This window comes from uncultured Winogradskyella sp., from assembly GCF_947495255.1.
GTDB lineage: Bacteria > Bacteroidota > Bacteroidia > Flavobacteriales > Flavobacteriaceae > Winogradskyella.
In genome coordinates this window covers 288358-346028 of sequence record NZ_CANLYI010000001.1, presented here as the reverse complement: position 1 = coordinate 346028, position 57671 = coordinate 288358, and the positions used below count along the sequence as shown (strand labels likewise).

General features: G+C 33.0%; 40 protein-coding genes (2 of these 40 only partly in view). 19 read left to right on the top strand and 21 right to left on the bottom strand.

Annotated elements, in window-relative coordinates; all coding sequences use genetic code 11:
* The 5 genes from Q0807_RS01465 to Q0807_RS01445 form a co-directional block, all read right to left on the bottom strand.
* On the bottom strand, window positions 1–339 hold the 5' portion of the coding sequence (locus tag Q0807_RS01465) for a glycoside hydrolase family 105 protein (RefSeq protein ID WP_299105548.1). It extends 882 nt beyond the left edge of the window; the window shows 339 of its 1221 coding nt (coding positions 1–339); the start codon lies at window positions 337–339; its stop codon lies beyond the left edge, outside the window.
* 10 nt (window positions 340–349) lie between these two features.
* Window positions 350–769: a cupin domain-containing protein gene (locus Q0807_RS01460; protein ID WP_299105545.1), complete on the bottom strand. Its 420-nt coding sequence runs from the start codon at window positions 767–769 to the stop codon at window positions 350–352.
* Window positions 769–1785, bottom strand: coding sequence for a DUF4861 family protein (locus Q0807_RS01455; protein ID WP_299105543.1), 1017 nt, complete (start codon window positions 1783–1785; stop codon window positions 769–771). The genes Q0807_RS01460 and Q0807_RS01455 overlap by 1 nt, the downstream gene beginning before the upstream one ends.
* Window positions 1782–2732: an alpha/beta hydrolase gene (locus Q0807_RS01450; protein ID WP_299105541.1), complete on the bottom strand. Its 951-nt coding sequence runs from the start codon at window positions 2730–2732 to the stop codon at window positions 1782–1784. Before Q0807_RS01450 ends, Q0807_RS01455 begins: the two co-directional genes overlap by 4 nt.
* A 107-nt stretch (window positions 2733–2839) precedes the next feature.
* The gene (locus Q0807_RS01445) at window positions 2840–4315 is read right to left on the bottom strand and encodes a glycoside hydrolase family 28 protein (protein WP_299106102.1); all 1476 of its coding nucleotides are present in this window, start codon (window positions 4313–4315) and stop codon (window positions 2840–2842) included.
* A gap of 167 nt (window positions 4316–4482) precedes the next feature.
* On the opposite strand from Q0807_RS01445, the gene Q0807_RS01440 reads away from it, so the two are divergent.
* The 3 genes from Q0807_RS01440 to Q0807_RS01430 all read left to right on the top strand — a co-directional run bounded on the left by Q0807_RS01440 (window position 4483) and on the right by Q0807_RS01430 (window position 6778).
* Entirely contained in the window at window positions 4483–5676 is a 1194-nt protein-coding gene (locus Q0807_RS01440; RefSeq protein ID WP_299105539.1) for a polysaccharide lyase family 1 protein, read from the top strand.
* A 48-nt stretch (window positions 5677–5724) separates the two neighbouring features.
* On the top strand, window positions 5725–5898 hold the full coding sequence (locus tag Q0807_RS01435) for a hypothetical protein (RefSeq protein WP_299105537.1): 174 nt from the start codon (window positions 5725–5727) through the stop codon (window positions 5896–5898).
* Between the two features lie 178 nt (window positions 5899–6076).
* Window positions 6077–6778 carry a hypothetical protein gene (locus Q0807_RS01430; protein WP_299105535.1) on the top strand — a complete coding sequence of 234 codons (702 nt, stop codon included), beginning with the start codon at window positions 6077–6079 and terminating at the stop codon, window positions 6776–6778.
* Window positions 6779–6884: 106 nt separating this feature from the next.
* Here the strand turns inward: Q0807_RS01430 and Q0807_RS01425 are convergent, their stop codons facing one another.
* Together Q0807_RS01425 and Q0807_RS01420 are read right to left on the bottom strand one after the other, a co-directional pair.
* Complete coding sequence (locus Q0807_RS01425) at window positions 6885–7094, bottom strand: hypothetical protein (protein ID WP_299105533.1); 210 nt, start codon at window positions 7092–7094, stop codon at window positions 6885–6887.
* Between the two features lie 178 nt (window positions 7095–7272).
* The gene (locus tag Q0807_RS01420) at window positions 7273–8580 is read right to left on the bottom strand and encodes a T9SS type A sorting domain-containing protein (protein ID WP_299105530.1); all 1308 of its coding nucleotides are present in this window, start codon (window positions 8578–8580) and stop codon (window positions 7273–7275) included.
* A gap of 243 nt (window positions 8581–8823) precedes the next feature.
* On the opposite strand from Q0807_RS01420, the gene Q0807_RS01415 reads away from it, so the two are divergent.
* The 5 genes from Q0807_RS01415 (at window position 8824) to Q0807_RS01395 (ending at window position 18018) form a co-directional block, all read left to right on the top strand.
* Window positions 8824–12078 (top strand): TonB-dependent receptor, encoded by a 3255-nt coding sequence (locus Q0807_RS01415; RefSeq protein WP_299105528.1) that lies wholly within the window; start codon window positions 8824–8826, stop codon window positions 12076–12078.
* A gap of 19 nt (window positions 12079–12097) precedes the next feature.
* On the top strand, window positions 12098–13885 hold the full coding sequence (locus Q0807_RS01410) for a RagB/SusD family nutrient uptake outer membrane protein (protein ID WP_299105526.1): 1788 nt from the start codon (window positions 12098–12100) through the stop codon (window positions 13883–13885).
* Window positions 13886–13912: 27 nt separating this feature from the next.
* Window positions 13913–15466, top strand: a complete 1554-nt coding sequence (locus Q0807_RS01405) for a DUF5123 domain-containing protein (protein ID WP_299105524.1) — start codon at window positions 13913–13915, stop codon at window positions 15464–15466.
* Between the two features lie 99 nt (window positions 15467–15565).
* Window positions 15566–16894 (top strand): polysaccharide lyase family 1 protein, encoded by a 1329-nt coding sequence (locus Q0807_RS01400; RefSeq protein ID WP_299105522.1) that lies wholly within the window; start codon window positions 15566–15568, stop codon window positions 16892–16894.
* An 89-nt stretch (window positions 16895–16983) separates the two neighbouring features.
* The gene (locus Q0807_RS01395) at window positions 16984–18018 is read left to right on the top strand and encodes a LacI family DNA-binding transcriptional regulator (protein WP_299105519.1); all 1035 of its coding nucleotides are present in this window, start codon (window positions 16984–16986) and stop codon (window positions 18016–18018) included.
* Window positions 18019–18033: 15 nt separating this feature from the next.
* On the opposite strand, the gene Q0807_RS01390 is transcribed toward Q0807_RS01395, so the two are convergent.
* The 14 genes from Q0807_RS01390 to Q0807_RS01325 all read right to left on the bottom strand — a co-directional run bounded on the left by Q0807_RS01390 (window position 18034) and on the right by Q0807_RS01325 (window position 39017).
* Window positions 18034–19647, bottom strand: coding sequence for a UxaA family hydrolase (locus tag Q0807_RS01390; protein WP_299105517.1), 1614 nt, complete (start codon window positions 19645–19647; stop codon window positions 18034–18036).
* A 32-nt stretch (window positions 19648–19679) separates the two neighbouring features.
* Window positions 19680–21146 (bottom strand): tagaturonate reductase, encoded by a 1467-nt coding sequence (locus tag Q0807_RS01385; protein ID WP_299105515.1) that lies wholly within the window; start codon window positions 21144–21146, stop codon window positions 19680–19682.
* Between the two features lie 12 nt (window positions 21147–21158).
* A complete protein-coding gene (locus Q0807_RS01380; RefSeq protein WP_299105512.1) occupies window positions 21159–22463 on the bottom strand; it encodes a TRAP transporter large permease in 1305 nt (434 codons plus the stop codon).
* A 2-nt stretch (window positions 22464–22465) separates the two neighbouring features.
* Entirely contained in the window at window positions 22466–22957 is a 492-nt protein-coding gene (locus Q0807_RS01375) for a TRAP transporter small permease (RefSeq protein WP_299105510.1), read from the bottom strand.
* Window position 22958: 1 nt separating this feature from the next.
* On the bottom strand, window positions 22959–23933 hold the full coding sequence (locus Q0807_RS01370; protein WP_299105506.1) for a TRAP transporter substrate-binding protein: 975 nt from the start codon (window positions 23931–23933) through the stop codon (window positions 22959–22961).
* An 11-nt stretch (window positions 23934–23944) separates the two neighbouring features.
* Window positions 23945–25354, bottom strand: a complete 1410-nt coding sequence (gene uxaC / locus Q0807_RS01365; RefSeq protein ID WP_299105503.1) for a glucuronate isomerase — start codon at window positions 25352–25354, stop codon at window positions 23945–23947.
* 27 nt (window positions 25355–25381) lie between these two features.
* On the bottom strand, window positions 25382–26176 hold the full coding sequence (locus tag Q0807_RS01360; RefSeq protein ID WP_299105500.1) for a gluconate 5-dehydrogenase: 795 nt from the start codon (window positions 26174–26176) through the stop codon (window positions 25382–25384).
* 10 nt (window positions 26177–26186) lie between these two features.
* Window positions 26187–27026, bottom strand: coding sequence for a 5-dehydro-4-deoxy-D-glucuronate isomerase (gene kduI / locus Q0807_RS01355; RefSeq protein WP_299105497.1), 840 nt, complete (start codon window positions 27024–27026; stop codon window positions 26187–26189).
* A 500-nt stretch (window positions 27027–27526) separates the two neighbouring features.
* Window positions 27527–28495, bottom strand: coding sequence for a Gfo/Idh/MocA family protein (locus Q0807_RS01350; RefSeq protein ID WP_299105495.1), 969 nt, complete (start codon window positions 28493–28495; stop codon window positions 27527–27529).
* 19 nt (window positions 28496–28514) lie between these two features.
* Complete coding sequence (locus tag Q0807_RS01345; RefSeq protein WP_299105493.1) at window positions 28515–29834, bottom strand: sugar MFS transporter; 1320 nt, start codon at window positions 29832–29834, stop codon at window positions 28515–28517.
* Window positions 29835–30098: 264 nt separating this feature from the next.
* Entirely contained in the window at window positions 30099–32960 is a 2862-nt protein-coding gene (locus Q0807_RS01340; protein ID WP_299105487.1) for an alpha-amylase family glycosyl hydrolase, read from the bottom strand.
* Window positions 32961–33027: 67 nt separating this feature from the next.
* The gene (locus tag Q0807_RS01335; RefSeq protein WP_299105482.1) at window positions 33028–34350 is read right to left on the bottom strand and encodes a SusE domain-containing protein; all 1323 of its coding nucleotides are present in this window, start codon (window positions 34348–34350) and stop codon (window positions 33028–33030) included.
* A gap of 19 nt (window positions 34351–34369) precedes the next feature.
* Window positions 34370–35926, bottom strand: a complete 1557-nt coding sequence (locus Q0807_RS01330) for a RagB/SusD family nutrient uptake outer membrane protein (RefSeq protein ID WP_299105479.1) — start codon at window positions 35924–35926, stop codon at window positions 34370–34372.
* Between the two features lie 10 nt (window positions 35927–35936).
* On the bottom strand, window positions 35937–39017 hold the full coding sequence (locus Q0807_RS01325; protein ID WP_299105477.1) for a TonB-dependent receptor: 3081 nt from the start codon (window positions 39015–39017) through the stop codon (window positions 35937–35939).
* Window positions 39018–39287: 270 nt separating this feature from the next.
* Here Q0807_RS01325 and Q0807_RS01320 point away from each other — a divergent pair, with 270 nt between their 5' ends.
* The 11 genes from Q0807_RS01320 to Q0807_RS01270 form a co-directional block, all read left to right on the top strand.
* Window positions 39288–40334, top strand: coding sequence for a LacI family DNA-binding transcriptional regulator (locus Q0807_RS01320; protein ID WP_299105475.1), 1047 nt, complete (start codon window positions 39288–39290; stop codon window positions 40332–40334).
* A 130-nt stretch (window positions 40335–40464) separates the two neighbouring features.
* A complete protein-coding gene (locus tag Q0807_RS01315; protein ID WP_299105472.1) occupies window positions 40465–41835 on the top strand; it encodes an MFS transporter in 1371 nt (456 codons plus the stop codon).
* Window positions 41836–41844: 9 nt separating this feature from the next.
* Complete coding sequence (gene pgmB, locus Q0807_RS01310; RefSeq protein WP_115815897.1) at window positions 41845–42501, top strand: beta-phosphoglucomutase; 657 nt, start codon at window positions 41845–41847, stop codon at window positions 42499–42501.
* Window positions 42502–42546: 45 nt separating this feature from the next.
* The gene (locus tag Q0807_RS01305) at window positions 42547–44853 is read left to right on the top strand and encodes a glycoside hydrolase family 65 protein (protein ID WP_299105468.1); all 2307 of its coding nucleotides are present in this window, start codon (window positions 42547–42549) and stop codon (window positions 44851–44853) included.
* A 134-nt stretch (window positions 44854–44987) separates the two neighbouring features.
* Window positions 44988–46931 carry a glycoside hydrolase family 13 protein gene (locus tag Q0807_RS01300; RefSeq protein WP_299105466.1) on the top strand — a complete coding sequence of 648 codons (1944 nt, stop codon included), beginning with the start codon at window positions 44988–44990 and terminating at the stop codon, window positions 46929–46931.
* Window position 46932: 1 nt separating this feature from the next.
* Entirely contained in the window at window positions 46933–47946 is a 1014-nt protein-coding gene (locus Q0807_RS01295; RefSeq protein ID WP_299105464.1) for an alpha/beta hydrolase-fold protein, read from the top strand.
* 28 nt (window positions 47947–47974) lie between these two features.
* On the top strand, window positions 47975–50362 hold the full coding sequence (locus tag Q0807_RS01290; RefSeq protein ID WP_299105462.1) for a TIM-barrel domain-containing protein: 2388 nt from the start codon (window positions 47975–47977) through the stop codon (window positions 50360–50362).
* A gap of 5 nt (window positions 50363–50367) precedes the next feature.
* Window positions 50368–52248, top strand: a complete 1881-nt coding sequence (locus Q0807_RS01285; RefSeq protein ID WP_299105459.1) for an alpha-amylase family glycosyl hydrolase — start codon at window positions 50368–50370, stop codon at window positions 52246–52248.
* 68 nt (window positions 52249–52316) lie between these two features.
* Window positions 52317–53993: an alpha-amylase family glycosyl hydrolase gene (locus Q0807_RS01280; protein WP_299105457.1), complete on the top strand. Its 1677-nt coding sequence runs from the start codon at window positions 52317–52319 to the stop codon at window positions 53991–53993.
* A gap of 55 nt (window positions 53994–54048) precedes the next feature.
* On the top strand, window positions 54049–56169 hold the full coding sequence (locus tag Q0807_RS01275; protein ID WP_299105455.1) for a glycoside hydrolase family 97 protein: 2121 nt from the start codon (window positions 54049–54051) through the stop codon (window positions 56167–56169).
* A gap of 97 nt (window positions 56170–56266) precedes the next feature.
* On the top strand, window positions 56267–57671 hold the 5' portion of the coding sequence (locus Q0807_RS01270; protein ID WP_299105450.1) for a GAF domain-containing protein. It continues 968 nt past the right edge of the window; 1405 of the gene's 2373 nt are visible here — the first part of the coding sequence; the start codon lies at window positions 56267–56269; its stop codon lies off the right edge, out of view.

The window sequence follows — 57671 nt, the reverse complement described above, 5'->3', positions numbered from 1 at the left end:
AGACATTTTGTAGGTTTTGATAGTACCATCTTCTTCAATCATTCTATCAGGATACTCATATATATAATCATATATTTTTTGATTGTTAATTTGCTCATAAACCTTAGACATTGCTTGCAAAACTAACCCTGGTGTATAACTCCATTTTGGTTTGTCTCTAAAATCTAAAAGTGTTGGATCTGGAAATCTTTTAATTTCGGACAAAGCCATACGTTCTGACCATTTTAATGAATCAGAAATTTCCATTTCTTGTTTTGGTGCTTCCGCTTGCTTCTTTTCTTCTTTACAACTTGTAAAAAAACTTAAAGCTAATATTGTAATGAGCGTTATATTTTTCATCTTAACTATGTTATTGCTTTTCGTATTTCTTAATCACTAAATATTTTAATTCTATATCACCAGCATTACTAATACCATGCATACTATTTGGTGGGCAATACAAACTTGTATTGGCTTCTACAACAACTTCTTTTCCATCTAAATAAAACCTTGCAGTACCTTCTAAAACATAAAAGAATTCATCTTCGGGATGTTGGTGTGGTGCGTGTGTAGATTTCCCTGGTGCTACCACACTCAACTTAAGTGTTCTCCCATCTAAAAACTCTTTATCTGCAAACCAATACTGATAGCCGACTTTTGTTGGTATAGCTTCATCTTTGGAAAATGTATTTACGCAGTCTTCAATGGTATAAGTTTTGTCTTGTGCATTGATAGTTTGAGAACTAATATACATACAAAAGAGTATTACACTTTTTAATAGGATCTTCATTATAGCGCGTTATTTGAATTCAATTCATCCAATAAACCATCTAAATAGGTTAAAAATTCGGCTTCTGTTTTAATGCCATCAACTTCCTGTTCCCAAGCTCCTAAAAAGTAAAATGACACTGGCGTTGTAGTTGGTTTAAATTCAATTAAATAATCGTCTTCTCCTTTTTTGATTTCGGAGGTAGTCTTAATCTCATAAAAAATTGCCATTCCTAAATCGTCTGGTACCAACGTTTGCTCACCATAAGTTGCTATGTAAGCCCATTTGTTGTTGGTACTTTCTTTCTGAAAATAATTAACACCATGATCGATAATTCCTGTTACAATGCCATCGATTGCTTTTGAAGGCTGAATAGTGTGTTTTGTGTACCGTTGATCTGGACGAATACTTAATGTTGATTTTAGATCGATTTTATTATCATCTGTTTTCCAACCTTTATAATTTATAATTACAGAAGATGCATCTAAGTTATTTTGTACAGAAGCAAATGTGGAATCGACTTCTTTAAAATGAAGTACTTCACCTTCAACTGAGCGACCTATAGAACCAATGCCAAGCCCACTTCCCACTTTTAAGATGTCTTGTCCCCAAGGCTCAGGTTCATGATATGAATCGAAACCATCTTGGCCGACTTTAGACAACACCATAGTATCTGTTTTTTTTCCGAAAATATCAATGGCATTTCTCCAATCTAAATAGAGCCTGAATCCTATTTTATTGTTTTCCCAACCTGGTCCTTCGTAACGTATGTACCAAGAATGGTCGGTCTGGTTATCTGGAACACGAAATTTTTCAACATTTTTAAATGAAGTTCCACCATCATATTCTTCGTGTCCTCTTGTGCCATCAATCCATTCTCCACCTTGTGCAATAGAGATTTCTGCATAAGTTTTTGGTGTTTCAATCACTTTTTCAGTTTGCTTAATCGGTTCTTTTATGTCTTCTTTTTTCTCAGATTTACATGCTGTAATTGAAGCAATAAAACATAAAGCAATTATAAATTTTAGTGTTTTCATTCTTTATCTTTTTTGAGTGTTTTATCTAAAAATGTTGAGATGTAATTTACAGTATCATTAAACCATGGGTGAAATAACCAAAAAGTATGTGGACTATCTGGAAAGTTTTCGACTTGACTATAAATTTTATGTTTATCTAAAATTTTAATCATGTCTTCTCGTCCTGCTTGAAAACGCTCATACTGACTACTTATAAATAAAATAGGAGGGGTGTTTTTATCAGTGTGGGTTAGGGCAGATGCTTCTTTCCATGTTTCAGGCTTTTCTTTAGATGTACCTCCTAACCACCAACTAGCCATTTTGCCTTCACTAGATTTAGGATGAATAAATGCTAAAACACCATCTAAGTTCACAATGGCTTGGACAGACGTTAACGTAGAATATTCTGTTTTTTCTTGAAACTTTGGATTGCTATTTGTTGTACCGACCAAGGTTGCCATTTGTGCGCCTGAAGAGGTTCCTAAAATAGCGACTTTCGTCGTGTCTAAATTAAATTGCTTGGCATTAGATTTTATATATTGAATCGCTTGTTTTAAATCATAAATCCCTTCGGGATATGGCACTTCGTCTGATAATCTATATTCTACTGCAAAACAAGAATAACCTTTAGAAGCAATGTTTTGTGCCATTGGTGCCATGTGAGATTTGTTGCCAGATTTCCATCCGCCTCCATGCACTAAAATAACAGCTGGATTATTTTCTGATGTATTTATAAAAGCATCCAAACAAAGCGTTCTGTTTTCTAACGTTTTGTATGTTATGTTTTCCGTTTTAAATACATTTTGAGACTGTTGCGATTTTACAATTTCAATTTGTGGAAAATCTTTTTTGTATTTTTTATAAGAACTTGTTACTGTGTATGAAGTGTCTTTCTGTATGGATTGAAAAGCAAATACAGTTGATACATTCAATAAAAGAATGAAGCTATATGAAATTGATTTATACACTATTCTTATTTTTTATTTAAAGAATAAGCCTGATTTTGTAAATCAGGCTATCATAGGAATTGAAATCTAAACAACTAATCAAAATATCTCCTATTTTATTCCTGCTACTAATTCTCTTCTTTGGGTGGACTTTGCATTAAAGCCCCATTAATATACGTATCTATAAGTTTTAAATTAGAAACATTTTCTAAAGAGAAAGCACTTTCAACTTTTTCTATATTTACATTTCTTAAAGTGACATTTTTAATTGGTGATTCTTTATAGCCTTTTGCTAAAATTCCGAATTCGCCACCATTTTTAACAGTAATATTTTCTAACCAAATATTTTTTATTTCAGGAATAAACTCACCAGTTTGATTAGTATAAGTAGCATAAAACATATTAATCTTTAAAAAGGCTTCTTTAACTTGTCCTACTTCTAAGTTTCTAACATAAACTCCATCGATTATTCCACCTCTTCTAGAATTTGTTTTTAATCGTATTGCTCTGTCTAAATTAGGACTGTCCATGGTACAATTATCTACATATACATTACTAACACCTGCAGACATTTCGCTACCAATTACTACACCTCCATGTCCATCGATCATTTTGCAATTTTGAACAACTATATTTTCAGTTTTGATGGCAACTCTTCTGCCTTCGGCATCTCTACCTGCTTTTATTGCAATGCAATCATCTCCTGTATTGAAAGTACAATTCTTAATAATTACGTTTTTAGAATATTCTGGATCACAGCCATCATTATTTGGACCATGACTCTCAACAGTGACTCCATCTATAATGACATTGTTGGATTTAAAAGGATGAATAATCCAAAATGGTGCATTAACTATTTTTACGCCTTGTATGAGTACATTACTACATTCGTAAGGCTCTAGGAAAGTTGGTCTTAAATAATGTCCTTCACCAAATAGCCGTTCATTTAATGGTGTTCCGTTTTGTCCCATATCCATTAACCTCGGAAGGCTAAGACTATCTTTTTGTTTTGGCATACCATTTTTCCAACCATATTCATCTTTTCCACACCAACTCCACCAATTATCATTTCCTGCTTGACCGTTTAAAACTCCTTTACCTGTTACAGCAATGTTATTCTTTTTATTGGCATATATTAATGGTGAATAATTCATAAGCTCAACACCTTCATACGATGTTGGTACAATTGGGTAGTCGTTTGGATTGGTACTAAATAGTATTTCTGCACCTTCCTCTAAATGAAGATTTATATTATTATCTAAATGAATTGCTCCTGTTAGGTATTTCCCTTTTGGAACTAAAACTTGCCCACCTCCTTTTTCAGCACAAGCAGCAATTGTTTTTTTAAATACTTCAGTGTTGAAAGTAATTCCATCTGGATTTGCTCCAAAATCTATGATATTAAAAGTTGCATCTGGAAACTCAGGAACAGAAACACTCGCGATTATATCATTCATTATAGACCAAGGGTCATTTTTTGATGTTGTTTTTTTTTCTTGCACGTTTTTACAAGAGGTTAAAGAAATAAACATAGCTACTAATAATAAACAAGTAACCTGTATAGATGTATGTTTTTTTATAATTGTAGACCCAAATAATGACATCATTGCAAGTAATTTATTATTAAAAAATGTAATCGATTACAAAACTAAAAAAATTAGTTCGATAAAGCAAATTTTAGATATTAAAAATACAAACAATTGACTAACTAATTTATTATGAATACGGATTTATTATTTACTGTAAAATACAGACTTTATAAATTATTTTTATGAAACAATTATTATTTTATGCATGGATGCTATTGGTGTTCACGCAAATTTCTGCTCAATCTATAACCATCACTGAATCTTCTGGTTGGATGGAATCGGCTTTTGTAAAATGGCTTCCTGTTGATGGAGTAGATAGTTACAATGTCTATTATTCTGGTGGCGGAATTACTAATCAAATTATTGAAACACAGCTTATTCGTAATTATGGTAGTTATTATCGTGCAGATGTTTTAGGAATTTCTACAGGTACTTATACTATAAAAATTGTTCTAGTTACAGCAAATATTGAAGGATTAGCTACAGTATCTAATAGTATTACTGTAACAGCTCATGATAGAAATGGTTTTGCGCATTTTAATGGTCACGTTCCTGGGGCATATAACCTTGACGAGACACTTAAGCCCAATGCAATAGTAATTTATATAACCGAGAACTCAAAAATCACAATCTCATTAAATGTTGTAGGTGCTACAACAAAACCATGTGTTGGACTTCAAGCTATTTTAGATGGCTTTAAAAAAGGGGATGATGACCTTCCTTTGGTTGTTAGGTTAATAGGTAATATTACCGATTTAGATTATATGTTAAATGGTGATGTCGTTATTGAAAATGAAAATAATATTATTGGTTCTATAACTTTTGAAGGTATTAGTGACGATGCTCAGGTAAATGGTTGGGGACTTCGTATTAAAAGAGGTACAAATATTGAAGTTCGAAACCTTGGGTTTATGCTTACCAATGCAAATGAGGGTGACAATATTGGCTTGCAACAGGACAATGAATATGTTTGGGTTCATAATTGTGATTTGTTTTATGGAGCTGCTGGTGGTGATGCCGACCAAGCAAAAGGTGATGGAGCCTTAGATTGTAAAAGATCGACTTATGTAACAATGTCTTATAATCACTTTTGGGATACCGGAAAAAGTAACCTTTTAGGGTTGAGTGAAAATACTACCACAGGATTATATGTTACCTATCATCATAGTTGGTATGATCATTCAGATTCTCGTCATCCTCGTGTTCGTTTTTATTCTGCTCATATTTACAACAACTATTTTGATGGGAACGCAAAATACGGATCCGGTTCTACAGAAGGTTCATCTTTATTCTTAGAAGGAAACACTTTTCGTAATTGTAAATATCCTATGTTGACTTCGCAACAAGGCACCGATGTCTTTAATGGATCTAATTGAACTTTTTCTGGTGAAGATGGTGGTGTAATAAAAGCATTTAATAATGACATGAGCGGTGAGACTCGATTTGTAGCTTATGATGCTGTGGATTACCCTGTTCAATTTGATGCTTATGTAGCGACAACAAGAAGTGAAGAGTTTATAAGTAATATTACATCTTTCCAAGGAGGTAATACTTATAATAACTTTGACACAGACCCAAATTTATATATAAATTCATAATCCATCGATAGTCCTATCGTTGCAAAAAACAACGTTGTACAATATTCTAGACGTGTTTCAGGAGGTGATATTGAGTGGACTTTCGATAGTCCTAATGACGATACCTCTTATGCTATAAATACGGGATTACTAGCTCTTTTAGCTTCATATACAACTAATTTAGTGTAAGTACAAGGTGATGCCACCTGCTGGGAGCACACATACTTTAACGGTTTCTGACAACAATAATCAGTGGATTGATGAAGGTACTGCTATTACAGATATGATTTTTACTTGGGGAAGAGATGCAACAGGTGCTTCTGTTTCAGGGTTACCTTCTTCTGGAATAAATTTTAGTATAGACAACAGCATGAAAACTGTTATCGTTTTTGGTACACCAACAAATAATGTGTCTTTTTCAGTAACTACTATTGGATCATTCGGAACAACTGTAACGGGTGAAGGTAGTATAAACATAAATGGAATTCCTTCCGGAGATGAAACACATAATTTTACAACATCTGGACTAAATAGTAGTTTTTACACATTTACTAATGCAAATATGAATTCTAATCCTGGTTCAACGACCTATGATGGATTAACATTAACTGAACGATTAAAAATTGAATCCTCAACAAAAATTTCATATGCCACAAACTCAGTTTCAACGCTAACATTGCTATTTGACCCTAATTTCAGTGGAAACATAAAACTTGATGGTTCTGCACATTCTGCTACTGATGGAGTACTTACTTTAACAAATATTCCTGCCGGAAATCATAATATTACTAAAGGGAATGTTGCCAATCTATATTATATTAAAAGTGAATTTGCATTGCGTATAGAGGATGTTACTCCCTTCTTCAGGATATGCATCCATATCAACGTCCATTGTCCCTAGATCATTACTTCCAATAGGTGTACCTCCATCCATGGTTCCAGAGCTATATTCTGAGCCATAAAAACGAATAGTTCTTATGCCATCCACATCTATTTCTAAAGAATTACTATCTTGAAAAGCAACACCATAAACTTGTTGCTGCTTGTGTTCTTATTTTACCATCTGGACTTGTTGTAGAGGTTACAGGATCCCATTGTACTCCTGTATTTGTAAAGGTTGATTCATCTCCTAAATTGTAAGAGATCGTTGTTTGTCCGTTTGCTAAAAAGCACGCGAAGAGAATGACAAACATTGTGAAAAAGGAAAGTTTTTTCATAATTGAATAGTTTATATTTAGTTTAATCTTTGTTGATTAAAAAATTTACGAAGGCTATTCTATATTATTGGGAGTTTTTAATTACAACATATTTTTTAAAATTATAAATGCAATCGATTATGTAAAAACGTGTAATAATTCACTTATATATGTAACGTTAAATAATAATTAAATCCACTTACTTTTTGAGTATCCTAAAGGTTTTTTGATTTTCCTTAATTTTTAATCTAACAAAATAAATGCCTTGAGTTAAATGACTTAAGTTTATATTGTTTATAACACCATTTGTTTTTGTGGATTCATTTATTAGGTTTTTGCCTTTTGCGGAGTAAATTGAATACTTTACCTCAGCGTTACTAATATTGGATAATTTTATATTTAATACATCTTTAACTATAGTTGGGTAGTACTTTATATTTGAGAATATATTATTTTCTATTCCTAAATTTTCGCAACTTGAAGATATTACACCAGCACTAGTTACATTTAGTGTTGCACCAGCACCACATGTTGTATTTGGTATATATGTAGCTACATCGCTAACAGGAATTACATTGTATGAGTATGTTGGCTCAGTTACAGAGCCAATGTTAGATACACTATTTATACAATTGTCAAATTCTAACGTAACTGTACCTCCATAGCCTTGATATACCGTGCCAATATTTGCAAAATCTGAATTTTCAACATAACAAGAAAGTGTGTTAATTCCACCACTCAACCCTAATGCGCGCGAGCTTGAGACATCTGTATTGTAATAACAGTTTATTATATGTAATTCAGCATTTCTAGCTCTAGGCATTCTTTCTCTGCAACCTTCTGCCCAATAGCAGTTTTGAAAAGTAATACTGTAATGTCCATCTGCTGGAGATTGAGAGTCACTTGACCCAACCAAATTTGAAAATCTATGGTCGTTTGATCCTCCAGGTCCACCTGGAACTGCTGGTTTTAGATAGGTAAATTTACACCAAGATACGGTTACATTATCTGAATTTCCTTTAATATCGAAATTGCCATCAACTCCATCTTGAAACTCACAATGATCAACCCAAAGGTTTGTGCAACCGTCCGCAGTAAGATTATCTCTACCGTCAACGTCATATGCTCCAGGGCCTTCAAAAATTAAATTCCTTATAATAACATTATTAGAGCCATTTTTTAAATTTAAAATACCTGAACCCGATTGTGTTTGTGTATTGTTTACTAGTCTAGCATTTGGTAGACCAATAATTGTTTTATTTGTAACGACCTCACTAATATTTTGTCCTGCTGCAATTGTAATTGTACCAGAGACTAATATTACTTGTGGAGTCTGCAATTTAATTTTAGCCTTAAAATCAGTATAAGTATTTACTGTTACGGGAGCGACGTTACCGCCACCCGTAGCGCCTTGTCCGTAGCCTTGAGGGGTTGTTGTGTAATAAGTTTGACTAAATGCTAAATTAGCGTTGAATAAAACGATAAAACATGTTATAATACTTTTCATATAATATTGAATGTTATTTACAGATAATGTAATCGATTACAAAAGTATGTACAAATTAATTATTTTCTAGCAATTGTCATAAAATTATGATTGAGAACCTAAAATTGAGAAAAACTTAATTTTTCAAGGAATTATTATTATTCTAAAAAAATGTTAACAAAAATTTGTGTATTTGAAAATTAACAATAAATTTGTGCAATCGATTACATAAAAATTAATTTATAAACTAAATACAATAATTTCATGTTTAACAATCTAACTGATTTTTTGTTTTTCTATTCTAGTGGAAAGAAGGCAAAAAGATTTTATACTGTAAAATCTTCATCGTTGATGCTATTCGCATTATTTGTTTTTGGCAGTTCTTTTCTATATTCTCAAGACCTTACGGTTATTGGGACAGTAACTGCCGAAGATTTAGGGCCTGTGCCAGGAGCAAGTGTATTGCTTAAAGGAACTTCAAAAGGAACTTCTACTGATTTTGATGGTAATTATTCATTAAGTGTTAATGATCCTGATGCTATTTTGGTGTTTTCGTATATTGGGTATACCACTCAAGAGGTGAAAGTTTCTGGTAAAAAAATAATTAATATTGTCCTTGAGCCTAGTTTAGAGTCTTTGGATGAAGTTGTTGTTATTGGTTATGGAACATCAAAAAAATCTGACTTAACAGGCTCTGTTGTTTCTATAGGAGGTAGTGACTTAAAAGAGCAAGGGATATCAAGTGTAGCTGAAACATTGACAGGTCGTTTAGCCGGTGTTCAGGTCCTTTCAGCAGAAGGTTCTCCTGATTCTGAGATACAAATTAGGGTACGAGGTGCTGGATCTCTAACCCAGGATAGTTCTCCTTTAATAATTGTTGATGGTTTTCCTATTAATAGTCTAAGTGATATTTCGCCAACAGATATCGAAAATATTAGTATTCTAAAAGATGCTTCGTCTACTGCTATCTATGGTTCTAGAGGTGCAAATGGTGTTGTAATTATTACAACGAAGAGTGGGAAGTCAGGAAAAATTTCGGTTAATTATAATATGTTTTATGGTGTAAAGCAGATAGCAAAAACAATAGATGTGCTTAGTCCAGAAGATTATGTTAAATGGCAATACGAATATGCATTACTTGACGATGAGCCACAAAGCTATGAGCAGTATTTTGGATTGTATCAAGACTATGATCAATACGTTGGTATGCAGGGTAATGATTGGCAGAAGCAAATATATGGTAGAACCGGAGAAGTAAATAGCCGTGATTTAGCCATAAGAGGCGGTTCTGAAAAAATTAGTTATAACTTTAATTACGCGCTTTACGATGAAAAAGCTATTATGATAGGTTCAGACTTTAAAAGAAATAACTTGTCGTTAGCGCTTAAGAGTAAAGCTAGTGAGAAAATAGATTTGTCATTTACAATGCGTTATGCTGACACCGAAGTTAATGGTGGTGGAGCTAATGAACAAAATGAAGTTTCTTCTGCTGATGCGCGTCTTAGGCATAGTGTAGGTTATTCTCCAATACCACTGCCTGGTTTAACAACAACTAATACAGACGAGGCGGTTTCTGGTTATTTAGTAAATCCTTTTGTGGCGGTTGCAGATAATCAAAGAAGACAATTGGCTGAGAATTTTAATATGTTAGGTAGTTTTTCTTGGAAAATTATTGATAATCTAAAATTTAGAAGTGATGTAGGTTTAAATAAAAGAAATGATTTGGACTATAGGTACTATGGAAGATCAACTTATTATGCTAACAATAGACCATCTGCTGAAAATCAAGGAATGCCTGCTTTAATTATTAGAGATAGAAAAAGGGAAAGCTTTAGAAATTCTAATACACTAAATTATGATTTTGTAAAACATATGGGTGAGGATCATGGTCTAAAATTATTATTAGGTCAAGAAATGATAGTTTCAAAAGATAATAGAGTCACAAGTGAAATTCAGGGATTTCCTGAAGATTTTGCTTTTCAAACTACAATAAATTTAACAACACAGGGTACACCTTTATCTGTTAATAATTTTTATAGTCCTGATGATAAATTACTGTCATTTTTTGGGCGTTTAAATTACGATTTTAAAAACCGTTATTTGTTTACTGCAACATATCGTGTTGATGGTTCTAGTAAGTTTTTAGGTGACAATCAATGGGGATATTTTCCATCTGCTGCTGCTGCATGGAAAATTTCTGAAGAAGAATTTTTTAGTGATACTAATTGGTTAGATTTACTTAAACTGAGAGTTAGTTATGGGCAGGCAGGTAATAATAATATTCCTGCAGGTCAAACCGTTCAAAATTTTGAATCATCAAATACTTCTTATTTAAATGGAATTGATAATTATTGGTCGGCCTCGAGGTATTTAGCTAATCCTGATTTAAAATGGGAAACTACAGTGTCACAAAACCTTGGATTAGATTTTGGAATATTAGGTGGGAAAGTAAGTGGTTCTTTTGAAATGTATAAGAATGTAACTGAAGATTTGTTAATTAGATTTCCGACACCAGGAACTGGATATGATAGTCAATATAGAAATATAGGTGAGATTCAAAATACCGGTTTTGAAGCTTCGTTAAATATAAATGCAATAGAAAAGAAAAACGTTGGTTTAAATGTTTCATTTAATATTGGAGTTAATAAAAACCGCATTAATTCGCTTGGTGAGCTAGAGGATTTTGGAACAAACACTAATTGGGCTTCCACTCAAATTGGAAATGATTATTTTGTACAAGTTGGTCAATCAATTGGCTTAATGTATGGTTATCAAAGTGACGGAAGATATGAAGTGTCAGATTTTGATTATGATGCAACATCTGGTGTTTATACGTTAAAGAATGGTGTAGCTGACAATAGTGCAGTTATAGGTAACGTAATACCAGGCTCAATGAAATTAAAAGATATTGATGGTGATGGTATTGTAGATGTAAATGATAATTCAATTATTGGTAATGCAAACCCAACCCATACAGGTGGTATGGTTTTAAATGCGCGTGTTTATGGTTTTGATCTTTCCGCAGCTTTTAACTGGAGTGTAGGTAATGATATATACAATGCTAATAAAATAGAATTTAATACAGCCAATCAAAATGGTCAGTATAGAAATTTAACAACATTAATGGCTGACGGAAATAGATGGACAAATTTAGATCCGTCAACAGGACAGTTAGTTACAGACCCTTCTCAGTTAGAGGCGCTTAACGCAAATACATCTATGTGGTCGCCTTACATGCAAAACCGTGTGTTTAGTGATTGGGCTGTAGAAGATGGTTCTTTCTTAAGATTAAACACATTAACGTTAGGTTATACACTTCCTGATTCTGCATTATCTGGTTTAAGTATTTCTAAACTAAGGCTATATGTAACGGCTAATAATGTTTTTGTTATTACTAATTATTCAGGATTGGACCCAGAGGTTTCAACTAGAAGAAATACTCCATTAACTCCTGGTGTGGATTATTCTCCATATCCAAGAAGTAGACAAGTCGTATTTGGATTAAACCTAAATTTTTAATTTAAACATTTTTTAAAAGATGAAAAAAATAATAATTATTTCAGGAATTTTACTAGCTGGAATTTTAAATTCTTGCCAAGAGTTTGATGAGGACTTTTTAGACGCACCAGCTCAGTCTTCATTAGATGAGTCAATAATATTCTCTACACCTGGTTTAGCAAGAGGAGCTGTAGATGGAATTATGGAGCCTTTTGGGCAAACTAATTCTTACAGAGGGCGTTTTATTCCATTTTATGGATTTAATACTGATATTGAATGGAACTATAGCTCAGATGATGCTGGTAGTTCTCAAGGAGAATTAATGATATATGATGCCAAGCCTAATAATTCTCAAATGAATTCTACAAATAATGCTTGGGCAATGATGTATAAAGGAATCGAACGAGCAAATATATGTATTAGAGGATTAAGGAATTTTGGCAGTCCTCAGCCAAATACGGAATTAGGTCAATTGTTAGGCGAGGCTTTAACATTGAGAGCAATTTATTATGCTGATTTAATGAAAGCTTGGGGAGATGTTCCTGCGCGTTTTGAACCAATAAATTCAGAAACTATATATTTAGAAAAGTCTAGTAGAGATATTATTTATAAGCAAATTATTGCAGATTTAGGAGAGGCGTCTACATTAGTAGCATGGCCAAATGAGACTGCAGCTACTAATTCCGTAGAACGCATAAATAAAACTTTTGTAAAAAGTTTAAGAGCACGTTTAGCAATGGTTGCTAGTGGTTTTCAACAATATCCGGATGGCGTGAGACGAAGCAATGACTCAGAACTTTCAGTAGAAAGTATGTATGCACTGGCTTTAGATGAGGCTACAGATGTAATTGAGAGTGGTAGTGCTCATTTAGAACCATCATTTGAAAGTTTTTGGAAAAAATATAATGAAGAAGTTATAACAGCTGGAGGTGAATCTTTATGGGAAATACCTTTTTCAGATGGTCGAGGAAGAGTTTTGTTTTCATTCGCTGTAAGACATAGGGGTGTTGATCAGCATACAGGTCAGGCCAGAGGTGGTATTGCAGGTCCATTACCTACCGTTTTTTATGATTTTGATGAACAAGATAGTCGTAGAGATGTTAGTTGTGTTCCATACCAATGGGGAAATCCAATTGATGGAACAGCAAAACAAGAACTCGTAAACTTAAATACGTGGTATTTTGGGAAATATAGATATGAGTGGATGAATCGTTATGTAACTTCATCAAATGATGATGGTGTCAATAAAATTTACATGCGTTATGCTGAGGTTCTTTTAATTGCTGCAGAAGCTGCAAATGAATTGCAAGGAGCTGGAGCTGCTGCTGAATATTTAAAGGAAATAAGAAGAAGAGCATTTCCTTCTAATTTACATGCAGAAAAAGTTGATTCTTATGTTGATGGCTTATCAAGTTCGCAAGAAATGTTTGATGCTATTGTTGATGAATACTTATTTGAATTTACGGGTGAAATGATACGTAAACAAAATCTTATCCGTTGGAATTTATTAGGCTCTAATTTAGAAGAAGCCAAAGTAAAGATGTTTAATCTAAAGAATCGTACAGGTGAATATAGTGATGTGCCATCAACATTGTATTACAAATATGAAGATGATGATGAGAGTATAGATATTTATGGATTAAACAGAAATGAAAACATAGATCCAGGAGCTGAATATTCTGCTTTTAGTTGGGTAACACTAGAAGATGAAATGATAAATTCTCTTTTCAAACCTGGAGTGAATCCAGATGATAGACAGTTTTGGCCAATATGGCAAGTGTTTATTGATGGAAGTAATGGTAAGTTAGTCAACGATTATGGCTATTAGAAAATAATTAATAAGAAATAAATTATTATGAAAACAAAGCACAATTTTAAATCCATATTAATAGTTATGGTTTTATTACTAACATTTTCTGGATGTGATAAGAATGACGAATTAATAGATGAACTTGATATTTCTAGAGAGTTTGCTCCTGTAGGCTTAACGTCAATTATTAGAAATCAAACTATTGTAGAACTTAATTGGACTAAGGATGACAACGTAGAAAACTATTTAGTAGAAGTTAGTGAAGATGTAGATTTTTCATCAATTGTAGAGTCGGTTAATGTTTCGTCAAATGAATTACCTGTACAAATTCAATTAATAGGAGAGACAGTATATTATATAAGAGTACAGGCTTTAAGTTCTAGAGGGTTAGAGGATTCAACTTATGCAACAACAACAGAAACAACTTTAACAGAGCAACTTTTTCTAACTATAGAGCCCGGTGATATATTAGCTACCGCAGCGACATTAAGATGGGTTGCAAATAGTGCTGTAACCGAAATATTGGTTACGCCTGGTGATATTAGCTATGCGTTATCAGCACAAGAAATTGCTGACGGAATTGCAACAATTTCAGGGTTAATAGGTGAAACAGATTATACCGCCCAGTTATTAAATGATACTAATATAAGAGGTGTTCAAATGTTTACAACGGGTATAGATATTGGCGATGGTGTTTTAGTTACTCCAACTGATGATATATTTCAAATGGTAGCAGATGCTCTACCAGGAGATGTTTTAGTCCTAGAACAAGGTGATTATACGGATCAAATAGGTACAATAGTAATAGATAAGCCATTGACTATTAGAGGACTGTTAAGTTTTGATAAGCCACTATTGAAAGTTAGTTTTTCTATTGTTACAGGAGCTACAGATGTTAGTCTAATTGACTTGGATTTAACGGGTGATATTGCTTCGGAATTAACTGATGTTGTTAGGTATAGTGCAGCTGGTGCATATGATTCATTATTAGTGAGCGGTTGCAATATTCACGATTATAATAGATCTTTTATTGCAGGAAATGAGACTGATGCAATTGTTCAATTAGTTACAGTTGAAAATTGTGTAGTTACTAATGTATTAACAAGTGGAGGTGATTTCTTTGACTTTAGAAATTCAGATGTATTAAATGTGAATTTTAATACAAGTACATTTAATAATTGCGCGCCTGGACGTGACTTCTTTAGAATTGATGATGCTGGTACTTCAACTCAAACTGGGTTAGTTTGTAATGTAACTTTAGATAGTTGTACGTTATATGCATGTTCTAACTCTTCAAGCAAGAGGATATTATATATTAGATTTCAAACTAATGATATTATAGTTCAAAATACACTAATAGCGGATACAGATTCAGAAGGTTTTTCTGATCAAACTAGAACAGATGAGTTTATTGACTTTAATAACAATAATTATTTTAATGCACCAACAATGTTCGACTCTAGTGTATTAAGATTTGATAATACAACAAGTTATACAACTTTAGATCCAGGGTTTACAAACCCAACAGAAGGTGACTTTACTCTTACAACACAAACACTTATAGACAACCAAGTTGGTGATCCGCGTTGGAGGCAGTAATAGATTAATAGATTAAGTTAGTCTTTAAAAGGAGGTATGTTTGAAGAAACATTTCTCCTTTTTTCATTTTTATTCTTCTTACAATTAAAACAAAAAAATATGATTCTCAGAAAAAAACTAACAGTACTAGTTTTTATATTATTTAGTGGTTTAAGTTTTGGACAAGAATTAGCTTTTCCCACAGCAGAAGGTTTTGGAAAGTACGCTAAAGGTGGGCGAGGTGGTTTTATATATAAGGTTACTAATTTAAATGACGATGGTGAAGGAAGTTTAAGAAAAGGGATACTAAAAAAAGGAGCTAGAATAATAATTTTCGAAATTTCTGGGACTATAGAACTAAAATCAAAATTAGATATTAATAGAGGAGATGTTAGTATTCTTGGTCATACAGCTCCAGCTGATGGAATTACAATTAAAGGTTACCCAGTATCTATCAAAGCAAATAATGTTATTTTAAGATATATTAGGTTTAGAATGGGTGACATAAATAACATTGAAGGTGATGCATTAGGTTGCAGAAGTACTGAAAATGTAATCATAGATCACTGCTCTATTAGTTGGGCTACTGATGAAAATGCTTCTTTTTATAATAATAAGAATTTTACGCTTCAATGGTGTATTATTTCTGAAGCGTTAAATAGGTCAGTTCATGAGAAGGGAGCACACGGATATGGTGGTATTTGGGGAGGAGTAAAGGCGTCATTTCATCACAATTTACTAGTAAGTAATAATAGTAGGAATCCTAGATTTAGTGGTTCTAAAACAACAGAAAATTCTCAAAATGAATTTGTAGATTTCCGAAATAATGTGATTTATAATTGGGGAGAAAATAGTATTTATGGTGGTGAAAATGGTACTTACAATTTAGTTAATAATTATTTTAAACCAGGACCAGCAACCACATCATCAAAAGTGAATAGAATTGTAAGTCCATCAAAACCATACGGAGATTTTTATGTAAATGGAAATTTTGTGTTTGGTGATGAACGCGTAACTGCTAACAATTGGGACGGTGGTGTTCAATGTGAAAACCCAGAACTTACTAAACTAAATGAAGCTGTTAGTATTGATTACAATATTAAAACGTCTAATGCAGAAGAAGCACTAACAAAGGTCTTAAAACATGCTGGATTAAGTATTAATAGAGATTCTGTGGACGCCAGAATTATAAAAACCGTAAAGAATGGCGATGCTACTTATAAGAATGGCATTATTGATTCGCAAGAAGACGTTGGTGGATGGCCAATTTTAAAGATTAAGAAAGTAATGAAGGATACTGATAATGACGGTATACCAAATAAATGGGAAAGAAAATTAAAACTAGATTGTAATACCAAAGACTCACATTTAAATACCTTAAATATAAATTACTCGAATATCGAAGTATATGCCAATCAATTATTAGTTAAATGCGGTAATAGTTATTAGTTGAAATCAATAAATTTACAATTGAAAATAAAGGCTAATTATAAAAAAAATCGGTAATTTTACCGGTTTACTTTTTACAAATATTTTCAATGAAAAAAAAGACGACTATATATGATATTGCAAAAAAATTAAACTTAACTGCAGCAACAGTTTCAAGAGCTTTAAATAACAATCCTAAAATAAGTATAAAAACGCGTGAGTTAATTCAAGAAACTGCAGTAGAGATGAATTATGAGCAAAATACGCTTGCTAGAGCTCTTAAAAGTGGTAAAAGTTTTAACGTAGGTGTTATTGTTCCTCGTATGGATAGTAACTTTTTTGCATCTGTAATTCGTGGTATTGAAGAAGAGTTATATCCAAAAGGTTATCATGTTATAGTTTGCCAAACACACGACCAAGAAATCTTAGAGACAGGAAATATTATTTCTTTGTTAAATGCTCAAGTGGATGGTATTTTAATGTCAATATCAAATTCAAAAACTAAAAATAATGTGTTTAACAAGTTGTCTCAGAAAAGAGTTCCGCTCATATTCTTTGACCGTAAAAAAGACTTGCCTGGTGTAAGTTCTATAACCATAGATGATTTTAATGGGTCTTATCAAGCTACAAAACATTTAATAGAACAAGGTTGTAAGCGTATTGCACATTTATCTAATGATCGTTCATTAGAAATATTTAAAAATCGTTATTTAGGTTATAAGCAAGCGATACTAGACTTTGGACTAGAGTTCGATGAGGATTTAGTTATTGAAACCTTTAGTAAAGTCGATGAAGGTAGAAGGGTAACAAAATTGTTATTAAATATGAAAACACCTCCTGATGCTATATTTTCTTCCAGTGATTTTACTGCTCTTGGTGCTATACAAGAAATTAAGGAACAAGGTTTAAAAATACCTGAAGATATAAGTGTTGTCGGTTTTAGTAACGAGCCTTTTACCAAATTTATGGAGTTATCAATAACATCAGTAGATCAATCTCCGAGAGAAATGGGAAAAAAATCTGCTAAAGTATTTTTAGACGAAGTTGACGCTAAAGATTTAACTACAAAACCACAACAAATCGTTCTGCAACCAGAATTGATTATTAGAAAATCTTCTCTTAAAGAAAATTTAAAAACTGATTAGTTCAGTTTTCGAAGATTAAAGTGAAACACCACGTTTCCAAGGTATAAAATCATCTTGATTTAATAGACTAGCTTTTGATTTAATAGTTCCGCTTGCAACCTCAATAATATAATCAAGCATTGTTTCTGCCATTTCTTCAATAGATTTTTCTCCTTTAATTACATCGCCTGTGTCTACATCAATAATGTCACTCATTTTTATAGCTAACTCCGTGTTTGACGATACTTTTATTACTGGTGTAATTGGGTTACCTGTTGGTGTCCCTAAACCTGTAGTAAATAATACAATATTTGCGCCAGAGCCGACCATTGCAGTTGTGCTTTCTACGTCATTTCCTGGTGTGCACAATAAATTTAATCCTTGTTTTGTTACATATTCTCCGTAATCTAAAACATCTACAATAGGAGATGTCCCTCCTTTTTTTGCGGCTCCTGCAGATTTCATTGCATCTGTAATTAAACCATCTTTTATGTTTCCGGGTGAAGGATTCATATCAAAACCAGAACCAGCATCTACTACGGATTTTTCAAAAGCTTGCATTAATTCTAAAAATCGTTTTGCCGAAACTTCTGTTTCGCACCGGTTAACTAATTCTTGTTCTACACCACATAATTCTGGAAATTCTGCTAAAATCGCTGTTCCGCCTAAAGCCACTATCATGTCAGACGTATATCCTAAAGTTGGATTTGCCGAAATACCAGAAAAGCCATCAGATCCACCGCATTCTAAACCTACTTTCAATTTGGACAAAGGTGCTGGTTTACGTTCTATGTTATTTGCATTTTTAATAGCTTCAAATGAGTTTTTAATAATGGCAGAAAGCATCTCATCTACAGTTCCCATTTGCTGTTGTTCATAAATCAAGATTGGTTTTTTATTTTCTGGACTTATAGCTTTTAAAGCTTTATTAAAAATATCTATTTGAAGATTTTGACATCCTAGACTCAATACTGTGGCTCCGGCAACATTTGGGTTTTTTACATAACCAGCTAAAAGCTTAGCTAAACTTTCAGAGTCTTGACGTATACCACCACAACCTCCAGGATGTGTTATAAACTTTACATCTATATTTTCAAAAACGTTAGTAGTTTCTTCTACTTTAGACTCTATCTTGGTTTGTCTTTCATTAACTAAAGAGCGCAATAATTTTCGGTGATTACTCGCTTTTTGAGTTAGTAGTTCTTTTTCAAAAATATCTTTTAGTAATTCAATATTTCTGTTTTCACAAAATACTAAAGGAAAGAATAGCCATGTATTTGCCGTACCAACTTGTCCATCTTCCCTGTGATAGCCCATAAAAGTTTTACCTTTCCATTTTTCTACATTGGGTGCAGACCAACCTATTGTGTTTGTTTTTTTAGTCACCTTTGCGCTTTCGTGTTTTACATTATTAATTGTTAACACGTCACCTTTTCTAATTGGAGAATTTGCTTTACCTACTAACACACCATACATCATAATTTTATCACCAGAATTAAAATCTAGTAATGCAATTTTGTGCTTGGCTTTAACATCTGAAATTACAGTTATCTGTTGAGTTTCAAAAGCAATAGTTTCACCAGCTTTTAGATTTACTAAAGCAACTGCCACATTATCTGAAGGGTGAACTTTTATTAATTTTTTCTGCATTCTAATAAGTAATTAGTATTTAAAAAATTGTATTAATACTTTTTGCGAAAATTATTGTAACCGTCTTTTATTCCAATTGAATCTATTTCTGCTAAAGCAAAGGCTAAAGCAGAGGATAAATTTTTAACCTTGGTTAAGTCTTCTTCCCAATATTCTTTATTAGATAAAACACAATTAGTAATTAAGTTATAATCCTTGTTTTTCCAAATATTTTTAAAGTAATTAATTATACCTTCATTATCATTTATTGGTAAAATTTCTCCCTGCCAATCACCTTTATAAAATCGTATTAAACAAGCAAAGGCAAAAGTTAAATTTGTAGGTAGCTTTCCATTTTTAGCTTCATATTCTAGTAAACTTGGTAATACACGTACCTTAAATTTTGAAATTGAATTTAAAGCAATATCAGCTAATTTATGTTTGATAAATGGATTTCTAAATCGATCTAAAACTGCTTCAGCAAAACTGTCTAATTCTGCTTTTTCCATGGGAAGTGTGTCATTAATCTCTTCAAAAATAGCTTTGTTTACAAATTCACCTGTAAAAACATTATCAACTGTTTCTTTAACTGTTTCATTTCCGTAAAGTAAAGAAAATGGAACCATTGAAGTATGTGCTCCATTTAATATTCGTACTTTTCTAGTACGATAAGGTTGCATGTTATCTACTATTTTTACGTCTAAATCAGTTTTGTGGAATGGTAACTTTCTCTTTAAATCTTCACCACCTTCAATAACCCAAAGTAAAAACACTTCGGCTGCAACAATCAAATTATCTTTATACTCTAATTGTGTATTATAAGCTTCAATATCATCTTTCGGATAACCTGGTACAATTCTGTCAACCAATGTGCTATGAAATGAACACGCTAAATTTAACCAATTAACAAATGTGCTATCTAACTTCCATAATAAAGCGTATTTTAGTATGATTTCTTTTAAAGTTTCTGCATTATGATTAATTAATTCACATGGAATAATCGTTAATCCTTTGTCTGAAGCACCTTTAAAGTGTTTAAATCGTTCGTGTAATAACAACGTTAATTTTGCAGGAAATGAACTTGGTGGTTGCATATACATTTTATCACTTTTTATATAACTTATTCCTGCTTCAGTTGTATTAGAAATGATAAATTGTAGTTCTTCTTCTTTTGCTAAATCTAAATATTCCTGAAAATCTTTATAAGGGTTTATACCTTTAACAATGTTGGTAATTAATTCTTTTTGCTGAATTTCTTTACTTTTTTGAATTCCTTTTAAAAACAGTGTATATAATCCTTCTTGCTCGTTTAGCATGTCTACCATACCTCTGTCAATAGGTTGCACAACAGCAATACCTGCATTAAAATCAACAGACTTATTTAATTGCTGAATGGCATATTCTACGAATGCTCTCAAAAAATTCCCTTCTCCAAACTGAACTATTTTAATTGGAGGCTTTTTTTTAAGTCCTAAACTCAACCTATTTAAAACTGGCTTCTTATTTTTTAATTCTGTCATATTATTTTATAATTACAAGCCAAAAAGTCTTGGCAAAAACAATGATATTTCTGGTATAAATGATATTAGCATTAATACAGCTACCATAATTGCTAAAAATGGTAACAAAGACCTAATAACTTTTGTGACTGAAACTTTGGCGACTCCACTACCTACAAATAGTAGAGTACCTACAGGAGGTGTACAAATTCCTATACATAAATTTAGAACAATTACTATCCCAAAATGTACGGGGTCCATTCCTAAAGTAGTTACTACTGGTAAAAATATTGGTGTAAATATTAATACTGCTGGTGTCATATCCATAAACGTACCTACTATTAGGAGAATAATATTAATAGCTAAAAAGATGGCAAATTTGTTATTTAATGACTCTAATAAGAATGTACTTATCATTTCTGGAATTCCTTCAAATGAGAATAACCAAGACATGGCCATAGAAGTACAGATTAAGAACATCACAACAGCAGTTGTTTTTGCACTAGACAACAATACTTTAGGCATGTCCTTTATTTTCATGTCACCATAAATTAATGACAATATTGCTGCATATAATACAGCAATTACAGAAGCTTCTGTTGCAGTAAAAATTCCGGCTACGATGCCTCCTACAACAATTACGAGTAATGATAGACTGAAAAATGCTTTTCTAAAATAGGTCCAAACTTCCAAAATTGTTGAAGATTTTCCTCTTGCATAACCTTTACTAATAGTAATGAACGCTATGTATCCCATAATAGCAAAACCTAATAATATTCCTGGTAGATATCCAGCAATAAATAGTGCAGCTACAGAAGCACTTCCTCCACTGGCTAAGGCATATACTATTAAGATATTACTTGGTGGAATTAATAAACCTGTTGTTGAAGATGTAATATTTACTGACGCACTTAACGCTCTAGGATATCCTTCTTCTTCCATTCTATCGGTCATAATTGAACCAATAGCCGAAGCAGCAGCAACCGCTGAGCCAGAAATGGCTCCAAAAAGCATGGATGCCAATACATTTACATAAGCTAACCCTCCAGGAAGACTTGCTACTAAAGATTTCGCAAAATTGATAAGTCGATTTGCAATACCGCCTTGTTTCATAATCTCACCTGCTAACACAAAAAAGGGTATCGCTAATAGCGCAAAACTATCAATACCTGTAGTCATGCGCTGAGCAATTGTTGTTAAACCAGGCATTTTGTCAATATTTAATAATAAGCTTAAAGTTGTTGAGATTCCGATGCTATACGCTACAGGAACTTTCAATAACAAAAGCGTAAAGAAACTAACAAACAAAACGATTATACTAATAATTTCTATACTCATAACTAACTAATGTTTTTATTAGAATAAATACCTGATATGTGATAAATTGAAAAGCACATAATTAGAAAACCACTAAATGGCATAATAGCATATACATACCCAAGCGGTATTCTTAAAGTACCTGATAATTGTTCTAAATGTAATGTCGTATAAACCAAATTTAATCCACCAATAACCATCACTATTAGAGCAAAAAGAAATATAAATACTTCTATAAGTATTGAAGTTTTTCTTTTATTTGCCATTGAAAGTTTTTGATATAAAAAGTCCATTGATAAGTGTTCTTTTTTAGCATTAAGATATGCAGCGCCTAAAATGGTCATCCATATTAAAGAAAACCTTGCGAATTCTTCAGTCCAGGTAAATGATCTACTTAAAATATACCTTGAAAATACTTGAAATAGAACATCTAAAACTAATAGTGCAAAAATGACAATCAAAATCCATTCAAGGACTTTATTAATTTTATTAAAAATAAACTCAAATTTTTTCATTTTAATTATTTTTAATTTCATTTACAATTTTTGACATCTCCGGATATTTTTTCACAAATTCTTCAACTACAGATTTTGATTTTTCTGCGAATAGTGATTTCTCAGGAATTATAATTTCCACACCCCAATCTTTTACAACTTTCATTGATTCCTCAACAGATGCTCTCCAAAAAGCTTTTTGCGCTTGGGCGGATTCGTTTGCTGCTTCCTGTACCCAAGCCTTTTCTTCTTTCGATAATTTTTCCCAATATTTAGTACCTATCAAAAGAACATCTGGTACAGAAGAATGCTCATCTATAGTATAATACTTGCTAATTTCATAATGATTTGATGACACAAATGATGGTGGGTTATTTTCTGCTCCATCTACAACACCTTGCTGAATTGCTGTATATAATTCCCCATATGATAAAGGTGTTGCATCCCCACCCATAGAATTTACCATATTTATAGCCATTTGATTATTCTGAACCCTAATTTTAAGACCTTTTAAATCTTCTGGTGTTCTTATCGCTTTTTTACTGGTATAGAAACTTCTACTTCCAGCATCATAGTAACATAATCCTCGAAGCCAAAATTTAGAACCTTTCTCTAAAATGGATTTGCCAATTGGGCCTTCTAAAACATTAAATTGGTGTGCCTTATTTCTAAACAAATATGGTATTCCTAGAATATTGTATTCAGGAACAAAATTAGATAGAGTGGCTGCACTTACTTTTGTTGCGGCAACACTTCCTATTTGCAATAATTCTAATAATTCTCTTTCTGACCCTAACTGACCATCAGGAAATATTTTAACCTTTAATGTCCCGTTAGATTTTTTCTCTAATGCCTTTTGAAACTCTAACATTCCCTTGTGTACTGGATGCGTTTGAGGCAAAGTATGACCTAGATACAGAACCTTAGGCCCCTCTGTTTTTTTGCAAGATGCAAGACTTATAAAAAGTATTGCTAAGAGAATTATTTTAAATCGCATTAGTTATAATTTTATTTTATGAAACTAAAATATTGTTTAGCATTATTATAACTAATATCTGCTACCATTTTACCAATCCATTCCATTTCTTCTTTTGGTAATTCTCCTCTCTGTATTTCATCCCCTAAAAGATTACATAATATTCTTCTAAAATATTCATGTCTTGGGAAAGATAAAAAACTACGAGAGTCCGTAAGCATACCTATAAAACAGCTAATTAAACCCATATTTGATAAGGCGTTTAACTGTTTGGTCATACCATCTTTTTGGTCTAAAAACCACCAACCTGAGCCAAACTGTATTTTACCTCTTACACTACCATCATTGAAGTTTCCAATCATGGTTGCCATCACTTCATTATCGGCTGGATTAAGGTTATATATTATAGTTTTGGTTAACTTATCCTTGCTATCTAATTGGTTTAAAAATGCTGAAAGTTTTTCGGCCTGCGAATAATCGCCAATAGAATCCCAACCAGTATCTGGACCTAAAATTGAATGCATACGTTTGTTATTATTACGTAAAGCACCTAAATGAAATTGTTGTACCCAACCAAATTCATGATAAGTTTCAGATAAGAACAAAAGGATTGCTGTTTCAAATTTTAGCGTTTCTTCTTTTGAAAGTGAATCGCCTTTTCTTTTCTTTTTGAAAATAATTTCAACGTCTCTTTCAGTATATGTAACAAACGAAATTTGGTTTAAGCCATGATCGCAAAGTCTACAACCATTATCATGAAAGTATTCAATTCTACTTTTTAAAGCATCTTTTAAATCTTGATACGATTCAATGTTTATGTCCGCTGCTTTTCCTAAACTATTTATGTAATTATTGTAACCATAGTTGGCAATTAGAATGGCTTTATCGGGTCTAAAAGCAGTGCTTACTTTTACTTCAAAATCGCTTTTTTCTAGTTGCTGATGATGTACCAATGTGTCAATAGGATCTTCGGTAGTACACAGCAATTCTGCATTAACTTTTCTTAATAAATTTCGGCAACTATAGTCTTGAGTACTTAATTTTTCAGATGTAGATTCGTATATTCTTTCTGCAGACTGTTCGTTTAATAAATCTGTTACATTAAAGTAACGTGACAACTCTAAATGCGTCCAGTGATACAAAGGGTTGCGCATAGTGTAAGGGACTGTTTTTGCCCATTGTATAAACTTTTCTTTGTCTGTTGCATCACCTGTAATAAACTTTTCGCTTATACCTAAAGTCCGCATAGCGCGCCATTTGTAATGGTCGCCATTTATCCACACTTTTGTTAAATTATTATACACTGTATCGTCCAAAATTTCTTGAGGCGATAAATGGTTATGATAATCTATTATAGGCTGATTTTTTGAGTAGTTATGATATAACTCTTCAGCATATTTATTTTCTAGCAGAAAATTATCGTGTATAAAATTTGTGCTCATTGGATTGGTTTAGTTAGTGTTGCGTAATTAATCTTCGTTAGCAGGTTTTCCTATGGTAGCCAAAATTCCGCCATCCACATAAACAACTTGTCCGCTAACAAAATCGCTTGCTTTTGATGCTAAAAATATTGCGGCACCTTGCAAATCTTCAGGATTTCCCCAACGTGCAGCTGGTGTTCTGTTTATAATAAAGTCGTTAAATGGATGACCATCTACACGAATAGGTTCTGTTTGTGTTGTTGCAAAATAACCAGGTCCAATACCATTAACTTGTACGTTATGTTTAGACCACTCTGTTGCCATATTCTTGGTAAGCATTTTTAAACCTCCTTTTGCAGCTGCGTATGCACCAACAGTGTTTCTACCTAATTCGCTCATCATAGAACATATATTTATAATCTTACCTTCTCGTCTACTAATCATGCCTTTTATAACATGTTTTGACATGATAAATGGGCTTACTAAATCGACTTTTAGAACCTGTTCAAAATCGGACACTTCCATATTTTCAAGTGGTGTCCTTTTTATTATTCCTGCATTGTTAAATAGAATATCAATGGCACCAACTTCATTTTCGATTTTAGTGATGTTTTCAATAACTTGTGCTTCGTTAGTAACATCAAATAAATAACCAAAAGCTTTCAATCCTTCAGATTTATATTCAGAAACAGCTTCGTCTAATTTACCTTTAGAAGAGGCGCCATTTATTACTATAGTTGCTCCAGCATGACCGAGGCCTTTAGCCATCGCCATACCTAAGCCGTGAGTTGCTCCAGTAACTAATGCTACTTTTCCTGTTAAATCAAATAAATTTATTGACATTATTTTACTGTTATCTTAATTCATTTATTTTACAAACATCCATATCACCATAATCCAAATTCTCTCCTGCCATTCCCCAAATAAATGAGTAACTAGATGTCCCAGAACCTGAATGAATAGACCAAGGTGGTGAAATTACTGCTTCACCATTTGCCATCCAAATATGACGTGTTTCTTGTGGTTCTCCCATAAAATGACAAACCGCTTGGTTTTCTGGAACTTCAAAATAGAAATAAACTTCCATGCGTCTGTCATGCACATGAGCAGGCATTGTGTTCCAGCTACTTCCAGGTTTAATAGTCGTCATTCCCATTTGTAACTGACAAACATCAACTACACTGTTAACTATATATTTTCTTAATGTTCTCGCATTAGCTGTTTCAGGAGAACCTAATTCAATAACCTCTACATCATCAATTCCAATTTTTTTATTTGGGAATTTTTTGTGAGCAGGAGTTGAATTTAAATAAAATTGAGCTGGTTTTTCTGCTGATTTACTAGAAAATGTCACAGCTTTGTTACCTTGACCAAGGTACAATGCCTCTTTGTGTTCTAAAGTATAAGTGGTTCCATCTACGATAACAAATCCAGAATCTCCTATATTAATGATTCCTAATTCTCTTCTTTCTAGAAAAAAGCTAGATTTTAACGGGTCTATTGTTTCTAAGGTAATAGCTTTTTCAACAGGTTTTATACCTGCTACCATGTATCTATCATAATGAGAATACGTCCATTTCAATTCATCTTTTATTATTACATTTTGAATTAAGAACTCATCACGTAATTCTTGGGTATTTAATGCTTTAACAGATGCTGGGTTAGAAGCATATCTTGTATTGTATTTATTCATAAAATAAGAGTATTGTAATCGATTGCACAAATATAGAAAATTTATTTTTAATCTTTAGACTTATTGTTATTCAAATTTTTTAGTCATGCTTCATTTTTGATTAAAATGCTATGTAATTTAACATACTTGGTCTATTGCTCTTATGTTAGATGTTTGTATTTCCTTTTCTTTACTTTGTAGGTCAAAATTGAATTTACAATTTTTCTTTTTTGTTTAGTGCTCATCTTTCAGTTTCATCTTTGAAAATATTGATGATATTTATATAAGCTATCTTAAAATAGAGCCAGTAAATATGTACTTAACTAGATTGGCTAAAATTTGATTTAAATTACAATTGAGTGGTAGTTGTACTAATCTGTCTGAATTAAGTTCAATATTAGTGTCTATACATAATAATCGTGTCGTAAATTGACTTCAACATTTGTGGTATTAAATCAATTCTTTTTGAGTAAGTATATAGATATTATACTTAAGTCGCGAAAAGTTCAATAACTATTGGGTTATGATTGTGTTATCTGATCCATAACCCAAGCGGCTTGCGCAGCAGTTTCTCCAGTTGAAGGATGTAAGGATTCATTTAATAAATGCTTTCTTATATTTTGAACATGGTGTAACTGAATATTTTCAGGATGTGCTATAACCAAACTTTCAATAGTATCATTTGTTTCTAGAATGATGGGTTGATCGTCAAATATTGAAAATTTAATTTTTCCTTCGCTTCCGTAAATTTGAACGGAATCTTCTCGTTTTTCTGTGCCAAAATTCCAAATGCCAGAACCTGTAATTCCTGATTTATGTATCCAGTTGCCAGTTACAGCATCTAATGCAGAATATAATCCTTGTTGGTTAGTAGCAAGACCATTTGCTTTTGAAATATCACCTAATAAATAAGCAAACAAATCTAATCCATGTGATGCTAAATCATCAAAATAACCAGCAGGAGCAATGTCTGCATCTGTGCGCCAATTATAGGTTTGAGATAAATCTATATCATTTGCAGGTTTGCTAAGTAACCAATTGATATGTCGTATTTCGCCGATTTTATTAGCGTCTATCCATGATTTAATTTTGTTAAACCGAGGTAATGATCGTCTATAATAAGCCACAAACAAGGGTAAGTTTTTAGCTTTAAATGCTGCATTTATATTTAAACAAGCTTGGTAAGATGGAGCCATTGGTTTTTCTATGCAACAAATTTTACCAGCTTCAGCTACTTTTAGTGCGTAATACTCATGAGAATCTGGAGGTGTTGCTATGTAAATGGCATCTATGTCAGAATCGTTAATGAGTTCTTCAGCATCACCATAAAATTTAGATATCTGATGTCTTTTAGCATAATCTTCGGCTTTTACGATATCTCTTCGCATTACAGCTTCTAATTTAAAGCCTTCCGTTTTTTGATATGCAGGTCCACTTTTAAGTTCTGTTACATTTCCACAGCCAATAATTCCCCAATTGTATGTTTTCATATTTAAAAAAGATTGAAGTTTATGATTTAGAGGTGCTTCTCATTTTGTGTCCCCAAATTGCGAAGAATAAAATCATTGCATAACATGGAATTAAGATCCAGTAACTTTCAGTAGATGCAGTCGCTAATGCATCGGTTTCAGTTAATCCAGATGCAATTAATTCCTGTTTTGTACTGTCTACAATTTTTCCATATAATGGCGGAATTATTGCACCACCCGAAATTGCCATAATTAATAATGCTGAAGCTGTTTTGGTATGTTTACCCAGTCCATCTAAAGTTAATGGCCAAATTGCAGGCCATACTAAGGCATTAGAAATACCTAAAGCAGCGACACATAAAACAGATGTAAAACCTGAAGTTGATAAGATAAGTATACTTAATAATATGCCTAAAACAGCACTAGCAATTAATGCTGTTTTTTGTTTAACATATTTAGGGATTAAAAAGACACCTAATGCATAAGTAGCTACCATTGCCATTAGAGTATAGGTAGTAAAGTATTTGGCTTCTTCTCCTGTAAAACCAAGTGAAATACCGTATGCGATAATAGTATCACCAGCTATAACTTCTGCGCCAACATATACAAACAAGGCAATTACTCCTAGCCATAAATGAGGGAATTGAAATATGGTTTTGTTAGAGGAATTGTTTTCTATCGATGTTTCGTCTTCAGTAGGTTCAACATGAGGTAAAGGTGCTTTTCTAATTAAGACTGCTAAGATTATTAAGACGGAAGCCATAATAATATAAGGCATAAAAACACTATCTGCCATGGTATCTAATAGTACAGCCTTTTCAGATTCTGAAGCTGTAGCAACTTGCTCTTTTACATCATCAATACCAGATAGGAGAATAGCTCCAAAAATTACAGAGCCTAAAGCACCAGCAACTTTGTTTGCAATTCCCATTATGGCAATACGTTTTGCACCACTTTCAATTGGTCCTAAAATGGTGATGTATGGATTAGAAGCTGTTTGTAAAATGGTCATCCCAAGACCTTGAATAAAGATACCTGTTAAAAATACCCAATATGTTCTTGCTTCGGCAGCTGGTATAAATACTAATGCGCCAATTGCCATAATAAATAAACCAAGAGACATCCCTTTTCTGTAACCAATCTTATTTAAGATGTAAGATGCTGGTAATGCCATAACTACAAAAGAAATGTAAGATGCAGACGCTACAAAATAAGATTGTGTATCTGTAAGTTCGTTTATGGTTTTCATAAAAGGAATTAACGCACCATTAATCCAGGTTACAAAACCGAAAATAAAGAACAGTCCTGCAATAATAATTATTGGGACAAGGTTGTTTTGAGGTTTTTTACTCATGCTCATAGTCTCTAGATTAGTTAGTGTCGTTTATTCGATTTGGTACGTATTACTAAATCAAGTTATAATATTATTGTTGATTTTCTTGAAAGCTTGAGTAACAAATATATTAACTTTAGTGTTTCATTGATTAATCCATAGGAATAAATACATTCTTTAGGCATTATCACTAACAATGACTTCTTTGAAATATGAAGGAAATTGTTGAAAACAAAAAAGGAGTTTCTAACTAAAGAAACTCCTTTTTTTAATATAAAAAACACTTATTAATTATTGTTTAATCAACTTAGTTGTTAGTATTTGATTGTTGTCATTTTGAACTTTAACCATATACATTCCTGAATTTAATGTAGAAATATCAAAACTATCAGTTTTAGTAAACTCGCCATTAAATGACTTCACTAATTTTCCGGTTAAATCGTAAATTTCAACCTTAGAAACATTCATATTCATATTAAAAGTTGATTGAGTTGGATTAGGATATAAACTAAACCCAATTAGTGTTTCGTTTTGAACACTTAATACATCTGAAGCTTTATTCCCTAAAATTCTAAACTGACCAGCAGGAATAGAAATTGTGGTTGTAGAATTCGCTACAGTTGTGTTTCCGGTTGGATCCATTAAATCGTACCAAGTAGAAGTTACTCCACTCGGAAAGTTTGTGTTTACCGTTTGAGAAACAACATCAAAGTTTGCAAGAATGATGACATTTTTAAGCTCTGTGTTTGGTATTGAATTATCAAAAATATCAATTCTAGGTGTATAGTTACCTGACGAAATAGTGTAGTCACCTTCAAAAACAGGTTCTTCAATTTTAAGTTTGTGTAACTTAGACCAATCCTCATAGATTTGTGCTCTAAGTGCTTCTGTTAACCAGTTTTCAGTCCATTGTGGTTGTGGTTTAGTATCTAATTTACAACCATCGTTATTGTAACTTCCGTCATTACAAGTAAAAATTGAATTATCCATACCAAGTTCTCCAAAATGCCATATCATTTTTGGTCCAGGAACCATTGATGATACTGCACCTAATGCAGACATTCTAGATAATGCAATATTTAAATTCTGAACATTATGTGAAGAATTACTTGTGTTACCATAAGCGATATTTTTATACATTAATCGTTCTTCATCATGACTTTCAGGATAACCAACAACTCTAGGGCCATTAAAACCAGTATGTGCTGTATGACCGATTCTGTCTATATTTTTATCACCATTTTGACCCATGGTTAACTCATTGTAAGGATCTGTCATTTTTCCCCACATCATTACTCCTTTGTCTTCGTCTAAACGATAATTAGCCCATTGTTTTTCTTCAGTATCTGAACCTAAATGCTCAAAAATAACATAATGATCAGCATCTAAAGACCAAGAATAATCTGCGTATGCTTTTAAAATATCTACGCGATCTTGTTGGTAGCCATTTGTGCAACTTTCATCTCCAGCTGTACAGTTTTGAGTAAATCCTTTTGTTAAATCCCATCGGAAACCATCGATATTAAATTCATTTATCCAATGTTCAACTGTGCGCTCCACAAAATCTTGAGTTCTCGCATTAGAATGATCAAAATCTTCACCAACACTATAACTATGCATTGCAACTTCATTAAAATAGGGGTTTTCTGAGCTTGGTGAACCCCAACCATCACCATCAGGATCGTTCATCCATAGTCGAACCATTGGATTTCTTCCAAAAGCGTGGTTAAATGCGATATCTAAGATAACTGCTATTCCGTTTTGGTGACATACATCAACAAGTTCTTTAAGTTTGTCTTCAGTACCATAAAATTTATCTAAGGCCATATGGAAAGACGTGTTGTAACCCCAACTTTCGTTTCCTTCAAATTCCATTACAGGCATTAATTGGATAGCATTTACATTAAGGTTTTTAAAATAGTTGATTCTGTCTATTATATCTTGATAGTTTCGGTTAGCATCAAAATCTCTAACTAAAACTTCATATATCACTAAATCTTCTTTTTTAGGTTTACTGAAATTAGTAACCTGCCAATTGTATGCTGTCTGTCCAGTTTCTAAAACAGTAACTTCACGTTCTTGACCAGCAGGATATGTAGGTAAGTTAGGATATGTTGTTGCAGAAATATAAGGGTCATCAAAAGGAGATAATACTAATGTAGAATAAGGGTCTGCAGTTTTAACTAGTGAAGGTGAATTTGCAATAGGTGTTTTATCTACAACCCAATATTGATAAGTTTCAACTTGCCCTGGAGTTAAACCTGTTAATTCTATCCAGAATTTATTATTTCTGGTTGGGTCTTTTTTCATGGCAAATGTTGAATTTGGTTGCCAGTTATTAAAACTACCTGCTACATATACAAAATCTTTACCAGAAGCGTAAAGTACTAATACAGCTGTATTGTCATCGATATAGGTTATACCTTCTTGGTAAGTTATTGGCATAATACCAATATTTGATCCTGGATCTACTAATGCACTAAAAGTTTTGGTTATTGTAGTGCCTCCTAATTCTGTAATTAACTCATAGTTTTTATTTGTTGTAATGTTAGAATCTACAAAACTGTAACTATTTGTTGAACTGTTAGTGTCAATTATGGTACCATCAGCTTTAAGTGTGTAGCTTGCATTGCCACCAATATTTGTAGCAGTAATTGTTAAGTCTTCGCCAGAATTTAATATGGTTGTATCGCTACTAGGTGATGTTAGGCTTACTTGAAACGTACCCACGTCATATATAAAATCACTACAACCACTAGCTTTCATTTCTTGAGATCCGTCTGCACTTCTAAAAACCATTCCCATTTGAATAACATTAGCGGCTTGTGCTGCTGTTAAACTATAGTAAGTTTCAGGAGTAATAGTAATACTAAATATACCTCCTCCTTGGTTCGTCATTTCTCCAACACCATCGTCTTGTCCCCAATTTCCAACAACACTAATACCAAAAGCATTAGATCCATCCCCTACGCCAGAGTGCATGTATACTTTGGTTGGATTGCTCAATCCGTTACAGTCTGTTGCACTACTATTAATGTCTACTGTAATTGTAATGCTTTCATTAACTTCAAACGGATTTGGTGTAATTGTAACTTGTGCAAAAGCAAAAAACGATACACTAATACAAAGAAGTACTAAGTAAATTTTTTTCATAAGTTTTTTATTTAAAAAAAGGGCTGATGTTAATCAGCCCTTTTAGGTTATAAGGGTTTAGTCTTATTTATTGAATTTTGTATAACGAATAAGTTCCGTTAGCAGTATCCATATGTACACGGTATAAACCAGCAGTAACAGCAATGTTATCTCCACCAGCATCTATTGTACCGTCTGCTCCAGTGTCACCAAAGTCAGAAGCCCAATCGTTATTTGCTCTAAATTTAATTTCGCCATCAACAAGTGTTGCAATGTCACCATAATAGATATCTGGTTGTATTTGAGTTAAAGCAAAATCTAGAGTAGCTCCCCAATCATTGTAGCCAGAACCAACGATTCCCCAAACATCTGACTCTTCCATAGTGTAAGTGTTATCATTTAAATTAATAGCAATAGAATAATGTCCAGCCGTAACTGCAATATTATCATTAGGAAATGAAGTAGCCCAGTCGTTATTGAATCTAAACTTCATTTCTCCATCTAATAATTTTACGTCTACTTTAAAAGTGTCAGTAGTATAATCGTAGTAAAATTTTGCATCTGGAGTAGCACCCCAATCATTATAAGCATCACCTACAACTCCCCAAGAAAATGCTTCCATAGTATATGTTGCAGCTGCTGTATTTAATGTGATTTTGTACGTACCTGCAGTAACTACAATATTAGCACCACCTGCTTCTACAGTACCATCAGCATCGTTATCACCAAGATCACTTGCCCAATCGTTATTTTCTCTAAATTTGATTTCTCCATCAATAAGAGTTACATATGCTACATATACATCTGCTTCACTCGTTGTATAAAACTGACCATCTGGGCCAGCTCCTCCCCAATCATTATAACCAGAACCTACTACTCCCCAAGTTGCTGGCGTTATATCAGAACCACCTACACTTGTTTCTTCTTGTAATTCTACGTTAAGTCCTTGTATAGCAGAGTAAGATGGTAAGCCATCATCACCTATTACAGCCATAAGTCTAAAATAAAGCATACCTGTGTTAGTGCCTGCTTCATTATTTAAACCTGCAGCTTCAGCTAAATCAATCATTTGACCAACTGTAACAGGGATTTCATTTGCTTCAGGATTCGCAACATTACTTCCTAAATCATATAAGTCTCCAGATATATAGTCAGAAAAATCTGCCATAGTTGCACCTTGTAGGTAGTAAGTAATATTTGTTGGTACACCAAAATCTGCATTATTCCAAGTGAAACGTTCAGCAAGATTCCCTTGTACAGATGAGTTTAAAACGTAATTTTCTAAAAACGACGTATTAAAAGCAATCCCTTCTGCTTCATTAGCAACAAATTCTAAATCGTCATCTGTTTCACAAGCTGTAAAACTTACAACTGTGATAAATGCTAGTAATATAAATTTTAATTTTTTCATTATTGTTTATTTTAGTGTATTAGTATCCTGGATTTTGTGTTAAGTTTGGATTAGCTTGTAGAGCAGTCGCTGGAATAGGGAACAATTTGTAATCATCAGATATTGATGAACCACTCGCAGTTCCACCTTTCCAAGGCCAGATATAGCTTCCTCCTGTAAATTTGTTAAAACGAATTAAATCACTTCGTCTCATACCTTCTAAATTTAATTCTCTAGCGCGCTCATCAATGATGAATTCTAAAGTTAAATCAGACATTCCAACTGCATCAGCATTTGATCTTGTACGTACATCATTTACATAAGTTAATGCATCATTCATAGATGTACCAGCAGCTCCTCTAATAGCAAGTTCTGCATACATTAGGTAAACATCAGATAAACGATAGAATGGGAAATCTGTAGCAGAAAATCCTACAGGATTACCACTGCCATCCGAAGCCGTATTTCTGAACTTAATAGAAGGGAAGCCGTCTGTCCATTCTCTGTAGTCACTCATTTCAAAGTTGTGACCTGTGGTCCAGAATAAACTTGCTCTTACATCATTAGAGGCTCCTAATTCAGCAGCACTATTACCAAATAAACCGTACCATCCTTTAGAGGCTCTGTGACCTGTCCATCCATCAGTAGCACCAAATTGCGCTAATGGCATAGTATCAGAACTTAAGCTTCCGTTAACAATATAGGTTGTGTTACCATAACTCTGGCTCGTTAAAGACTCAGCTAACAATGGAAATATTATTTCTGGAGAGCTATTATTATCTGAAGAAAATATTCTAACAAAATTAGAGTCTAATGAATAACCACCTTCGTTAATTACTTTGTTTACATAAGTCGCGGCATCAGACCATCTTGGTGTTCCTGTATAAACTTCGGCATTGATATATAATTTTGCTAAAAGCATATCTACTACATACCTATTGGCTCTTCCATAACTAGATGTTGTTCTAATAACAGGTTCAATAGCTAAAAGTTCTGATTCTACGTAGTTAAATAAATCTATTCTAGAAGCTTCAGGTAAAGGTTGAGTTTGTCCAAAGTTTACTTCAGTAGCCAATACCCCCTTACCAAATACATCAATAATATTGTAATAAGCTAAGGCTCTTAAAAAACGAGTTTCGGCAACAATATTTTCTTCATCTGGGAAATCTGCGACATCTAGTGCTTGTAAAAAGTTATTACATTGTGGTATTGTATAATAAGCTCTATCATAAAATAATTTAAAGAACTTGTTATTACGATCCCAATCAGAGGTTGTAGTTAATTGATCTAAACCATCATCTCCCCATCTATTCTTCATTGCATCTGCAGTAAAGTCTTGTAAGTTGATGATTGCTCTTAAAAACGCACTCTCACCTGGGTCAGGACTATCAATATCTGAGCTTCCAGGCCCACTAGGTCCTGTTAATGCGAACGTTGAGTATAGTCTTGATACTAAGCCTTCAACTGCATTTGGGTCCGAAGCTAATAACTCTTCTAAGGAAAGTTCAGTTATTGGTTCGGTATCTAAATCATCTATACAAGATGTGTACATACCTAACGTGGCAATACTCAATAAAATTAAAAATATTTTTTTCATAATTTTTTTTTTAAAAATCTATATTAACACCTAAAGTATAAACAGTAGGTCTTGGATAAAAGTTTCTATCAATACCTCCAAAGTTTTCAGGATCTTCTCCACTATAATCCGTGATTAAGAATGGATTTGTAACAGATGCGTACAGTCTAAAAGAACCGTCTTTTATTAATTCGTTAAAACGGTAACCTAAGGCAATGTTATCACATCTTAAAAATGTTGCATCTTCTAAATAATAATCAGAGAATTGCATATTTCCATTTACATTTTCAATTACTGGGTTTGCTGCACCATCATAAAAGTTAAGTACGTTCGTTAAATTGTTTTGACTTGAAAAAGCAGCACTATCAGTAAATCCGTAATTTAACTGTGCAAAATTGTAAACGTTACCACCAACTTGACCTCTAAAGCTAGAACTTAAATCCCAGTTTTTATAGTTTATAGTTAGGTTGAAACCGTAAGTCCAATTAGGAGCTGTTTGAGCATAATACTTGTCACTATCATTAATTTGGTTATCACCATTTAAATCTACAAAAGCATTAGGAATTGGGTTTCCTTGAGCATCATAAACTTGCTTATAAACATAAGCACTCGTAGCTGGTTCCCCAACTGCATGTCGGAATAACTCAGCACCTGTACCTCTTAATGTTCCGCCTGCATTAATAGCCGTAAGTCCATTTAAATCTGTAACCTCTGTTTGGTTGTAAGATAAATTACCACCTAGACTAACGGTTAAGTTATCATTGTTAATTGGCATTAAATTAAGGTTTAATTCAAATCCCTCACTCTCAGTTTTTCCAATGTTATCCACAAAAGAATTAGTCAGTGCTTGTCCAGGAGGAACAGGAGCATCAGCCAATAAATCTCTAGTGTATCTTTTATAGATGTCAAAAGATCCAGACAATAATCCATTATTAAATAAATCGAAATCTAACCCTACATTATAAGTAGTTGTTTTTTCCCAAGTTAAATTAGGGTTAAAAGCCTCTGCTGAATATAAAGATGAATTAGGGAAGTATTGGCTATTTGAATCTCCAATAGAAAACAATGGTATTGATGGGTAGTAACCACCTACAGTACCTGTAATGTCTTGTTGACCAGTTTCACCCCAACCTAATCGAAGTTTTAAAGTGTTAATTACTTTAGAATCTGCTAAGAACGATTCTTCATTTATTTGCCATGCTAATGCGGCAGCTGGGAAATAACCCCAACGATTTTCTTCAGTAAATAAAGAAGAACCATCTGCTCTAATTGATGCTGTAAATAAATAGCGATCTAAAATGCTAATATTACCTCTAGCAAAAAATGATTGTAGATTTAATACATTGTAGTATCTGTTATTTGGGTTTGCTGGGTTATTGTTAATTTCTCTTTGTCCAGAAACTAAATTATATTGAAAACGTTCTTGGTTACCATCGTTTTTAAAATTCTGATAAGAATATCCAGCTTGTAAATCCCATTTGTTTATTACTTTATTTGAAAGCAATTTGGTGTATTGTAGAAATCCATCTAATGTAGTGTTCGTTATAGTTTGGTTTTCTCTATAATTTAGACCTGGATTAAAAACATAGTTGTTATTAATATCTAAATTATCACCTTCAAATTGGTATGTTTCAAAAGCATTTTCACTAAAACGTTCTTCAATTTTAGATCCAGAAGCATCTAAACCAAAATTTACTACTGCTTTTAGTTCTGGTAAAAATGGCATTGTATAATCAAACTGAGCATTACCTAAAAATCTATAAACATTTTCTGGTCTTTCACGTTGTTCTAATCTTGCTAACGGATTTGACTGTGTGATTCTGCTAAAGGCATCATCATCCTCGTCTAAAGTAAGATAGTAACCTCCAAATCTATTGTTTGCAGAGTTGTCGTAAATAGGTTTAGTTGGGTCAAAAGACAATGCTTCTCCAAGAGCTCCTCCAGAATCAATTGCATTTTTAAATGCAAAAATACTTTTAGCATTTACATCAATCTTTAAATTGTCATTTAATAATTTTGGTGTCAATTTAACAGACATAGTTAATCTTTCGTAGTCATCATTTTTAACAACACCTTCAGCATATGTATAACCTACTGATCCACGGAAAGGAATCTTCTCAAAAAGATTGGCTCTAGCACTAAAGTTTGTGTTAGATGTTGTTGCTGTTCTTATTATAGCATCTCTCCAGTTAGTATTATAAAGCTGTCTTCCGTTTAAAGTATTTATAACGTTTTCACTTGTGCTTACTGAACCTGCTGCAACACCTAAGTTGCCAACTTCATCAGGATGGTATTCCTGAATGAAACGCGTAAACTCAGATCCATTCATCATATCCAAACCATCTCCAATAGAACTAATAGAATAATCAGTAGAAAAATTATATTGAGGTGCACCAGAAGTTCCTTTTTTAGTTGTTATAATTATAACACCATTTGACGCTCTAGATCCATAAATGGCAGTTGCAGAGGCATCTTTTAAAATAGAAAAACTTTCAATATCATTTGGGTTAACAAGCGTTAACGGGTTTGATACACCAGCAGGATTGTCATTTCCAATAGCAACACCATCAATTACAATTAATGGGTTATTCTGCGCATTTAATGATGAACCACCTCTAATTCTAATATTTGGAGCAGCATCAGGAGAACCTCCAGATGTGGTAATTCTTACACCTGCAGCTTTACCATTTAATAATTGATCGGTAGACACTATTGCACCTTGATTAAAGTCTTTCGATGAAACGACATCAACAGAACCTGTTGCGTCTTCCTTCTTTACAGACCCATATCCAATTAAAACAACTTCATCTAACTGTGAAGCGTCTTCCTCAATGGCAACATTGATTGGAGATTGGCCATTAAAAACAATTTCTTGTGTTGTGTAACCAACATAAGAGAATACAAGGACTTCACCTTGACTAACTTCTAAAGAATATTTACCATCAAAATCCGTTGAGGTTCCTCTGGCAGTACCTTTTATAATGACATTTACTCCTGGTAGAGGCATGGCATTTGCTTTATCTGTAACTGTACCTGTCGCAGTAGATTGCGCCATCAATGTTGCCGGTAGCAAAATGAGACAGAATAGTAAAGCATTTAAAAATGTTTTCATACAATGTGTTTAAGTTAATTACTTAGTTAATTGATTTATATTTTCACTTCTCGGGTTAAATCTAGGTAAATTTAATGTGTTAGAGGTGTTAAATAATATGACGAAAGTCACGAAAACGTTTGCGTGTTAAAAACTTTTAAATAAAAATGATATTATTAGGAAAATAATGAAAAAAATAGAAGATTTTTACTTTTTAGTACTATAATTAGGATATCAATAAAATCTAGTTTTGATATTTCAAGTATATTCGTTCCATATTTACAGCCAAAAATGAGAAGAAAAATAACCTTAAAACAAATAGCCAGAGAATTAGACGTTTCTATTTCTACAGTGTCTAAAGCATTAAAAAATAGCAAAGAAATAAGTGCAGATACTATTCAGAAAGTTCAAGCCTTTGCTAAACTATATAATTACAGACCCAATAATATTGCTCTTAGTCTTAAAAATAGAAAAACTAACACCATCGGAATTATTATTCCGGAAATAGTACATCATTTTTTCTCTAAAGTGATTAGAGGTGTAGAGTTAGTAGCTAACAAAAGAGGGTATAATGTTATTATAGGACTATCTAATGAGTCTTTTTCTAAAGAAGTCATAAACATGGAGATGCTTGCTAATGGCAGTATTGATGGCTTTATTCTTTCAATGTCTAAAGAAACGTTGCTTCAACAAGATTATCATCATTATAATGAAACCATGAATCAAGGTATGCCTATTGTGATGTTTGATCGTGTGGTTTCTGATATTAAATGCGATAAAGTAATAGTAGACGATTTTAATGGTGCAAAGAATGCAGTTGAAAAATTAATATCAAACCAATGCAAACATATTGCATTAATCACAACTAAAGATTATGTAAGTGTTGGAAGATTAAGAACTCAAGGTTATTTAGAGGCTTTAGAGGAAAATAAAATTACACCTCAGGCAGAATTAATTCTAAAAATGGATGATACCCTAGATTATGAAGTGCATTTAGAAAAATTGGAGGCAGAGATTGAGCAACTTTTTAAGGCTCATAAAAATATAGATGGCGTATTTGCTGTTAATGAATTATATGCATTATCTGCAATGAAAGTAGCCCGAAGAATGGGATTAAATGTGCCAAATGATATACAAGTTATTGGCTTTACAGATGGTGTGCTTTCTAAACATTCAACACCAAGTTTAACTACTGTTAGTCAACATGCACAGTTAATGGGAGAGCGCGCTGCAGACTTATTAATAGATAAAATTGAGACTGAGTTTAATGCTGAAGAAGAACAGTTTCAGACCGTTGTAATTAACACCGAATTAGTAGAGCGAGAATCTACCAAATAGAAATTTATCATTGTCATATTAAAATCTTTTATATCTTTGACGAATAATCAAAACTTATATTTTCACTTCTCACAATAAGTTTTGATGAGCTAAGCTTGTCAGAATAGTATCAATTTAAATATACTATTTCATGAAAAAGCGTATTCTCGGATTCTGGGAAATTTGGAACATGAGTTTCGGATTTTTAGGGATTCAATTCGGTTTTGCTTTACAAGGTGGCTTCATGTCACGAATTTTTCAAACACTTGGTGCAGATAAGCATGATATTCCACTTTTATGGATAGCAGCGCCTTTGACAGGTTTACTTGTACAGCCTATTATTGGTTATATGAGTGACCGAACTTGGAGTCCAAAATGGGGAAGGCGACGACCTTATTTTTTAGTTGGCGCCATTTTAAGTTCAATAGCCTTATTTTTTGTGCCTTATTCACCAGCTTTATGGATTGCTGCTGGTTTTCTGTGGATTCTTGATGCGTCTATTAATGTATCAATGGAGCCATTTAGAGCTTTAGTTGCAGACAAATTAGATGAGTCTCAAAGAACTTACGGTTTTGTAATGCAAACCTTAATTATTGGAATCGGTACTTGGGTAGCTAGTAATTTACCTTGGTTAGTTTCAGAAATGGGAGTGAGCGATGCAGCAGATTTAGGTGTTGTGCCAGATTCTGTGAAGATTGCATTTGCCATAGGCGCATTTGTATTCTTAATTAGTATTCTTTATACCGTTTTTACTACAACTGAATATCCACCAGAGGATATGGAAGAATTCGAAAGAGAGAAAGCTAAAAAAAATAGGTTTATTTCAGATATTACTAATAATATAGGAAATATGCCTTCTACAATGAAGAAATTAGGTGTTATCCAATTCTTTAGTTGGTTTGCCTTTTTTACCATGTGGAGCATGGCTAATCCAGCTTTAACAGAGCATGTTTATAATACACCAGCACCAATTGAAGCTAACTTTGATATGACAAATGCTGCAGATCAAGAAGCATTTAAAATTGAAAATACAGCTTTTCAAAAAGCATCAAATTCAGTAGGTTCTGCGATGGGAGTTTATGGCTTGTCTTCAATGGCTTTTGCGTTATTGTTTGTGTTTTACACTTCAAAGAAAAACGTTAATAGAAAATATGTGCACATGTTATCTCTAATAATAGGTGGAGCAGGATTTCTATTAATGATGGTCGTTTCACCAGAGCAACTCAAATATTGTTTTATGTTAATAGGTATTGCTTGGGGAAGTATTCTTTCCATGCCATATGCTATGTTATCTAGCTCAGTAGACCCAAAGAAAATGGGCATGTTTATGGGGATTTTCAATATGTTTATTGTAATCCCACAAATTATTGCTGCACTTGGAGGTATTAATTTTGTTTCCGGACTTTTAGGAGACGATGCCATTAATGCTATGACTATTGCAGGCTTAAGTTTAATTATCGCTGGTTTATGTAATTTCTTAATCACTGAAAAAGCAGCAATCTCATATCAACCTACAGAATAAAATAAAAAAATGAACAAAAAAGGATTCATATTCGATTTAGATGGTGTCATTGTAGATACTGCGAAATATCACTTTTTAGCTTGGCAAAAACTAGCTAAGGGTTTAGATATTGATTTTACTGAAGAAGAAAACGAGCAGCTTAAAGGCGTTAGTCGTGTTCGTTCTTTAGAAAAAATATTGGCTTGGGGAAATAAAACGATTTCTCAAGAATTGTTCAATGACCTTATGGGCAAAAAGAACGAAGAGTATTTAAATTATATCGCAGAAATGGATGAGAACGAAATCTTACCAGATGTGCCAAGAGTATTAAATACTTTAAAAGAAAACAAGCAACCTATCTCATTAGGGTCGGCAAGTAAAAATGCGCGAACAATTTTAGAGCGTGTCAATCTCATGTCAAATTTCGATGCTATTGTAGATGGCAACGATGTTACAAAAGCAAAGCCAGATCCAGAAGTGTTTTTGATAGCTGCTAAGGAATTAAATATAAAGCCAGAAGACTGTATTGTTTTTGAAGATTCAGTAGCTGGTGTTACAGCTGCCAATACAGCTAATATGATTTCTATAGGCATCGGAAGTAAGGATGTTCTAGGTCATGCAGATTATATATTCAATGATTTTACAGAAATCTCAGATGATTTTATAAAATCCCTTATAGAGAATTAAATAGAAGTAAAACGTTTCAAAAAGAGACTTTTAAATAAAATTAGAATGAACCTAGATTATATTATCCCAAACGATTGGTCAATTATAGAAGAAGGATTCGACCCAAATCAGGTTAAGGCATCAGAAAGTATATTTAGTATCGGAAATGGTGCTATGGGACAACGTGCCAATTTTGAAGAAAAATATTCAGGCCCAACATTTCAAGGGAGTTACATTGCAGGTGTTTACTATCCAGATAAAACCAGAGTAGGTTGGTGGAAAAACGGTTACCCAGAATACTTTGCTAAAGTATTAAATGCACCAAATTGGATTGGTATTAACGTCATAGTTAATGGTGAACAACTCGATTTATTCGCTTGTAAAGACATAAAAGACTTTAGAAGAGAATTGAACATGAAAGAAGGTTGGCTCTCAAGAAGTTTCGTTGCAACACTTCAAAATGATATTGAGGTTGAGGTCAAAACAACACGTTTTTTAAGTCTAGATTTAGATGAAGTTGGCGCTATAAATTTCAACATTAAGCCACTAAATTCAAAAGCTGAAATTACTTTTGAACCTTATTTAGATTCAGGTATTACCAATGAAGATACCAATTGGGATGATAAGTTTTGGGATACTTTAAATGTAAGTCACGAGAATAATCAAGCCTTTATTCAGGCAAAAACCATGAAAACAGATTTTTACACCTGTACTTTCATGGAATCTCAAGTTTATATTGATGGTAAATCGGTATTAACTGAACCAAATTTTACGGCAGATTCAAATTTAGCGTCTTTCAGTTATACTTATAATGTTGAGCAAGGAGAAACGTATTCTATTCATAAATTTGGTGGTTATACTGTAGATCGTGACCATAATAAAAATGAGTTGCTTACTGCTGCAAAGTCGTCTTTAAGCAAAGCTACAACGGCTGGTTTCACTAAATTACTAGAAGACCAGAAGCAAGCTTGGGCTCAGATTTGGGATATGGCAGACATCACTATAGAAGGTGATGTAAAAGCACAACAAGGTATACGTTTTAATATTTTTCATCTTAACCAAACGTATTCAGGTACAGATGCAACTTTAAATATAGGACCAAAAGGATTCACAGGAGAAAAGTATGGAGGAAGTACCTATTGGGATACTGAAGCTTACTGTATTCCATTTTACATGGCAACTAAAGATCAAGAGGTTGCTCGAAATCTTTTAACCTATAGATATAACCATCTAGATAAAGCCATTGAAAATGCTGAGAAATTAGGATTTAAAAACGGAGCTGCATTATATCCTATGGTTACTATGAATGGTGAAGAATGCCATAATGAATGGGAAATTACTTTTGAAGAAATTCATAGAAATGGCGCCATTGCTTTTGCCATTTTTAACTATTACAGATATACAGGCGATTTTAGTTATATACCAGAAATGGGACTCGAAGTTTTAATCGGTATTGCACGTTTTTGGCATCAAAGAGCTAACTTCTCTACCAATAAAAACAAATATGTTATTCTTGGTGTAACTGGTCCTAATGAGTACGAAAACAATGTAAATAACAATTGGTACACTAACTATATTGCAAAATGGTGTATCGATTATACATTAGAAACAATTGAAAAAGTAAAAGAAGGTCATAGTAACGATTTTGAAAGAATCTCTGGTAAAACAAAGATTTCACATGAAGAGTTAGCACTTTGGAAAAAAGTAGCAGACAATATGTATTTTCCATATTCTGAAGAAGAAAATGTATATCTTCAACAAGATGGTTTTTTAGATAAAGAATTAATTACAGTTGTAGATTTAGACCAATCACAACGACCAATTAATCAAAAATGGTCTTGGGATAGAATTTTACGTTCACCATATATTAAGCAAGCAGATTTATTGCAAGGGATGTATTTCTTTGAAGATAAATTTACGACTGAAGAATTAGAACGTCATTTCGATTTTTACGAACCATTCACGGTTCATGAAAGTTCATTGTCACCATGTGTACACAGTATTCAAGCTGCAAAATTAGACAGAATGGACCAAGCGTATACGTTTTATTTAAGAACATCGCGTTTAGATTTAGATGATTATAATCACGAGGTTCACGAAGGTTTACACATTACCTCAATGGCTGGTACTTGGATGAGTATTGTTGAAGGTTTTGGTGGTATGCGTGTTAAAAATGACACCTTATCTTTTGAGCCTAAAATACCTAATCAATGGGAAGGCTATTCGTTTAAAGTGAACTTTAGACATCAAATTATCACTGTAAGTGTTAGTCAAAACGAAACACAATTTATATTAGAAGGGGATAAAGACTTAACCATTTATGTAGATGGAAAAGAAGTTTCAATTAGTCCTAATAATAGGGTTACTGTATAATTTAGAAGACCTTGCAGGTTTTTAAAACCTAGTAGGTCTAGAATATGAATTAAATATCCTGCAAGGTTTTAAAAACCTTGTAGGTATTTGTTTAAGATTACTACCGACTTGTTTCATTTTTAAAATAAATTACAATGAAAACACTAAAACTAATTCTAATAACGCTTCTAGTTGCAACTGTGTTTTCATGCAAGGAAACCACATCTGAGGAAAGCGTGGTTTCAGAACCTGTAGCTGAAATCCAAAACGATATTGAGAAAGTTGAGCCACCTCATTGGTGGATTGGATTCAAAAATCAAAAATTACAATTACTGGTAAAGCATCCAAATATTGGCAGTGCAATACCAAAAATTAATTATTCAGGAGTTAGCATAGCGGAAGTTCATAAGGCAGATAGCCCAAATTATCTGTTCTTAGATTTAGAGATTTCCGAAACGGCAAAAGCAGGAAAATTCAATATTAGATTTCAGCTTGAAGATGCCTCAGAATTAATTCAAACTTACGAGTTAAAATCACGAGAGAAACCAGCTGAAGATTACATTGGTTTTGATAGCTCTGATGCTATTTATCTTATTACACCAGACCGTTTTGCAAATGCGAATCCAAAAAATGATGAAGTAGCAGGATTGCTTCAACAAGGCATTGATAGAACTGATGGTTATGCCAGACATGGTGGAGATTTACAAGGCATAACTAGCCATTTAGATTATATTGAAAATCTTGGATTTACGGCTGTTTGGCCATGCCCTGTTTTAATAAATGACATGCCAAGTGGCTCGTATCACGGTTATGCCATGACAGATTTCTACAAAGTAGACCCTCGTTTTGGTACCTTAAAAGATTATAAAGAATTAGCCAATAATCTAAGAACTAGAGACATGAAATTGATTATGGACCAAGTTGCTAATCATTGTGGTTTAGAACATTGGTGGATGAAAGATTTACCGTTTAAAGATTGGGTAAACTACCAAGAACTTTATGAAGAAAATAAAGACAATTGGGATTGGAAAACAACAAAAACGTCTAACCATAGAAGAACGACAAATCAAGACCCTTACGCTTCTAAAAACGATTACTTAGAAATGGCAGATGGTTGGTTTGTTTCTAGTATGCCAGATTTAAATCAGCGTAATCCTTTTATGGCAAATTATATTACGCAGAATAGTATTTGGTGGATTGAAACTTTAGGATTAGGTGGTATTAGACAAGATACATATCCATATCCAGACAAGGCTTTTATGAGTAATTGGGCAGGAGCCATAATGAGCGAGTATCCAAACTTTTCAATTGTTGGAGAAGAGTGGAGTTACAATCCGTTGTTAATTGGGTATTGGCAAGAAGGCCATGAAAACAATGATAAATACGATTCTAATTTAAAATCGAGTATGGATTTTGCCATGCAAAAAAATATTAGTGATGCTTTAAATGAAGAGGAATCTTGGGATAAAGGTTTGGTTAAAATGTACGAAGGTTTAGCTAACGACTTCGCGTATACATCACCAAAAGATATTATGGCGTTTACAGATAACCATGATATGAGTCGTGTTTTTACACAACTAAAAGGCGATGTTGTAAATACTAAAATGGCTTTAAGTTACCTTTTAATGATGCCAAGAATACCGCAAATTTATTACGGTACAGAAATTCTAATGGACGATTTTGAAAAGCCTGGAGACCATGGATTAATAAGAACAGATTTCCCTGGAGGTTGGCAAGGTGATAGTGTTAATGCATTTACAGGGGAAGGCCTTTCCGATAATCAAAAAGACATGCAGACGTTTTTAACTAAGATGTTAAACTACAGAAAAACGAGCGACGCTATTCATGATGGTAAAACCATGCATTTTGCGCCACAAGATGGTGTTTATGTAATGGCGAGAATTTCGGATAATGAAACTGTTGTTCATATCATTAATAAAAATGAAGAAGAACAAGAATTAGAATTATCAAGATTTGAAGAGTTAGGTTTAAGTGGTAAAACACTAACTAATATTATTTCAAAGGAAACGCTTATTTGGAATACTAGTATGACTTTAGATGAAAAAGGAAGTACAATTTTAACTACAAAAACGCAATAATATGAGAACTATTTTACTGGTATTATGTGTTAGTTTATTTATGTTTTCTTGTAAAAATGAATCGAAAACAGAAGAACTAAATACGGATGAAACAGAAACAAATGTTGCGCCAATAAACTTTCAACATTTAAAAAGTGCAACACTCTTCAAAGGAGAAATTCATAGAATTGATAGTTTTCCATCCAACTATATTGCACCAAGACCAGTCGATGTTTGGTTACCAGAAAACTATATGGAAAGCAAAAAATACAACGTATTATATATGCATGATGGCCAAATGTTATTCGATTCATTAACGACTTGGAACAAACAAGAATGGAAATTAGATGAATGGGCAAGCCAATTAATGGAAGAAGGAAAAACTGAAGACTTTATAGTTGTTGCAGTTCATAATATAGCAGAACTTCGTTGGCAAGATTTATTCCCTCAAAAAGCATTTAATTATATAAACGAAGCCACTAAAGATAGCTTAAAAGACCTTTCAGGTTCAAAGGATTTTAAACTGAATGGTGATAATTATTTAAAATTTATCGTCGAGGAATTAAAGCCAGAAATAGATAAAAAGTATTCCGTTTATACAGACAAGGAAAATACGTTTGTCATGGGCTCAAGTATGGGAGGCTTAATGTCTATGTATGCCATTTCTGAGTATCCAGAAGTCTTTGGAGGTGCAGCTTGTTTATCAACACATTGGCCAGGGGCAATGCCAACGGAAAATAATCCGTATCCCATTGGGATTTTTAAATACATGGATGCTAATTTACCAAAAGCAGGTGAGCATAAATTGTATTTTGATTATGGTAATGAAACGTTAGACCAATATTATCCGCAATATGCACCAAGAGTAGATGAGATTTTAAAAGCTAAAGGTTATACAAGTTCTGATTCTAAAAACTTATTTTTTGAAGGGACTAATCATTCAGAAAACTCTTGGAACAAAAGATTAGACCAGCCATTAGTATTTTTATTAAAAGATAGTAAGCATCGAAACAACAAGCCTAATGTAGGATTTTAATAACCAATTAGACTTCAAAAATTTAAAAATGAAAAACATTAAATTATTTATAGTAGCCCTCTTTTCATTTGCCTTTTTATCTGCCCAAAACTCTAACCGTGTTTTTAAAAGCGCAGTAAAACAAGGCTTAGATTTAAAAGTTGAAGTCAACGATGGCTATTATATTATCAAACCCTATTCTTCAAACATTATAGAAACGACTTTTGTGCCTAAAGGCGAATACTTAAAAGCACAATCTCATGCTGTGGTTGCAAAGCCTTACAATTCGTATTTTGAAATGACAGACAGAGGCAATGATGTTGTTTTAAAAACCAAAGGTTTATACGTTGCCATTACTAAAAGCCCTTTTCAAATTTCATATTATTATAAAGACAAATTTATTGTTTCAGAAAAGGAAGGTTATGTAAAAAATGACAGTTTAGAAACTATAAATTTTAATCTTACAAAAGATGAAGTTTTATATGGAGGAGGAGCAAGAGCATTAGGAATGAATCGTCGTGGCAATCGTTTGCAATTATACAATAGAGCACATTATGGTTACGAAACACATAGCGAACTGATGAATTACACCATGCCAATTGTAGTGTCTTCCAAACAGTACATGTTGCATTTTGATAATGCACCAATTGGTTTTTTAGATTTAGACAGTAAAGGCGATAATTCATTAAAATATGAAACCATTTCAGGCCGAAAAACCTACCAAGTCATTGTTGGTGATTCTTGGTTAGATATGATGGATGTTTATACCGATTTAACAGGAAAGCAACCAATGCTGCCGCGTTGGGCTTTAGGTAATTTTTCGAGTCGTTTTGGGTATCATTCTCAGCAAGAAGTTGAAGAAACCATAGCTAAATTTAATGATGAAAAAATTCCGGTTGATGCTATAATTCTAGATTTATATTGGTTCGGAAAAGAACTAAAAGGAACCATGGGAAATTTAGAAGTCTTTAGAGATTCTTTTCCAGATTTTGAAGGCATGGTAAAACGTCTCAATGATAAAGGAGTAAAAACGATTACCATTACAGAGCCTTTTATCTTAACGACATCTAAGAAATGGGATGAAGCGGTTGAGAAAAAGATTCTGGCAAAAGACTCTGTTGGGAATCCTGCGAAATACGATTTCTACTTTGGTAACACAGGACTCATAGATATATACAATCCTGATGGCGAAAAATGGTTTTGGAACATCTATAAAGATTTAGCGAATAAGGGTGTTGCAGGTATTTGGGGAGATTTAGGAGAACCAGAAGTACATCCAGATTGGGTACAACACAAAACAGGTAGCGCAAATGAAGTTCATAATATCTATGGCCACGATTGGGCAAGATTGATTTTTGAAGGCTACGAGCGCGATTTCCCAGATACAAGACCCTTTATTTTAATGCGTGCTGGTTACTCTGGCTCGCAACGTTATGGTATGATTCCATGGTCTGGAGATGTTAACAGAACTTGGGGAGGATTACAAAGTCAACCCGAGATTGCATTACAAATGGGAATGCAAGGTTTAGCGTATATGCATAGTGATTTAGGTGGTTTTGCAGGTGCAAATTTAGATGATGAATTATATGTGCGATGGTTGCAATACGGCGTTTTTAATCCAATTTATAGACCTCATGCACAAGAAGACGTGCCAAGTGAACCTATTTTTAGAAGCGAAAAAGCGAAAGCATTAGCCAAACAAGCTATTGAATTACGTTATAAATTATTACCATATAATTACAATTTGGTTTTTGAAAATAGCCAATTTGGAAAGCCATTAATGCGACCATTGTTTTTTGAAGAATCGGATAATGCAGATTTGTTCAATTACTCAAAAACCTATTTATGGGGAAATGACATTTTGGTATCACCAGTTTTAGAAGCCGAAATAACAGAACAAGATGTTTACTTTCCAAAAGACAATGTTTGGTTCGATTTCTATACCGATGAAAAGATAAAAGGAGGACAAACAAAAACGGTAAAATTGAATGAAAGTTCAATTCCTACTTATGTAAGAGCAGGTGCATTTATTTCTAATACAAAAGTGGTTCAAACAACAGAAGAGTTTGAAGATACAAACTATAAAATTGATTACTATCACGACTCTTCTGTGCTAACATCCAAGAGACAAATTTATAGTGATGACGGCAAATCTGCGAAAGCTATAAAAAATAAAGATTTTGAGGTATTAAATTTTGAAATGACCACTAGAGGTTCTAAATTAGAATTTAAAATCACAGATAAAACAGGAAAGAATTTTAGTTCTAAATCACGTGTTTTTTATTTAACAATTCATGGATTAAAACATAAACCAAAACGAATTACAGTTGGAAGGAATGACGATTTTGACTGGTCAGAAACTTCAAAAACGGCTAGGATTCCTATTGAAAGAAATACAGGTGAGACTTCAGTAATTACAGTAAAACTCAAAAAATAATCCAAATGAAAAAGATTAAAAGCATTACAATAGTATTAGTTGTATTAAGTATTTTTGGATGTAAAAACGAAAACAAAGCACCTATTAATCAAGAAGAAATTAAAATTCAAATGAAGAAGAAAGAAGTCGTATATCAGGTTTTTACACGATTATTCGGAAATACGAATACCACCAATAAACCTTGGGGAACTTTAGAAGAAAATGGCGTTGGAAAATTTAATGATTTCACGGATTTAGCTTTAAAAGAAATTAAAGATTTAGGCGTAACACATATTTGGTATACAGGAGTTCCTCATCACGATGTGATTACGGATTATACTAAATATGGTATTTCTAATGACGATCCAGATATTGTAAAAGGAAGAGCTGGTTCACCATATGCTGTGAAGGATTATTATAATGTTAATCCAGATTTAGCCGTGAATGTTGACAATAGGTTAGAGGAATTTGAAGCGTTAATTGAGCGTTCTCATAAAGCAGGCTTAAAAGTGATTATTGATATTGTACCAAATCACGTGGCTCGTAATTACCAGAGTTTGTCAAATCCAAAAGGAGCTTCAGATTTTGGGTCAGAAGATGATAAAACAAAAACCTACGACGTTAACAATAACTTTTATTACAATCCAGGTGAAGCGTTTAAAGTGCCAGAATGGAAGAACGGCTACCAACCTCTAGGAGGAGAAAAAACAGATTTAGTAGATAGTAAGTTTGAAGAAATTCCTGCAAAATGGACAGGAAACGGTTCACGAGCATCGCAACCAGATATCAACGATTGGTACGAAACCGTAAAAGTAAATTATGGCATTAGTCCTGATGGTAGAAAAGATTTTGATGATTTACCAGATGGTTTTGAGAATGAAGATTATAAAAAACATTTTGAATTTTGGAGTGATAAAACAGTGCCAAGTTCGTGGGTGAAGTTTAAAGATATTGCTTTGTATTGGACCGCCAAAGGCGTTGATGGTTTCCGTTATGATATGGCAGAAATGGTACCTGTTGAATTCTGGAGTTATATGAATTCGCACATTAAAATGAAAAATCCAGAGGCTTTTTTATTAGCTGAGGTTTATAACCCAAGTTTATATAGAGATTATATTAAACGAGGAAAAATGGATTATTTATATGATAAAGTTCAACTTTATGATATACTTAAACACGTCATGCAAGGTCACGGAAGTACAGATAACATTCCACCAATTTTAAGTGATTTAGGCGATATTGAGCATCATATGCTTCACTTTTTAGAAAACCATGATGAGCAACGTATTGCGAGTCCAGAATTTGCTGGTAGTGCAGAAAAAGGAAAACCAGCAATGGTGGTTTCTGCAACATCTTCTACAGCACCAACCATGATTTATTTTGGTCAAGAATTTGGTGAGCCTGGAGCAGAAGATTTAGGTTTTGGAGATCCAAGCCGAACTTCTATTTTCGATTATGGTTCAGTGCCAAGTATAGTGCGTTGGGTAAATGACAAAAAGTTTGATGGAGGACAATCCACAAAGCAAGAAGATAAGCTTCGTGATTTCTATACGCGCTTGCTGAACTTCACAATCAATAGTTCGGCTTTAATGGGAGACTATCAAGATATTCAGCATTACAATCACCAAAATACGGAATGGTATAATGATAAAGTGTTGTCTTTTGTACGTTGGAGTGACGATGGAAAATTGATAATTATTTCAAACTTTAATGCAGACAATACTTATGGTTTTGAGTTGCAATTACCAGAAGATTTAGTTCAGAAATTAGAACTTAAAGATGGTGAATACGAAGTAAAAGACCAATTGTATAAAACATATACTTCAACTTTAAAAGTTGAAAATGGTAAAGCACAAGTAAGAATTGATATTAAACCTTTGGAATCTTTTATTTTAAAAATTAAATAGATTCAAAACCTCAGTCCAGATCTGTTCAGAGTTTTAAAACCAAACAGGCCTAAAACCAATAAATAATTATGAAGAAACTAATTCTATTAACTATAATTCTAATCACTTTGAGTTGCAAAAATAAGGACAAGGAAAACAAGATAGCTGCATTAGAAACAGAACAAGCTATTGAAACACCATTTGTTTGGGAAGGTGCAAATCTCTATTTTTTATTAACGGATAGATTTAATAACGGTAAATCTGAAAATGACACCAATTTTGATCGTTCAAAACAGCCAGGAAAATTAAGAGGTTTTCAAGGTGGAGACATTAAAGGAATAACTCAGAAAGTAAAAGAAGGTTATTTTTCCGATTTGGGTATTAATGCCATTTGGATGACACCAATAGTAGAACAAATCCATGGCGCAACCAATGAAGGTACAGGTTTAAGTTATGGTTTTCATGGTTATTGGACTAAGGATTGGACTAAGATAGACCCAAATTTTGGTACTAAGGAAGATTTACACGAGCTAGTAAAAGAAGCACACGCAAGAGGTATAAGAATTGTGTTAGATGCTGTAATAAATCATACAGGTCCTGTTACCGACAAAGATCCAGTTTGGCCAGAAGAATGGGTACGTACAGATCAGCAATGTTCTTATGACAGTTATGCCAATACTATAAGCTGCACCTTAGTTGCAAACTTACCGGATATTAGAACAGAAAGTAATGATGATGTAGCGTTACCACCACAACTGGTAGAAAAATGGAAAGCAGAAGGGCGATACAAGCAAGAGGTTAAGGAACTCGATGCCTTTTTTGAGCGTACTGGTCACCCAAGAGCACCACGTTTTTATATTATGAAATGGCTTACCGATTACATTACAGAGTTTGGAGTAGATGGTTATAGAGCAGATACGGTAAAACATACTGAAGAATATGTTTGGGAAGAATTTAAAGTGGAATGCGATTATGCTTTTACTGAATTCAAAAAGAACAATCCAGATAAAGTATTAGATGATAATAATTTTTATCTCGTTGGTGAGGTTTATAATTATGGAGTCAGTTCTGGTCAGATATATGATTTTGGAGATAGACAAGTCAATTATTTTAATCCACCAAGTTTTCATAGTTTAATCAATTTTGATTTTAAATGGAACTCAAAAGAAATGGATTATGAAGCGTTATATAAACGATATTCGGATATTTTAAATGGTGAATTAAAGGGCTTTGGAACACTTAATTATCTAAGTTCTCATGATGATGGAAGTCCGTTTGATGCAGAAAGAAAGAAGCCATATGTAACAGCTAATAAGCTATTGTTGTCTCCAGGAACTTCGCAAGTATATTATGGAGGTGAGTCGGCAAGACCATTAATTATTGAAGGTACAGAAGGTGATGCCACATTACGTTCTTTTATGAATTGGGATGCTATTAAAAATGATGCTAGAACAAAAACGATTTTAACACATTGGCAAAAATTAGGGAAATTTAGAGCAAATCATCCTGCAGTTGGAGCAGGTGTGCATCAAATGATAACTGAAACACCTTATTATTTTTATAGAAGCTATCAAAAAGGCAATTTTAAAGATTTAGTGGTTATTGGTTTAAAACTTGAAAAAGGAGAAAAAGTGATTGATGTTTCTAAGGTTTTTGAAGAAAGAGTAATGCTACGTGATGCTTATTCTGGAAAAACAGCAACTGTAGAAAATGGTAAAATAACAATCGATTCACCATTTGATATCGTTCTTATAGAAACAGAATAATTAATAAATAGGACTTGTAAAGTATCTAAAAACTCATGTCTCTTAAATTATAAATATGAAAACACAATTTATCATTGTCATAGTTGCATTCGTTTTGTTTTCGTGCAATTCAAAAGACAAGCAAGTTTCAAAAATCACTTCGCCAAATGAAAAAGTGGTTGTTAATTTTAATGTAAATAACGAAGGTCGTCCGTTTTACGTCGTAAGCTTCAACAATAAAACGGTTGTAGATACATCGTATTTAGGTTTCGAGTTTAAGGACCTTCCTGCTTTTAATAAAAATTTCATCATTAAAAACACAAGCACGTCAGCTTTTAATGAAACATGGCAAATGCCTTGGGGAGAACAGTTAGATGTAGTCAACAATTATAAAGAATTAAAAATCGAACTTCAAGAAAAAACTTCGCCAGAACGCTTTTTAAATATCATTTTTAAAGTCTATGATGATGGTATTGGATTTAGATACGAATTCCCAGAACAAGCAAGATTAAGAGGTGAGATTTTTATCACAGAAGAGCATACTGAATTCAATCTAACAGAAGATTATAAAACCTTTTGGATTCCTGGAGATTGGGATATTTACGAACATTTATATAACACAACAAACCTTTCTGAAGTTGATGCTTTGCAGTATGCTAATCATAAAAATTTAGCACAAACTCATATACCAGAAAATGCAGTGAATACACCTGTAACTATGGTTGGTAAAGATGGAATACATCTTAGTTTTCATGAAGCTGCTTTGGTTGATTATTCAGGTATGACTTTAAAAGTAAATACTGAAAATTTAAACTTAAAAAGTAATCTTGTAGGTTCAAAAAACACAGATTACAAAGTAAAACGAAGTATGCCTTTTAATACACCATGGAGAACCATTCAAATTACAGATAATGCCCCAGATTTAATTGAGTCTAAGCTTATTGTTAATCTAAATGAACCAAATAAACTTGGTGATGTATCTTGGTTTAAGCCAATGAAATATACAGGTGTTTGGTGGGAAATGCATTTAGGTAAATCGTCTTGGGATTATGGAATGACGCAAGATATGAGTACTTGGACAGATGGAGGGAAATCTCATGGACTTCATGGAGCAACGACTGAAAATGTAAAGAATTTTATAGACTTCTCTGCAAAAAACAATATTGGAGGTGTTTTAGTTGAAGGCTGGAATACAGGTTGGGAACATTGGATTGGTTTTGAAGATAGAGAAGGTGTTTTTGATTTTGTAACGCCTTATCCAGATTACGATATTGATGAAGTTGTGCGTTATGGAAAAGAAAAAGGAGTGAGTATTATTATGCATCACGAAACTTCTGCAGCAACAGAAACTTATACTAAACAACAAGATACGGCTTATGCTTTAATGCAGAAATATGGGATGCATGCTGTAAAATCTGGCTATGTTGGAAAAATTTTACCAAAAGGCGAATATCATCATGGACAATATATGGTGAATCATTATAATAATGCAGCCATTAAAGCGGCAAAATATGAAGTTGCGGTTAATGCGCATGAGCCAATAAAAGCAACAGGATTACGTAGAACGTATCCTAATATTATATCGAGAGAAGGTTTACGTGGACAAGAATTTAATGCTTGGGCAAGTGATGGTGGAAATCCACCAGAGCATTTGCCAATCGTCGCTTTTACCAGAATGTTATCTGGACCAATAGATTTTACGCCAGGTATTTTCAATATAAAATTCGATGAGTATAAAAAGGATAACCAAGTAAATACAACCATAGCACAGCAATTAGCTTTGTATGTAGTGATTTATAGTCCTGTACAAATGGCAGCAGATTTAGTAGAACATTATGAAGCTAATCCTGAGCCATTACAATTTATTAAAGATGTTGGAGTAGATTGGCAAGAAACCAAAGTTTTAAATGGAGTAGTTGGTGATTATGTAACTATTGCAAGAAAAGAAAGAGAAACTGGTAATTGGTTTGTTGGCGGAATAACAGATGAAAATTCTAGAACTGTGGAACTAGATTTTAGTTTTTTAGATGATAATGTAACTTATGAAGCCATCATTTATAAAGATGGTGAAAATGCACATTGGGATGACAACCCATTAGATCTTAAAATAGAGAAAGTAGAACTGAAAAAAGATTCTAAATTAACTGTAAAACTTGCAGAAGGAGGCGGATTTGCTTTGAGTTTAATAAAGCGGTAATTTTTATTATCGAATAATAACAGGTGCGTAAGTAAGTCTAGTTTATATCGACTATATTTAATATTTGTAACTTTGCCTATATAAAAAACTACTTTTTTTGGATATTAACGACAACATAGAATCGCCTATTGAAGTTAAGATTAGCTTTAATAAACTATTAAATGAATATGAGAATTTAATAGAAGATGACAATGATTACATTGTTGCTAATGCACACCGTGTTTTAAAAATTGCGGAAGATAATCCAATCTTAAGAGATGGTTTTAGTGATTTTGAAACCTTTAAAACTCATGAGAAAGAAATAAACGGTATTCTTCAAGATACGTTTAGCCCTATTCTAACTAAAAATGAGATTAAAACAGCATCAATACCTTATCATAACTATACTTTTAACTCATCAGAGCGTTTTAAGACGATATTAAAAACGGCAGGTGCTGATTTTAAATTAGAAATGAAGAATATGCCTCAGGATCAAAGGTATATTGTTACATGTGCTATTATTCTTAATGTTTGTTATGGTTATAACCTAAATTTTAAGCGTCCATTTTATTACGAAATCCCTGATGCTAATGGTATTATGCGTTATTATAAGATTTTGTATAATGCAGATTTTACGGAAATAATTCCCAAAGCTGATGCGCCTAAGATAACTGAGGCAGATTATAATGAGTTACTAGATAATTTTGAGAATCTTGAGATGTGGAAAGAGAAATTTCCACCTTTTAGTTATACGTTTAAAGGATTTGTAATTTCAAACATATTCGATGTTACAGATGATCAATCTATTTCAAATATAAAAACAAGTTTAATAGGAGAGGAAAAGAGAAAAAATGAAAACTTTATGCAAGGTTTTCATGAAATTTTTCAGTCTCTATTTGGCTTAAAAAGTATAAAAGTTGGTTTTTCTATATATAATGTTGAAGAAGATATCTTTGAACGTGTTTATGGTATAGGAATGAATAGCTTTTTACTTAATGATTTAGAAAGTAAGAGTTGTTCTGACGCACTCTGTGAATGGTCTTACAATAAATTATTACGAGAGTACGATTACTTTTCAGTTTCAGATATAGATAAATCATTTAAACGTTCAGAAGGAAAAGCTCCACACATTAAAGCATTGCACGAGCAAGGCTTTAAAAGTGCAATTTTTGCGCCAATAGCTAATGATGATGGCTTAATGGGTATATTAGAAATAGTCTCTGAAGAAGCTAAAATTTTAAATAGTATTAATGCCAATAAATTGGCGGATGTGATGCCATTTATAGTGACAGCTGTTGAGCGTTCTAAATATGAAGAGTCTAATTTAATTGAGGCTATTATTCAAAAAGAATGTACATCAATACATTCAAGTGTGCATTGGAGGTTTAAAAAAGAAGCCAGAAATTTCATAAAAGATCAAATGAATGGTAAGAAAGCTAGTTTTAATAAAATAGCTTTTGAAAACATCTATCCTTTGTATGGTCAGATTGATATTAAAGGATCTTCTGAAGCTAGAAATTGGG

Bases quoted from the DNA above. Each gene is read 5' to 3' on its own strand.
- Q0807_RS01460 (WP_299105545.1), bottom strand. From the start codon at position 769: ATGAAGATCCTATTAAAAAGTGTAATACTCTTTTGTATGTATATTAGT.
- Q0807_RS01455 (WP_299105543.1), bottom strand. From the start codon at position 1,785: ATGAAAACACTAAAATTTATAATTGCTTTATGTTTTATTGCTTCAATT.
- Q0807_RS01445 (WP_299106102.1), bottom strand. From the start codon at position 4,315: ATGTCATTATTTGGGTCTACAATTATAAAAAAACATACATCTATACAG.
- Q0807_RS01440 (WP_299105539.1), top strand. From the start codon at position 4,483: ATGAAACAATTATTATTTTATGCATGGATGCTATTGGTGTTCACGCAA.
- Q0807_RS01435 (WP_299105537.1), top strand. From the start codon at position 5,725: ATGAGCGGTGAGACTCGATTTGTAGCTTATGATGCTGTGGATTACCCT.
- Q0807_RS01430 (WP_299105535.1), top strand. From the start codon at position 6,077: ATGCCACCTGCTGGGAGCACACATACTTTAACGGTTTCTGACAACAAT.
- Q0807_RS01425 (WP_299105533.1), bottom strand. From the start codon at position 7,094: ATGAAAAAACTTTCCTTTTTCACAATGTTTGTCATTCTCTTCGCGTGC.
- Q0807_RS01420 (WP_299105530.1), bottom strand. From the start codon at position 8,580: ATGAAAAGTATTATAACATGTTTTATCGTTTTATTCAACGCTAATTTA.
- Q0807_RS01415 (WP_299105528.1), top strand. From the start codon at position 8,824: ATGTTTAACAATCTAACTGATTTTTTGTTTTTCTATTCTAGTGGAAAG.
- Q0807_RS01410 (WP_299105526.1), top strand. From the start codon at position 12,098: ATGAAAAAAATAATAATTATTTCAGGAATTTTACTAGCTGGAATTTTA.
- Q0807_RS01405 (WP_299105524.1), top strand. From the start codon at position 13,913: ATGAAAACAAAGCACAATTTTAAATCCATATTAATAGTTATGGTTTTA.
- Q0807_RS01400 (WP_299105522.1), top strand. From the start codon at position 15,566: ATGATTCTCAGAAAAAAACTAACAGTACTAGTTTTTATATTATTTAGT.
- Q0807_RS01395 (WP_299105519.1), top strand. From the start codon at position 16,984: ATGAAAAAAAAGACGACTATATATGATATTGCAAAAAAATTAAACTTA.
- Q0807_RS01390 (WP_299105517.1), bottom strand. From the start codon at position 19,647: ATGCAGAAAAAATTAATAAAAGTTCACCCTTCAGATAATGTGGCAGTT.
- Q0807_RS01385 (WP_299105515.1), bottom strand. From the start codon at position 21,146: ATGACAGAATTAAAAAATAAGAAGCCAGTTTTAAATAGGTTGAGTTTA.
- Q0807_RS01380 (WP_299105512.1), bottom strand. From the start codon at position 22,463: ATGAGTATAGAAATTATTAGTATAATCGTTTTGTTTGTTAGTTTCTTT.
- Q0807_RS01375 (WP_299105510.1), bottom strand. From the start codon at position 22,957: ATGAAAAAATTTGAGTTTATTTTTAATAAAATTAATAAAGTCCTTGAA.
- Q0807_RS01370 (WP_299105506.1), bottom strand. From the start codon at position 23,933: ATGCGATTTAAAATAATTCTCTTAGCAATACTTTTTATAAGTCTTGCA.
- uxaC (WP_299105503.1), bottom strand. From the start codon at position 25,354: ATGAGCACAAATTTTATACACGATAATTTTCTGCTAGAAAATAAATAT.
- Q0807_RS01360 (WP_299105500.1), bottom strand. From the start codon at position 26,176: ATGTCAATAAATTTATTTGATTTAACAGGAAAAGTAGCATTAGTTACT.
- kduI (WP_299105497.1), bottom strand. From the start codon at position 27,026: ATGAATAAATACAATACAAGATATGCTTCTAACCCAGCATCTGTTAAA.
- Q0807_RS01350 (WP_299105495.1), bottom strand. From the start codon at position 28,495: ATGAAAACATACAATTGGGGAATTATTGGCTGTGGAAATGTAACAGAA.
- Q0807_RS01345 (WP_299105493.1), bottom strand. From the start codon at position 29,834: ATGAGCATGAGTAAAAAACCTCAAAACAACCTTGTCCCAATAATTATT.
- Q0807_RS01340 (WP_299105487.1), bottom strand. From the start codon at position 32,960: ATGAAAAAAATTTACTTAGTACTTCTTTGTATTAGTGTATCGTTTTTT.
- Q0807_RS01335 (WP_299105482.1), bottom strand. From the start codon at position 34,350: ATGAAAAAATTAAAATTTATATTACTAGCATTTATCACAGTTGTAAGT.
- Q0807_RS01330 (WP_299105479.1), bottom strand. From the start codon at position 35,926: ATGAAAAAAATATTTTTAATTTTATTGAGTATTGCCACGTTAGGTATG.
- Q0807_RS01325 (WP_299105477.1), bottom strand. From the start codon at position 39,017: ATGAAAACATTTTTAAATGCTTTACTATTCTGTCTCATTTTGCTACCG.
- Q0807_RS01320 (WP_299105475.1), top strand. From the start codon at position 39,288: ATGAGAAGAAAAATAACCTTAAAACAAATAGCCAGAGAATTAGACGTT.
- Q0807_RS01315 (WP_299105472.1), top strand. From the start codon at position 40,465: ATGAAAAAGCGTATTCTCGGATTCTGGGAAATTTGGAACATGAGTTTC.
- pgmB (WP_115815897.1), top strand. From the start codon at position 41,845: ATGAACAAAAAAGGATTCATATTCGATTTAGATGGTGTCATTGTAGAT.
- Q0807_RS01305 (WP_299105468.1), top strand. From the start codon at position 42,547: ATGAACCTAGATTATATTATCCCAAACGATTGGTCAATTATAGAAGAA.
- Q0807_RS01300 (WP_299105466.1), top strand. From the start codon at position 44,988: ATGAAAACACTAAAACTAATTCTAATAACGCTTCTAGTTGCAACTGTG.
- Q0807_RS01295 (WP_299105464.1), top strand. From the start codon at position 46,933: ATGAGAACTATTTTACTGGTATTATGTGTTAGTTTATTTATGTTTTCT.
- Q0807_RS01290 (WP_299105462.1), top strand. From the start codon at position 47,975: ATGAAAAACATTAAATTATTTATAGTAGCCCTCTTTTCATTTGCCTTT.
- Q0807_RS01285 (WP_299105459.1), top strand. From the start codon at position 50,368: ATGAAAAAGATTAAAAGCATTACAATAGTATTAGTTGTATTAAGTATT.
- Q0807_RS01280 (WP_299105457.1), top strand. From the start codon at position 52,317: ATGAAGAAACTAATTCTATTAACTATAATTCTAATCACTTTGAGTTGC.
- Q0807_RS01275 (WP_299105455.1), top strand. From the start codon at position 54,049: ATGAAAACACAATTTATCATTGTCATAGTTGCATTCGTTTTGTTTTCG.